The organism is Buttiauxella warmboldiae, assembly GCF_003818135.1.
GTDB lineage: Bacteria > Pseudomonadota > Gammaproteobacteria > Enterobacterales > Enterobacteriaceae > Buttiauxella > Buttiauxella warmboldiae.
In genome coordinates this window covers 1-56,655 of the sequence record NZ_RPOH01000001.1, presented here as the reverse complement: position 1 = coordinate 56,655, position 56,655 = coordinate 1, and the positions used below count along the sequence as shown (strand labels likewise).

General features: G+C 50.9%; 59 protein-coding genes (1 of these 59 only partly in view). 36 read left to right on the top strand and 23 right to left on the bottom strand.

All coding sequences use genetic code 11. The features are described from left to right. Positions 1–1,414, bottom strand: partial view of a bifunctional aspartate kinase/homoserine dehydrogenase II gene (locus EHN07_RS00300; protein ID WP_124022235.1) — the 5' portion only. Its footprint begins 1,019 nt before the window's first position; only the first 1,414 of its 2,433 coding nucleotides appear in the window; its start codon is at positions 1,412–1,414; the stop codon falls past the left edge of the window. Positions 1,415–1,416: 2 nt separating this feature from the next. After that, on the bottom strand, positions 1,417–2,577 hold the full coding sequence (gene metB / locus EHN07_RS00295; protein WP_124022234.1) for a cystathionine gamma-synthase: 1,161 nt from the start codon (positions 2,575–2,577) through the stop codon (positions 1,417–1,419). A 262-nt stretch (positions 2,578–2,839) separates the two neighbouring features. Between metB and metJ the strand changes: the two genes are divergently transcribed. Further along, complete coding sequence (gene metJ, locus EHN07_RS00290) at positions 2,840–3,157, top strand: met regulon transcriptional regulator MetJ (RefSeq protein WP_124022233.1); 318 nt, start codon at positions 2,840–2,842, stop codon at positions 3,155–3,157. Between the two features lie 66 nt (positions 3,158–3,223). Here the strand turns inward: metJ and rpmE are convergent, their stop codons facing one another. Further along, a complete protein-coding gene (rpmE, locus tag EHN07_RS00285) occupies positions 3,224–3,439 on the bottom strand; it encodes a 50S ribosomal protein L31 (RefSeq protein ID WP_124022232.1) in 216 nt (71 codons plus the stop codon). Positions 3,440–3,647: 208 nt separating this feature from the next. Between rpmE and priA the strand changes: the two genes are divergently transcribed. From priA to rraA, 7 genes are all read left to right on the top strand, one after another. After that, positions 3,648–5,843, top strand: coding sequence for a primosomal protein N' (gene priA / locus EHN07_RS00280; protein ID WP_124022231.1), 2,196 nt, complete (start codon positions 3,648–3,650; stop codon positions 5,841–5,843). A gap of 165 nt (positions 5,844–6,008) precedes the next feature. Continuing rightward, the gene (cytR, locus tag EHN07_RS00270) at positions 6,009–7,043 is read left to right on the top strand and encodes a DNA-binding transcriptional regulator CytR (RefSeq protein WP_124022229.1); all 1,035 of its coding nucleotides are present in this window, start codon (positions 6,009–6,011) and stop codon (positions 7,041–7,043) included. 90 nt (positions 7,044–7,133) lie between these two features. Then, positions 7,134–8,090 (top strand): cell division protein FtsN, encoded by a 957-nt coding sequence (gene ftsN / locus EHN07_RS00265; RefSeq protein ID WP_124022228.1) that lies wholly within the window; start codon positions 7,134–7,136, stop codon positions 8,088–8,090. A gap of 91 nt (positions 8,091–8,181) precedes the next feature. After that, positions 8,182–8,712, top strand: a complete 531-nt coding sequence (gene hslV, locus EHN07_RS00260; RefSeq protein WP_034461419.1) for an ATP-dependent protease subunit HslV — start codon at positions 8,182–8,184, stop codon at positions 8,710–8,712. 9 nt (positions 8,713–8,721) lie between these two features. Beyond that, positions 8,722–10,056: an HslU--HslV peptidase ATPase subunit gene (hslU, locus tag EHN07_RS00255; protein ID WP_124022227.1), complete on the top strand. Its 1,335-nt coding sequence runs from the start codon at positions 8,722–8,724 to the stop codon at positions 10,054–10,056. 76 nt (positions 10,057–10,132) lie between these two features. Continuing rightward, positions 10,133–11,062, top strand: coding sequence for a 1,4-dihydroxy-2-naphthoate polyprenyltransferase (menA, locus tag EHN07_RS00250; RefSeq protein ID WP_124022226.1), 930 nt, complete (start codon positions 10,133–10,135; stop codon positions 11,060–11,062). 92 nt (positions 11,063–11,154) lie between these two features. Then, entirely contained in the window at positions 11,155–11,640 is a 486-nt protein-coding gene (gene rraA / locus EHN07_RS00245) for a ribonuclease E activity regulator RraA (protein ID WP_124022225.1), read from the top strand. A gap of 61 nt (positions 11,641–11,701) precedes the next feature. Here the strand turns inward: rraA and zapB are convergent, their stop codons facing one another. Beyond that, positions 11,702–11,941 (bottom strand): septal ring assembly protein ZapB, encoded by a 240-nt coding sequence (gene zapB, locus EHN07_RS00240; RefSeq protein WP_124022224.1) that lies wholly within the window; start codon positions 11,939–11,941, stop codon positions 11,702–11,704. Between the two features lie 444 nt (positions 11,942–12,385). On the opposite strand from zapB, the gene EHN07_RS00235 reads away from it, so the two are divergent. From EHN07_RS00235 to fpr, 4 genes are all read left to right on the top strand, one after another. Then, on the top strand, positions 12,386–13,231 hold the full coding sequence (locus EHN07_RS00235) for an MIP/aquaporin family protein (RefSeq protein WP_124022223.1): 846 nt from the start codon (positions 12,386–12,388) through the stop codon (positions 13,229–13,231). A 20-nt stretch (positions 13,232–13,251) separates the two neighbouring features. After that, complete coding sequence (gene glpK, locus EHN07_RS00230) at positions 13,252–14,766, top strand: glycerol kinase GlpK (RefSeq protein ID WP_124022222.1); 1,515 nt, start codon at positions 13,252–13,254, stop codon at positions 14,764–14,766. A gap of 116 nt (positions 14,767–14,882) precedes the next feature. Further along, positions 14,883–15,893, top strand: a complete 1,011-nt coding sequence (glpX, locus tag EHN07_RS00225) for a class II fructose-bisphosphatase (protein ID WP_124022221.1) — start codon at positions 14,883–14,885, stop codon at positions 15,891–15,893. A 97-nt stretch (positions 15,894–15,990) separates the two neighbouring features. After that, positions 15,991–16,737 carry a ferredoxin--NADP(+) reductase gene (gene fpr / locus EHN07_RS00220; protein ID WP_124022220.1) on the top strand — a complete coding sequence of 249 codons (747 nt, stop codon included), beginning with the start codon at positions 15,991–15,993 and terminating at the stop codon, positions 16,735–16,737. A gap of 2 nt (positions 16,738–16,739) precedes the next feature. On the opposite strand, the gene EHN07_RS00215 is transcribed toward fpr, so the two are convergent. Then, the gene (locus EHN07_RS00215; protein ID WP_124022219.1) at positions 16,740–17,159 is read right to left on the bottom strand and encodes a DUF805 domain-containing protein; all 420 of its coding nucleotides are present in this window, start codon (positions 17,157–17,159) and stop codon (positions 16,740–16,742) included. A gap of 147 nt (positions 17,160–17,306) precedes the next feature. Here EHN07_RS00215 and EHN07_RS00210 point away from each other — a divergent pair, with 147 nt between their 5' ends. Both EHN07_RS00210 and tpiA read left to right on the top strand, forming a co-directional pair. Then, positions 17,307–17,873: a DUF1454 family protein gene (locus tag EHN07_RS00210; RefSeq protein WP_244202331.1), complete on the top strand. Its 567-nt coding sequence runs from the start codon at positions 17,307–17,309 to the stop codon at positions 17,871–17,873. A gap of 110 nt (positions 17,874–17,983) precedes the next feature. Next, the gene (gene tpiA / locus EHN07_RS00205) at positions 17,984–18,751 is read left to right on the top strand and encodes a triose-phosphate isomerase (RefSeq protein WP_124022217.1); all 768 of its coding nucleotides are present in this window, start codon (positions 17,984–17,986) and stop codon (positions 18,749–18,751) included. A 44-nt stretch (positions 18,752–18,795) separates the two neighbouring features. On the opposite strand, the gene EHN07_RS00200 is transcribed toward tpiA, so the two are convergent. The 5 genes from EHN07_RS00200 to cpxP form a co-directional block, all read right to left on the bottom strand. Then, a complete protein-coding gene (locus tag EHN07_RS00200) occupies positions 18,796–19,554 on the bottom strand; it encodes a CDP-diacylglycerol diphosphatase (protein ID WP_124022216.1) in 759 nt (252 codons plus the stop codon). 93 nt (positions 19,555–19,647) lie between these two features. After that, positions 19,648–20,637, bottom strand: a complete 990-nt coding sequence (gene sbp / locus EHN07_RS00195) for a sulfate/thiosulfate ABC transporter substrate-binding protein Sbp (RefSeq protein WP_124022215.1) — start codon at positions 20,635–20,637, stop codon at positions 19,648–19,650. Between the two features lie 152 nt (positions 20,638–20,789). Beyond that, positions 20,790–21,752 carry a 6-phosphofructokinase gene (gene pfkA / locus EHN07_RS00190; protein ID WP_124022214.1) on the bottom strand — a complete coding sequence of 321 codons (963 nt, stop codon included), beginning with the start codon at positions 21,750–21,752 and terminating at the stop codon, positions 20,790–20,792. A 182-nt stretch (positions 21,753–21,934) separates the two neighbouring features. Next, positions 21,935–22,837 (bottom strand): CDF family cation-efflux transporter FieF, encoded by a 903-nt coding sequence (gene fieF / locus EHN07_RS00185; protein WP_124022213.1) that lies wholly within the window; start codon positions 22,835–22,837, stop codon positions 21,935–21,937. A 124-nt stretch (positions 22,838–22,961) separates the two neighbouring features. Then, on the bottom strand, positions 22,962–23,474 hold the full coding sequence (gene cpxP / locus EHN07_RS00180; protein WP_124022212.1) for a cell-envelope stress modulator CpxP: 513 nt from the start codon (positions 23,472–23,474) through the stop codon (positions 22,962–22,964). 150 nt (positions 23,475–23,624) lie between these two features. On the opposite strand from cpxP, the gene cpxR reads away from it, so the two are divergent. The 3 genes from cpxR to trmL all read left to right on the top strand — a co-directional run bounded on the left by cpxR (position 23,625) and on the right by trmL (position 26,253). Then, a complete protein-coding gene (gene cpxR, locus EHN07_RS00175; RefSeq protein ID WP_034461436.1) occupies positions 23,625–24,323 on the top strand; it encodes an envelope stress response regulator transcription factor CpxR in 699 nt (232 codons plus the stop codon). After that, positions 24,320–25,690 (top strand): envelope stress sensor histidine kinase CpxA, encoded by a 1,371-nt coding sequence (cpxA, locus tag EHN07_RS00170; protein ID WP_124022211.1) that lies wholly within the window; start codon positions 24,320–24,322, stop codon positions 25,688–25,690. Before cpxR ends, cpxA begins: the two co-directional genes overlap by 4 nt. Positions 25,691–25,779: 89 nt before the next feature. Next, positions 25,780–26,253, top strand: coding sequence for a tRNA (uridine(34)/cytosine(34)/5-carboxymethylaminomethyluridine(34)-2'-O)-methyltransferase TrmL (gene trmL, locus EHN07_RS00165; protein WP_124022210.1), 474 nt, complete (start codon positions 25,780–25,782; stop codon positions 26,251–26,253). Here trmL and cysE read toward each other — a convergent pair. From cysE to EHN07_RS00140, 5 genes are all read right to left on the bottom strand, one after another. Continuing rightward, complete coding sequence (gene cysE / locus EHN07_RS00160) at positions 26,250–27,071, bottom strand: serine O-acetyltransferase (protein ID WP_034500031.1); 822 nt, start codon at positions 27,069–27,071, stop codon at positions 26,250–26,252. The two genes, trmL and cysE, sit on opposite strands and share 4 nt — an antisense overlap. Positions 27,072–27,168: 97 nt before the next feature. Further along, complete coding sequence (gpsA, locus tag EHN07_RS00155) at positions 27,169–28,188, bottom strand: NAD(P)H-dependent glycerol-3-phosphate dehydrogenase (protein ID WP_124022209.1); 1,020 nt, start codon at positions 28,186–28,188, stop codon at positions 27,169–27,171. Continuing rightward, positions 28,188–28,661: a protein-export chaperone SecB gene (gene secB / locus EHN07_RS00150; RefSeq protein ID WP_124022208.1), complete on the bottom strand. Its 474-nt coding sequence runs from the start codon at positions 28,659–28,661 to the stop codon at positions 28,188–28,190. Before secB ends, gpsA begins: the two co-directional genes overlap by 1 nt. Before the next feature lie 60 nt (positions 28,662–28,721). Then, positions 28,722–28,973 carry a glutaredoxin 3 gene (gene grxC / locus EHN07_RS00145; RefSeq protein WP_124022207.1) on the bottom strand — a complete coding sequence of 84 codons (252 nt, stop codon included), beginning with the start codon at positions 28,971–28,973 and terminating at the stop codon, positions 28,722–28,724. Between the two features lie 24 nt (positions 28,974–28,997). Further along, a complete protein-coding gene (locus EHN07_RS00140) occupies positions 28,998–29,429 on the bottom strand; it encodes a rhodanese-like domain-containing protein (RefSeq protein ID WP_124022206.1) in 432 nt (143 codons plus the stop codon). Between the two features lie 244 nt (positions 29,430–29,673). Here EHN07_RS00140 and gpmM point away from each other — a divergent pair, with 244 nt between their 5' ends. From gpmM to EHN07_RS00125, 3 genes are read left to right on the top strand one after another with little or no spacing between them, the layout of a single operon-like run. Continuing rightward, a complete protein-coding gene (gpmM, locus tag EHN07_RS00135) occupies positions 29,674–31,221 on the top strand; it encodes a 2,3-bisphosphoglycerate-independent phosphoglycerate mutase (protein ID WP_124022205.1) in 1,548 nt (515 codons plus the stop codon). A 9-nt stretch (positions 31,222–31,230) separates the two neighbouring features. Next, positions 31,231–32,493, top strand: coding sequence for a murein hydrolase activator EnvC (gene envC / locus EHN07_RS00130; RefSeq protein WP_124022204.1), 1,263 nt, complete (start codon positions 31,231–31,233; stop codon positions 32,491–32,493). A gap of 3 nt (positions 32,494–32,496) precedes the next feature. Next, positions 32,497–33,444 carry a divergent polysaccharide deacetylase family protein gene (locus EHN07_RS00125; RefSeq protein WP_124022203.1) on the top strand — a complete coding sequence of 316 codons (948 nt, stop codon included), beginning with the start codon at positions 32,497–32,499 and terminating at the stop codon, positions 33,442–33,444. Positions 33,445–33,469: 25 nt separating this feature from the next. Here EHN07_RS00125 and EHN07_RS00120 read toward each other — a convergent pair whose 3' ends face one another. The 3 genes from EHN07_RS00120 to kbl form a co-directional block, all read right to left on the bottom strand. After that, positions 33,470–34,417: a glycosyltransferase gene (locus EHN07_RS00120; protein WP_124022202.1), complete on the bottom strand. Its 948-nt coding sequence runs from the start codon at positions 34,415–34,417 to the stop codon at positions 33,470–33,472. A gap of 89 nt (positions 34,418–34,506) precedes the next feature. Next, positions 34,507–35,532, bottom strand: a complete 1,026-nt coding sequence (gene tdh / locus EHN07_RS00115; RefSeq protein WP_124022201.1) for an L-threonine 3-dehydrogenase — start codon at positions 35,530–35,532, stop codon at positions 34,507–34,509. A 10-nt stretch (positions 35,533–35,542) separates the two neighbouring features. Continuing rightward, a complete protein-coding gene (gene kbl / locus EHN07_RS00110) occupies positions 35,543–36,739 on the bottom strand; it encodes a glycine C-acetyltransferase (protein ID WP_124022200.1) in 1,197 nt (398 codons plus the stop codon). A 215-nt stretch (positions 36,740–36,954) separates the two neighbouring features. On the opposite strand from kbl, the gene rfaD reads away from it, so the two are divergent. The 6 genes from rfaD to EHN07_RS00080 are packed head-to-tail and all read left to right on the top strand — an operon-like array spanning position 36,955 to position 43,511. After that, positions 36,955–37,887 (top strand): ADP-glyceromanno-heptose 6-epimerase, encoded by a 933-nt coding sequence (gene rfaD / locus EHN07_RS00105; RefSeq protein WP_124022199.1) that lies wholly within the window; start codon positions 36,955–36,957, stop codon positions 37,885–37,887. A gap of 16 nt (positions 37,888–37,903) precedes the next feature. Beyond that, complete coding sequence (gene rfaF, locus EHN07_RS00100) at positions 37,904–38,965, top strand: ADP-heptose--LPS heptosyltransferase RfaF (protein WP_124022198.1); 1,062 nt, start codon at positions 37,904–37,906, stop codon at positions 38,963–38,965. Further along, positions 38,953–39,918, top strand: a complete 966-nt coding sequence (gene rfaC / locus EHN07_RS00095) for a lipopolysaccharide heptosyltransferase RfaC (RefSeq protein ID WP_124022197.1) — start codon at positions 38,953–38,955, stop codon at positions 39,916–39,918. Before rfaF ends, rfaC begins: the two co-directional genes overlap by 13 nt. Beyond that, on the top strand, positions 39,918–41,087 hold the full coding sequence (locus EHN07_RS00090) for a glycosyltransferase (protein WP_124022196.1): 1,170 nt from the start codon (positions 39,918–39,920) through the stop codon (positions 41,085–41,087). The genes rfaC and EHN07_RS00090 overlap by 1 nt, the downstream gene beginning before the upstream one ends. After that, positions 41,080–42,348 carry an O-antigen ligase family protein gene (locus EHN07_RS00085; RefSeq protein ID WP_244202330.1) on the top strand — a complete coding sequence of 423 codons (1,269 nt, stop codon included), beginning with the start codon at positions 41,080–41,082 and terminating at the stop codon, positions 42,346–42,348. Before EHN07_RS00090 ends, EHN07_RS00085 begins: the two co-directional genes overlap by 8 nt. A 17-nt stretch (positions 42,349–42,365) precedes the next feature. Continuing rightward, positions 42,366–43,511, top strand: a complete 1,146-nt coding sequence (locus tag EHN07_RS00080) for a glycosyltransferase (protein ID WP_244202329.1) — start codon at positions 42,366–42,368, stop codon at positions 43,509–43,511. Here EHN07_RS00080 and EHN07_RS00075 read toward each other — a convergent pair. After that, positions 43,501–44,472 (bottom strand): polysaccharide deacetylase family protein, encoded by a 972-nt coding sequence (locus EHN07_RS00075; protein ID WP_124022195.1) that lies wholly within the window; start codon positions 44,470–44,472, stop codon positions 43,501–43,503. The genes EHN07_RS00080 and EHN07_RS00075 overlap by 11 nt on opposite strands. Before the next feature lie 112 nt (positions 44,473–44,584). On the opposite strand from EHN07_RS00075, the gene rfaQ reads away from it, so the two are divergent. The 7 genes from rfaQ to coaD all read left to right on the top strand — a co-directional run bounded on the left by rfaQ (position 44,585) and on the right by coaD (position 51,860). Further along, positions 44,585–45,661 (top strand): putative lipopolysaccharide heptosyltransferase III, encoded by a 1,077-nt coding sequence (gene rfaQ / locus EHN07_RS00070; protein WP_124022194.1) that lies wholly within the window; start codon positions 44,585–44,587, stop codon positions 45,659–45,661. Beyond that, positions 45,658–46,785, top strand: a complete 1,128-nt coding sequence (locus EHN07_RS00065) for a glycosyltransferase family 4 protein (protein WP_124022193.1) — start codon at positions 45,658–45,660, stop codon at positions 46,783–46,785. Before rfaQ ends, EHN07_RS00065 begins: the two co-directional genes overlap by 4 nt. Before the next feature lie 2 nt (positions 46,786–46,787). Beyond that, positions 46,788–47,894, top strand: coding sequence for a glycosyltransferase (locus tag EHN07_RS00060; RefSeq protein ID WP_124022192.1), 1,107 nt, complete (start codon positions 46,788–46,790; stop codon positions 47,892–47,894). A 223-nt stretch (positions 47,895–48,117) separates the two neighbouring features. Continuing rightward, positions 48,118–49,230 carry a glycosyltransferase family 9 protein gene (locus EHN07_RS00055; protein ID WP_124022191.1) on the top strand — a complete coding sequence of 371 codons (1,113 nt, stop codon included), beginning with the start codon at positions 48,118–48,120 and terminating at the stop codon, positions 49,228–49,230. An 88-nt stretch (positions 49,231–49,318) separates the two neighbouring features. Further along, positions 49,319–50,593 carry a lipid IV(A) 3-deoxy-D-manno-octulosonic acid transferase gene (waaA, locus tag EHN07_RS00050; protein WP_124022190.1) on the top strand — a complete coding sequence of 425 codons (1,275 nt, stop codon included), beginning with the start codon at positions 49,319–49,321 and terminating at the stop codon, positions 50,591–50,593. Beyond that, entirely contained in the window at positions 50,593–51,369 is a 777-nt protein-coding gene (locus tag EHN07_RS00045) for a glycosyltransferase family 2 protein (protein WP_124022189.1), read from the top strand. The genes waaA and EHN07_RS00045 overlap by 1 nt, the downstream gene beginning before the upstream one ends. Further along, positions 51,366–51,860 (top strand): pantetheine-phosphate adenylyltransferase, encoded by a 495-nt coding sequence (gene coaD, locus EHN07_RS00040; protein WP_124022188.1) that lies wholly within the window; start codon positions 51,366–51,368, stop codon positions 51,858–51,860. Before EHN07_RS00045 ends, coaD begins: the two co-directional genes overlap by 4 nt. Before the next feature lie 3 nt (positions 51,861–51,863). On the opposite strand, the gene mutM is transcribed toward coaD, so the two are convergent. The 4 genes from mutM to radC form a co-directional block, all read right to left on the bottom strand. Further along, the gene (gene mutM, locus EHN07_RS00035) at positions 51,864–52,673 is read right to left on the bottom strand and encodes a bifunctional DNA-formamidopyrimidine glycosylase/DNA-(apurinic or apyrimidinic site) lyase (RefSeq protein WP_124022187.1); all 810 of its coding nucleotides are present in this window, start codon (positions 52,671–52,673) and stop codon (positions 51,864–51,866) included. 71 nt (positions 52,674–52,744) lie between these two features. Continuing rightward, a complete protein-coding gene (gene rpmG / locus EHN07_RS00030) occupies positions 52,745–52,912 on the bottom strand; it encodes a 50S ribosomal protein L33 (RefSeq protein ID WP_002208990.1) in 168 nt (55 codons plus the stop codon). A 13-nt stretch (positions 52,913–52,925) separates the two neighbouring features. After that, a complete protein-coding gene (gene rpmB / locus EHN07_RS00025) occupies positions 52,926–53,162 on the bottom strand; it encodes a 50S ribosomal protein L28 (RefSeq protein ID WP_034461465.1) in 237 nt (78 codons plus the stop codon). 216 nt (positions 53,163–53,378) lie between these two features. Continuing rightward, positions 53,379–54,056 (bottom strand): RadC family protein, encoded by a 678-nt coding sequence (gene radC / locus EHN07_RS00020; RefSeq protein WP_208646960.1) that lies wholly within the window; start codon positions 54,054–54,056, stop codon positions 53,379–53,381. 164 nt (positions 54,057–54,220) lie between these two features. On the opposite strand from radC, the gene coaBC reads away from it, so the two are divergent. The 3 genes from coaBC (at position 54,221) to slmA (ending at position 56,586) form a co-directional block, all read left to right on the top strand. Beyond that, positions 54,221–55,432, top strand: coding sequence for a bifunctional phosphopantothenoylcysteine decarboxylase/phosphopantothenate--cysteine ligase CoaBC (gene coaBC / locus EHN07_RS00015; RefSeq protein WP_124022251.1), 1,212 nt, complete (start codon positions 54,221–54,223; stop codon positions 55,430–55,432). After that, positions 55,410–55,868, top strand: a complete 459-nt coding sequence (dut, locus tag EHN07_RS00010) for a dUTP diphosphatase (RefSeq protein ID WP_167467250.1) — start codon at positions 55,410–55,412, stop codon at positions 55,866–55,868. The genes coaBC and dut overlap by 23 nt, the downstream gene beginning before the upstream one ends. A gap of 121 nt (positions 55,869–55,989) precedes the next feature. Continuing rightward, positions 55,990–56,586 (top strand): nucleoid occlusion factor SlmA, encoded by a 597-nt coding sequence (slmA, locus tag EHN07_RS00005; RefSeq protein WP_124022186.1) that lies wholly within the window; start codon positions 55,990–55,992, stop codon positions 56,584–56,586. Positions 56,587–56,655 lie beyond the last annotated feature (69 nt).

The window sequence follows — 56,655 nt, the reverse complement described above, 5'->3', positions numbered from 1 at the left end:
GTGAGCCAATGTTCCCTTTACCGAACAACACCAGACCGATACGCTTTTCAGCACGGAACAGGGATTTGTGCAGGCCTTTAATCAGGTCCTCTGTCGGACCAAAGCGCAGCACGGCCACCAGGCTGATACCCTCTTCAGACTGCCAGATAAACTCAACAGGCTGATCTTTGAGCTGCTGCCAGAAACGGTGGCTATGCAACGGATTACGGCACACGCCAGCCCCCACCATTGCCACCAACGCCAAACCTTCACGCAGGCGTAGTTCGCCCGGCAGGCCTGCGGCCTGAAGCGTTTGCAGCGCGCTACCGGCAACTTCAGAGGTGTAGCACAGCTGGAGCAGGTTGCGGTCGGGATGCACGCCAATCGACAACGGGCGAATCTGTGCACGTTTTAACAGCGTATCCAGCTCTTTGTGAGCCAGCTTGAAATCCTGCTGTGGAGCAACCTGAAGTTCGATCAGGCAAACATCGTCGTGGCTGGTGACAATCCGTGCACCAGTGCCGGAAGCTAGCACTCGCTCGATACGAGTCGAGCCTTGTTCGGGTGAATAGCTACAGCGTAATTGCAGGTCGATATCGCTACCGGAAACCGGCTGCAGAGTACGGGCGTGCAGTACCGGTGCCGCAAGACGAGCCAGTTCACTCGCTTCGTCCAGGCGCAGCAGCGGCAGCAAACACGCATCTTTCACTTTACGCGGATCGGCGCTGTAAACCCCGGCAACGTCGCTCCAGATGGTCACGCGGGAAACCCCCGCCAGTGCGCCAATCTGCGTGGCGGAATAGTCAGAACCGTTACGGCCAAGCAGTACCGTTTCACCCGCATCGTTACGGCAGATAAAGCCGGTCACCACGAGGCGCTTATTCGGATGCTGCGCCATCAGCTCCTGCAGTAGCGGCCAGGATAAGCCTTCATTAACCTGCGGTTGCGCCGCGCGTTCCGCACGCATAAATTCACGCGCATCAAGCCAGGCTGCTGGATGACCTAATTGATTCAACACCGCAGACATCAGGCGTGCAGACCAAATTTCACCGTGGCCGACCACTTCGGCATACACCGCGTCAGTCATTTTGCCGTCAAGTAAACCCGCCAGACGCTCAAGATCGTGAATAAACTGGCCAATCAAAGTATCAGCAACATCAGGCGCCACCAGGCCGCTAATCAGCTCGCTTTGGTAACGGCGTAACGCCTGTTGAACCTGATGAGCAGAAAGGCGATCGCTTTGGCTCAGTTTTAACCAGTTAATCAACTGGTTAGTCGTGCTACCGGCGGCAGAAACCACCATCATGTCCCCAGGCTTAGAGTACTCGGCCATGATCCCCGCAACGCGCAGGTAACACTTCACATCTGCCAGGCTACTGCCGCCAAATTTATGCAGCTGACGACCCGACGCCCCTGCTGGTGCTGAAACACTCATGTTTACCCCTCTCTTGCCACCCGGAACGCATTTTCCAGGTCAGCAATTAAATCTTCGCTATCTTCAATGCCGGTCGAAATACGCAACAAGGTTTCAGAAATCCCCGCTGCAGCGCGAGCTTCTGGCGCCATGCCCGCGTGGGTCATCGTCGCCGCGTGTGAAATCAGACTTTCTACCCCACCCAGCGACTCCGCCAGCGTGAAGAGAGTCAGGCTACTCAGGAAACGACGCAGCGTTTGCTCGTCGCCGTTAAATTCAAAACTCAACATCGCGCCAAAACCTTTTTGCTGACGAGCCGCAATTTCATGGCCCTGGTTTTCTGGCAGCGAAGGATGATACAGCTTCTTCACCAGCGGTTGCGTTTGCAGGAAATCCACGATCGCCTGGGCGTTACGTTGTGCCACTTCCATTCGTGGTGAAAGAGTACGCAAGCCGCGCAGCAGCAGGTAGCTATCGAATGCGCTGCCGGTAACGCCAATATTATTGGCCCACCAGGCAAGCTCGGTAACGGTTTCGGCATCTTTCGCAATCACAACCCCTGCGACCACATCTGAGTGACCGTTCAGGTATTTAGTACAAGAGTGCAGAACCAAATCCGCACCCAGCGCCAGCGGATTTTGCAACGCCGGGCTCAGGAAGGTGTTATCCACCACGCTGATTGCCCCAGCCTGACGCGCCGCAGCGCAGATTTTCGCAATATCTACTACTCGTAACAAGGGATTACTTGGGCTTTCGACCAGCACGAGTTTTGGATGTTGGCTAAGCGCCGCGGTCAAAGCCACTTCATCGCCTTGATCGACAAACAAAACTCGATAAGCGCCGCGTTTTGCCAGGCTATCAAACAGACGATAGCTGCCGCCGTAACAGTCATGCGGAGCCACCAGCAGATCGCCAGGCTTCAGAAATACCGTTGTCACCAGGTGAATGGCCGACATGCCGGTATTCGTCAGCACCGCTCCCGCGCCCCCTTCCAGCTCGGCCAGCGCGCGCTGTACAACATCACGCGTAGGATTGCCACGGCGTGAATAGTCATGCGCGCGCGGTTCGTTGAATCCGGTGAAATTATAAGTACTGGAGAGGTGGATTGGCGGTACAACGCAGCCGTATTGCTCGTCATCGTTCAAACCGCTACGTACTGCGATAGTTGCCTGTTTGCGCGTCATGGCTCTCGAATCCTTGCTGGTCGAATAAAGGTCAGCCACCAGAGTAAACACTGCTGAGTTAGACGTCAATACATCTGGACATCTAAACTTCTTTGCGTATAGATTGAGCAAACGCGCAATAGCCGTTAAAATTATCCGCTTTAGGGTGTAAGCATCGCAGACCGCGATCTAATAAAGGCTGTACACTACGCCCAGATAATCGCTTCCGTCGCGCATCGTCCGACTGAAGCCTGTATACATTGATAAGAGGATTAAGTATCTCATGGCTGAATGGAGCGGCGAATATATCAGCCCTTACGCTGAGCACGGGAAGAAGAGTGAACAAGTAAAAAAAATTACGGTGTCCATTCCTCTGAAGGTGTTAAAAATCCTCACCGATGAGCGTACCCGTCGCCAGGTGAATAACCTGCGTCACGCAACCAATAGTGAACTGCTGTGCGAAGCATTCTTACATGCGTTTACTGGCCAACCGCTGCCAAACGATGCCGACCTGCGCAAAGAACGTAGCGATGAGATCCCTGAAGCGGCAAAAGTGATTATGCGCGAGATGGGGATCGATCCGGATACCTGGGAGTACTAACGGTTAACGCATGCTACAGATGCAAAAAAGGCGCCCGAAGGCGCCTTTCTCTTACCGTGCAGCGAATTACTTCTTCGCGCCTGGAACGCTGAAACGCTTGTTGAAGCGGTCAACGCGGCCACCGGTAGCAACATCACGCTGCTTGCCAGTGTAGAACGGGTGGCATTCGCCACATACGTCCAGGTTCAGATCATGACCCACGGTAGAGCGAATCTTGATAGAATTACCGCAAGAGCAGTTTGCAGTAACTTCTGCGTAGTTCGGGTGAATATTCTTTTTCATGGAAAACCTCTGTATAAGGCCGCGTCGCTCTTCCAGCCCTAACGCCAGACACCACGCGAAGTTGATAAATTAGGTTTTTTGATACCAAAAACTGCGCATCAAAGGCGGCGAATCATACAGAACCCCGCAGGTGGATGCAAACTGATCCGCATTTTTCGGAACACACAGTGTACACTATCTCGTCATTTTTATCAGCCTGGATGTTTTAATGCCTGTCGCCCACGTCGCTTTGCCGGTTCCTCTTGCCCGAACTTTTGACTACCTCATTCCTGCGGGAATGCAGGCAGCATCAGGCTGTCGCGTCAGGGTGCCGTTTGGTAAACGCCAGGCGGTTGGCATTGTGGTAGCGGTTAGCGAACACAGTGAATTGCCGCTCAACGAACTTAAACCTGTGGCAGAAGTGCTGGATAGCGAGTCATTGATTCCCGCAGCGCTGTGGCGCGTCCTGCTGTGGGCTGCTGAGTATTACCATCATCCACTGGGTGATGTGCTTTTTCATGCCCTGCCCGGTTTGCTGCGCGAGGGGAAACCCGCACATCACGCGCCTTTATGGTACTGGTTTGCCACGGAAGAGGGCAAAGCGATTGACCTCAATAGCCTCAAACGGGCGCCTAAGCAACAGCAGGCGCTGGCAGCGGTACGACAAAATATCGTCTGGCGTCATCAGGTTAGCGAACTGGAGATCGGTGAAGCGGCGTTACAGGCGCTACGCGCTAAAGGCTTATGCGACCTGAAAAGTGCCGCGCCTTCTACCACAGACTGGCGCGACAGCTATTCGGTGGAGGGAGAGCGTTTACGCCTGAATACCGAGCAGGCTACCGCCATCGGTGCGATTCACAGCTCAGCCGACAGTTTCGCCGTCTGGCTGCTGGCGGGGATTACCGGTTCCGGCAAAACAGAAGTTTATCTCAGCGTGCTGGAAAACGTGCTGGCGCAGGGTAAGCAGGCGCTGGTGCTGGTGCCTGAAATTGGCCTGACGCCGCAAACCATCGCCCGTTTCCGTGAGCGCTTTAACGCCCCCGTTGAGGTTTTACACTCCGGGCTTAACGACAGCGAGCGTCTTGCGGTGTGGCTAAAAGCCCGCAGCGGAGAGGCGGCGATTGTGATTGGCACTCGCTCATCGCTGTTTACCCCATTCTGCCGGCTTGGCGTGATCGTGATTGATGAAGAGCACGACAGCTCATATAAACAGCAAGAAGGCTGGCGCTACCACGCTCGCGATTTAGCGGTGTATCGCGCTCACGCAGAAGAAATTCCCGTTATTCTTGGCTCGGCAACGCCCGCACTCGAAACGCTGCATAACGTGCAGGTGGGGAAATATCGCCAGCTACGCCTGACAAAACGCGCCGGGAATGCGCGTCCTGCCACCCAGCAGGTGGTGGATTTAAAAGGTCAGTCGCTAAAATCAGGTCTGGCACCTTTGCTTATCAAAAAAATTGGCCAGCATCTGAAAGCCGATAATCAGGTGATCCTGTTTCTCAACCGCCGTGGCTTTGCCCCCGCCCTGCTATGCCATGAGTGCGGCTGGATAGCGGAGTGTCCGCGTTGCGACCACTACTACACCTATCATCAGGGCCAGCGCCATCTGCGCTGCCACCATTGCGACAGCCAGCGAGCTATCCCACAACAATGCCCGCACTGTGGCTCCACAAATCTGGTGCCGGTCGGCATGGGAACAGAGCAGCTTGAACATAGCCTGGTACCCGAATTTCCCGACGTGCCGATTTCGCGTATTGACCGCGATACCACCAGCCGCAAAGGCGCGCTTGAGCAGCAGCTGGCGGAAGTTCATCGCGGTGGCGCACGCATTCTGATCGGCACGCAGATGCTAGCCAAAGGGCATCACTTCCCGGATGTTACTCTGGTGGCGCTGCTGGATGTTGATGGCGCCCTCTTTTCCGCCGACTTCCGCGCCGCAGAACGTTTTGCCCAGCTCTATATTCAGGTTTCTGGCCGCGCCGGGCGCGCCGGGAAGCAGGGTGAAGTTCTGCTACAAACGCACCACCCCGAGCACCCTTTATTACAAACGCTGCTCAGCAAGGGCTATGACGAGTTCGCAAGCCAGGCGCTGACGGAACGCAAAACGGTCTTTTTACCGCCGTTTACCAGCCACATTATGTTTCGTGCCGAAGACCAGAATAATCATCAGGCTCCGCTGTTTTTGCAGCAGTTACGCAATTTGCTGGAGTCCAGCCCGTTAAGAGATGATCAACTGTGGATGATGGGACCGGTGCCTTGCCTGCAGCCCAAACGAGGCGGACGTTTCCGCTGGCAAATCCTGCTGCAACACCCATCGCGCGCGCGCCTGCAGCGGCTGGTTAGCCATTCATTGAAGCTGATCAATACCTTACCAGAGTCACGCAAAGTGAAGTGGACGCTGGATGTCGACCCGATCGACGGCTAGCACAAAACCCGGTGGTTATGCGAAGCAGATCGAAAAATTCAACAACCATCACATTTTTAATGAAATAACTGTAACCAGCGAACATCAATTTCTGCTAAGAATGTGGGTATGGTCGGACACCACGGACGTTGTCAGCGCCTGTGCCGTACACGCGAGGAGAGGAAGTTGAAGCCGAAGAAGCAGGTTGCCAATGCGACCATGAAAGATGTTGCCGCCCAGGCGAAAGTCTCAACGGCAACGGTGTCCAGGGCGTTAATGAACCCGGATAAAGTGTCGCAAAGCACGCGTAATCGAGTGGAACAAGCGGCAATAGCCGTAGGTTATCTCCCCCACTCCCTGGGGCGAAATTTAAAGCGCAATGAGTCACGCACCATTCTGGTTATTGTCCCGGATATCTGCGATCCCTTCTTTAGCGAGATCATTCGTGGTATCGAAGTGACCGCCGCAGAACAAGGCTACCTGGTGCTGATTGGCGATTGTGCTCACCAGAATCAGCAGGAAAAAACCTTTATTAATCTGATTATCACCAAGCAGATTGACGGTATGCTGCTGCTCGGTTCACGGTTGCCCTTTGATGCCAGTATTGAAGAACAACGCAATTTACCGCCAATGGTAATGGCGAACGAATTTGCACCGGAGCTGGAGTTGCCGACGGTTCATATTGATAACCTGACTGCCGCGTTTAACGCCGTTTATTATTTACAGCAGCTCGGCCACCAAAAAATTGCCTGCATCGCCGGTCCGGAAGAGATGCCGCTTTGCCACTATCGTTTGCAGGGATATGTCCAGGCGCTGCGCCGTGCAGGAACAATAGTCGATCCGCATTATATCGCACGCGGTAACTTTAGCTTTGAAGCCGGTGCCGCCGCCCTGGACCGACTAATGGCGCTGCCTAACCCCCCAACGGCCGTTTTCTGCCATAGCGACGTGATGGCGCTGGGCGCGCTGTCTCAGGCTAAACGTAAAGGCTTACGCGTGCCGCAGGATTTGTCGATCGTAGGCTTTGATGATATTGCTCTGTCACAGTTCTGTGACCCACCACTCACCACCGTAGCGCAACCCCGTTTCGATATAGGGCGAGAAGCTATGCTGTTGCTGTTAGAACAGCTTCACGGCCACATCGTGAGTAGTGGTTCACGTTTGCTGGATTGCGAACTTATTGAACGAGGCACCACCAGCGCACCAGGCAGTAGAAAATGACCCGCTTTAGGACACGGCATTCTGGTCAAAGGGATGCCCATTAAGTAACATGGCGGGCTGATTAAACGAAAAAAATATAGCGAATCGATAGTGGCACAACGAGATTATGTACGCCGCGGGCAATCGGCAGGTACGCGGCGTAAGAAAAGTAGCCCCCGCAACAAGCAGCGCAGCTTACCATCCGTCTCGCCGACAATGGTCGCTATTGCGGCCGCCGTTCTGGTGACCTTTATTGGCGCACTGTACTTTATTACCCATCATAAAAAAGATGAAAGCGAAACCCTGCCCGGTCATAAAGTCACGGGGAATGGTTTGCCGCCTAAACCAGAAGAGCGCTGGCGTTATATTAAAGAGCTGGAAAATCGCCAGACGGGCGTGCGTGCCCCAACCGAGCCTTCTGCCGGCGGTGAAGTGCAAAATAAAGATCAGCTCACCAGCGAACAGCGCCAGCTGCTCGAGCAGATGCAGGCGGACATGCGCCAGCAGCCTACACAGCTCAATGAAGTACCGTGGAACGAGCAGTCGCCGGAACAGCGTCAGAATACCTTGCAACGTCAGAAAATTATTCAGCAGCAAGTACAACAACAGCAGTTCACGGCCCAACAGGTTGCGCCGCAGCCACGCCCTGTGCAGCAGCCGCAGCGAACCACAACGACGACACAGCAGCCATACCAGGATTTGCTACAAACCCCGCCGCATAATACTCAGCAGCGTGCAGCACAGCCTGTGACACAACCGCGTGAACCGGCGAAGGCTGCGCCAATTACCCGCGAAGAAGTAGCAAAACAAGCTCCGCCTCCGCAGGACAAGCCGAAAGATGAGAAACGCTGGATGGTGCAGTGTGGTTCTTTCAAGGGCAGCGCACAGGCGGAAACGGTACGTGCGCAGCTGGCTTTCGAAGGCTTTGATTCGCGCATTACCACCAACAATGGCTGGAACCGCGTCGTCATTGGCCCCCTCAAAGGCAAAGATAATGCCGATGGCACCATCAACCGTCTGAAGATGGCGGGTCACGCGAACTGTATTCGTCTTGGCGCTGGGGGTTGAAACCCCCAAAATCCCCCCCATCTATAATTGCATTCAACCCCGATATTATGTCGGGGTACTTTATTTAGCTGATGCAATAAGGGGTCTGCTCGTGACAACAATAGTAAGTGTGCGCCGCAACGGCCATGTCGTAATCGGTGGCGATGGTCAGGCCACGCTTGGCAATACCGTAATGAAAGGCAACGTCAAAAAAGTGCGTCGTTTGTATAACGACAAAGTGATTGCCGGTTTTGCTGGCGGCACCGCAGACGCCTTTACCCTATTCGAACTGTTTGAACGCAAGCTGGAAATGCACCAGGGCCACCTGGTGAAAGCCGCGGTTGAACTGGCAAAAGACTGGCGTACCGATCGTATGCTGCGCAAGCTGGAAGCCCTGCTGGCGGTTGCCGATGAAAATGCCTCTCTGATCATCACCGGTAATGGGGATGTTATCCAACCGGAAGATGACCTGATTGCGATTGGTTCAGGTGGCCCGTACGCCCAGGCAGCGGCGCGTGCGTTGCTGGAAAACACCGAACTGGGTGCTCGCGATATCGTAGAGAAATCGCTGGGGATTGCCGGTGATATCTGCATCTACACCAACCATTTCCATACTATTGAAGAATTAGCGTCTAAGGCGTAAGGAATCCCCATGTCTGAAATGACCCCACGCGAAATTGTCAGCGAACTGAACAAACACATTATTGGCCAGGACAATGCCAAGCGTTCCGTGGCAATTGCGCTGCGTAACCGCTGGCGCCGTATGCAGCTTGATGAAGAGCTGCGTCATGAAGTGACGCCAAAAAACATTCTGATGATCGGCCCGACCGGCGTAGGTAAAACCGAAATCGCCCGTCGCCTGGCAAAACTGGCTAACGCGCCGTTCATTAAGGTTGAAGCGACCAAATTCACCGAAGTAGGTTATGTTGGTAAAGAAGTGGATTCTATCATCCGCGATCTGACCGATTCCGCGATGAAAATGGTGCGTTTGCAATCTATCGAAAAAAACCGCTATCGTGCCGAAGAGATGGCTGAAGAGCGCATTCTTGATGTTCTGCTGCCGCCGGCGAAAAACAACTGGGGCCAGCCTGAATCCCCACAGGAACCTTCTGCGGCTCGCCAGTCTTTCCGTAAAAAATTGCGTGAAGGCCAGCTAGACGATAAAGAAATTGAAATCGATCTGGCTGCGGCACCGATGGGCGTTGAAATCATGGCTCCTCCAGGCATGGAGGAGATGACCAGCCAGCTGCAGTCAATGTTCCAGAATCTGGGCGGCCAGAAGCAGAAAGCACGCAAGTTGAAAATCAAAGACGCGATGAAACTGCTGATTGAAGAAGAAGCCGCGAAACTGGTGAACCCGGAAGAGCTGAAGCAAGACGCGATTGACGCCGTTGAGCAACACGGCATCGTGTTTATCGATGAAATCGACAAAATCTGTAAGCGCGGCGGCAACAGTTCCGGCCCGGATGTATCGCGTGAAGGTGTTCAGCGTGACTTGCTGCCGCTGGTTGAAGGCTGCACCGTGTCTACTAAGCACGGCATGGTCAAAACCGACCACATCCTGTTTATCGCATCTGGCGCCTTCCAGGTAGCAAGCCCATCGGACCTGATCCCTGAATTACAGGGTCGTCTGCCCATTCGTGTGGAATTGCAGGCACTGACTGTTGAAGATTTCGAGCGCATTCTGACGGAGCCAAATGCCTCTATCACCGTGCAGTACAAAGCGCTGATGGCCACCGAAGGCGTGAATATCGACTTCACCGAAGATGGTATCCGCCGCATCGCTCAGGCTGCATGGCAGGTAAACGAATCCACCGAAAACATCGGCGCTCGTCGTCTGCACACCGTACTGGAGCGTCTGGTTGAAGACATCTCTTACGATGCCAGCGACCTGAGCGGCCAATCCATCCTGATTGATGGCGAATATGTCAGCAAACATCTGGATGAGTTGGTAGCAGATGAAGACTTGAGCCGTTTTATCCTATAATCGCGCTCAACGTATTTTCTTCATTGCAAAATGGAGGGCTTATGCCCTCCATTTTTTATACTTAACAGAGAGAACTATGAGCGAATCGCACTCTGTAAGCACAACTCAGGCCTGGCTTGAAAGCTTGCGTCCACGCACGTTACCCCTGGCTTTCGCCTCTATCGTCTGTGGCTCCGCGCTGGCTTTCTGGCAGGGAGTGTTTGATCCTGCCGTCGCGCTGCTGGCATTGCTGACCGCGGGGCTACTGCAAATCCTCTCCAATCTGGCAAATGACTACGGCGATGCGCTAAAAGGCAGCGATAAAGAAGACCGCATCGGGCCGTTGCGCGGGATGCAAAAAGGCGTTATCACTCAGGCGCAAATGAAAAAAGCGCTGATTATCACCGTGGTGCTAATTTGCCTTTCAGGCCTGGCGCTGGTTGCCGTCGCCTGCCGCACCCTGACTGATTTCCTCGGCTTCCTGGCACTGGGTTTGCTGGCAATCGTCGCAGCCATCACTTACACCGTTGGCTCTCGCCCCTATGGTTACATGGGGCTTGGCGATATTTCAGTACTGGCGTTTTTTGGCTGGCTGAGCGTGGCAGGCACCTGGTATTTGCAGGCGCATTCACTCGCACCGTTGGTTTTTTTGCCTGCCACCGCTTGCGGATTGTTGGCAACCGCCGTGCTGAATATCAACAACCTGCGCGATATCGACAGCGATCGTGAAAACGGTAAAAACACTCTGGCGGTGCGTTTAGGGCCGACGCTTGCCCGTCGCTATCACGCCTGCCTGCTGATGGGCGCGCTGGTATGTCTGGCGGTGTTTAGTCTGGTCTGGCTGCAAAGCCTGTGGGGCTGGCTCTTTGTTCTGGCAGCGCCGCTGCTGATTAAGCAGGCGCATTATGTCCTGCGCGAGACGGATCCAGTCGCTATGCGCCCCATGCTTGAACGCACGGTAAAAGCTGCATTGCTGACTAACCTGTTGTTTGCGGTAGGAGTAGTGCTTAGTACGTTGTCGTTTTAGCTGACAAATATCAATTAACAATTGATGATTTTGCCAACAGTTAACATTAAGCGATATACTGACAACTCCTGCAGCAACCGAATCTTAATCCTATGAAATATGATACTTCCGAGCTTTGCGACATCTACCAGGAAGATGTCAACGTCGTTGAACCGCTGTTTTCCAACTTTGGTGGGCGGTCGTCCTTTGGCGGGCAAATCATCACGGTGAAATGTTTCGAGGACAACGGATTGTTGTACGATCTGCTCGAACAAAACGGCCGTGGCCGGGTGATGGTGATTGATGGCGGTGGCTCTGTGCGCCGTGCTTTGATTGACGCAGAACTCGCCCGTCTGGCGACCCAAAACGAGTGGGAAGGCATTGTGGTGTACGGCGCCGTGCGCCAGGTTGATGATCTGGAAGAACTGGATATTGGTATTCAGGCGATAGCCGCCATTCCGGTGGGCTCCGCAGGTGTTGGCGTGGGTGAAAGTGACGTGCGCGTTAACTTTGGCGGTGTGACCTTCTTCTCCGGCGACCACCTGTATGCCGACAACACCGGTATTATCCTTTCCGAAGATCCCCTTGATATTGAATAACAAAATCGAATAACAAAACGGGCGCCCTTGGGCGCCCGTTCTTTTTCTAACTCAAATATTCTTATACTTCTTCCATTTTACCCAGCAGAGCGTGCAGACGGTCTTGCCACACGTGCTGCTGTTCTTTCAGAGAGGTGTTTTCGCGCACCAGCTCTTCATGATTGCTCTGCGACTGCTGAACCTGCTGAGACAGAGCGTTGTTGGTCTCTTTCAGCTCTTCGATTTCCATTTGCAGCAGGGTAATAGTATCAATCGCCTGCTGTACTTTTGCTTCCAGTTTCTCAAACACTTCAAATGACATTTCTGAACCTCTCCTGAATTGCAAGGCGTTGATGGATGTCTAAATCCCCGTCCCGGATATTCCCCGAAGACACCTTATGAATATATGCGCTCCACGCAGCGTGTCTCGATTGTAAGTAGCGTAAGTAGCTGTGTCCAGCGAGTTCAAGCGCTCTTTGCGTAACATAACGTTTTTCGGCATATCCCGAATGGCAAGGGGACGTAAAATCCAGATTTGTTAACAAATTGATTAATTACCTGAATGTTTACGTTGTCTTTACTGGGCGATCATGCACGCATGATCACGCGAAATCGCTCATTTTTATGACAAGACACGCAAATTTAACTTTCGATATTTCTCGTTTATGCTCGTTAACGATAAATTAACACCCTGCCTACATGGCACCTGCGCGGCAGGGATGCCCGAACAAATAATAATCATTAATTCTGCCTTCAGGACCCTATTATGAGTCAGACAGCTCCATCAACCTTAAAAGGTCAGTGCATCGCCGAGTTCATAGGTACCGCGTTGTTGATTTTCTTTGGTGTCGGATGCGTTGCCGCTTTGAAAGTGGCAGGCGTAAGCTTCGGACAGTGGGAAATTAGCATCATCTGGGGTTTGGGGGTGGCAATGGCTATCTACCTGACCGCAGGGGTTTCCGGCGCGCATCTTAATCCGGCGGTCACCCTCGCCTTGTGCCTGTTCGCCTGCTTCGACAAACGCAAAGTACTGCCGTTTATCGTGTCGCAGATTGCAGGTGCGTTCTGCGCCGCAGCTTTGGTGTATGGCCTGTATTACAATTTATTCCTCGACTACGAGCAGACGCATCATATGGTGCGCGGCAGCGTAGAAAGCCTCGATTTGGCGGGTATTTTCTCAACCTACCCTAATCCTCACATCAACCTGATACAGGCGTTTGCGGTAGAGATGGCGATCACCGCCATTTTAATGGCGGTGATCCTTGCGCTAACCGATGACGGCAACGGTATTCCTCGCGGCCCGTTAGCCCCGCTGCTGATTGGCTTGCTGATTGCGGTGATCGGCGCGTCAATGGGCCCGCTGACCGGATTTGCCATGAACCCGGCCCGCGACTTTGGCCCGAAAATTTTCGCCTGGCTTGCCGGCTGGGGCGAGGTAGCCTTTACCGGCGGCCGCGATATTCCTTACTTTCTGGTGCCGATATTTGGCCCAGTGACAGGCGCGGCGTTAGGCGCATTTGGTTACCGCAAGCTGATCGGCCGGCATTTACCTTGTGATGTTTGTGTTGAAGATGAATCCAACGCTTCCACACAACACAATGCTTCTTTGTAGACTGACTTCAGGACAACATTATGACTCACGAAAAAAAATATATCGTCGCACTTGATCAGGGCACTACCAGCTCACGCGCCGTCGTCCTGGATCACGATGCTAACGTCGTCAGCGTGTCACAGCGCGAATTCGAGCAAATCTACCCAAAAGCCGGATGGGTAGAGCATGACCCCATGGAAATATGGGCGACGCAAAGCTCCACGCTGGTTGAAGTGCTGGCGAAAGCTGACATCAACGCTGACCAAATCGCCGCCATTGGGATCACCAACCAGCGCGAAACGGCGATTGTCTGGGAAAAAGAGACCGGCAAACCGATTTATAACGCCATCGTCTGGCAGTGCCGTCGTACCGCAGAGATCTGTGAACAGCTAAAACGCGACGGCCTGGAAGAGTACATCAAATCCGCCACCGGCCTGGTGGTCGACCCCTACTTCTCCGGCACCAAAGTGAAATGGATCCTTGACCACGTCGAAGGTTCCCGTGAACGCGCTCGCCGCGGCGAACTGCTGTTTGGTACCGTCGATACCTGGCTTATCTGGAAAATGACGCAGGGGCGCGTGCACGTTACCGATTACACCAACGCCTCCCGTACCATGCTGTTTAACATTCACCAGCTTGACTGGGATGACCGCATGCTCGAAGCGCTGGATATTCCACGAGCCATGCTGCCAGAAGTGCGTAAATCCTCTGAAGTTTACGGCCAGACAAACATTGGCGGTAAAGGCGGTACGCGTATTCCTATCGCCGGGATCGCAGGCGACCAGCAGGCGGCGCTGTTTGGCCAGCTGTGCGTTAGCGAAGGAATGGCGAAAAACACCTACGGTACCGGCTGCTTTATGTTGATGAACACAGGTACGCAGGCGGTTAAATCTACACATGGCTTGCTGACGACCATTGCTTGCGGCCCGCGCGGTGAAGTGAATTACGCACTAGAAGGCGCGGTATTCATGGGTGGTGCGTCTATCCAGTGGCTACGCGATGAGATGAAACTTATCAGCGATGCAACAGACTCTGAATACTTCGCTACAAAAGTAAAAGACACCAACGGCGTGTACGTTGTTCCGGCCTTTACCGGGCTTGGCGCACCTTACTGGGACCCGTATGCGCGTGGCGCCATCTTCGGCCTGACTCGCGGCGTCAACGCCAACCACATTATTCGCGCCACGCTTGAGTCCATTGCTTACCAGACGCGTGACGTGCTGGAAGCGATGCAGGCAGATGCCGATATTCGTCTGCACGCGCTGCGGGTGGATGGGGGCGCGGTGGCAAACAACTTCCTGATGCAGTTCCAGGCAGATATTTTGGGGACGCGCGTAGAGCGTCCTGAAGTACGTGAAGTCACCGCGTTGGGCGCTGCTTATCTGGCGGGTCTGGCGGTGGGTTTCTGGCAAAATCTGGATGAAGTGAGCGAGAAAGCGGTTATCGAAAAAGAGTTCCGTCCGGGTATCGAAACCACCGAACGCAACTACCGTTACGCAGGCTGGAAAAAAGCCGTGAAACGCGCGCTGGCCTGGGAAGATCGCCAGGAAAGTTAAGCTCTACCGCTGGCCCTGAAAGGGGCCAGCGCTTCCCTCGTCCTGTCATGGTTTTCTCGCCCCTGGTCTGCCTGTGCTAAACTGCGTCGCAATTAGGCTTGCTAAATGAGTGTGCAATGAGACGAGAACTGGCGATTGAATTTTCCCGTGTAACCGAAGCCGCAGCGCTCGCGGGTTATAAATGGTTGGGCCGTGGCGATAAAAACACGGCCGATGGCGCAGCTGTTCACGCCATGCGTATCATGCTCAATCAGGTCAATATTGATGGCCAGATTGTGATCGGCGAAGGGGAAATAGACGAAGCCCCCATGCTCTACATAGGTGAAAAAGTCGGTACCGGCCAGGGCGACGCGGTAGATATCGCCGTGGACCCGATTGAAGGCACCCGCATGACGGCAATGGGCCAGGCCAACGCGCTGGCCGTGCTGGCCGTGGGTGACAAAGGCAGCTTCCTGAATGCTCCCGACATGTATATGGAAAAGCTGATTGTTGGCCCGGGCGCTAAAGGCATTATCGACCTCAATCTGCCGCTGGCTGAAAACCTCTATAACATCGCCGTAGCCCTCAACAAACCGCTTAGTGAACTCACCGTCACCATTCTGGCTAAACCCCGCCACGACGCCACTATTGCTGAGTTACAAAAACTCGGCGTGCGCGTGTTCGCCATTCCTGATGGTGATGTTGCTGCCTCAATTTTGACCTGCATGCCGGATAGTGAAGTCGATGTGATGTACGGCATCGGCGGTGCGCCAGAAGGCGTGATTTCTGCCGCTGTTATTCGCGCGTTAGATGGCGATATGCAAGGCCGCCTGCTGGCTCGTCACCATGTGAAGGGTGATAGCGAAGAAAATCGCCTTATCGGTGAAAAAGAATTAGACCGCTGTAAGGCAATGGGCATTGAAGCGGGCGTGGTATTAAAGCTTGATGATATGGCGCGTAACGACAACGTTATCTTCTCTGCAACCGGCATCACTAAAGGTGATTTGCTGGATGGGATTACGCGCAAAGGGAATATGGCAACCACGGAAACGCTGCTGATTCGCGGCAAATCGCGCACTATCCGCCGTATCCAGTCTATTCACTATCTCGACCGTAAAGACCCGGACGTACAGACGCATATTCTGTAAGGCAGCCGTTTGTCTGATTGAGCTTTCCAGCTTTAACCGGCTGGAAATCTCGCTCTTTTCTGGGGAAGATAGGGAAAAGTTATTGCAGGAGAACATCATGGCGCAATGGGTCAAAGGTAAAGTTGTCCGGCTTGAAAACTGGACCGACGCTCTGTTTAGTCTCACTGTTCATGCACCTGTCGCCCCTTTTACCGCCGGTCAGTTTACCAAGCTTGGAATGGAAATTGATGGCGAACGCGTGCAGCGTGCCTATTCCTACGTCAACGCGCCGAGCGATCCCGATCTTGAGTTTTATCTGGTCACCGTGCCTGAAGGCAAACTCAGCCCGCGTTTACGCGCGCTGCAACCCGGCGACGAGATTTCATTGGTCAGCGAAGCGGCAGGGTTCTTTGTGCTCGATGAAATTCCTGACTGCCAGACGCTATGGATGCTGGCGACAGGAACCGCATTAGGGCCGTATCTTTCAATTTTGCAGGAAGGTACTGGACTCGAGCGTTTTGAGAATATCGTTTTGCTGCATGCGGTACGTTACGCGCAGGACTTGAGTTATTTGCCATTAATGCAAAAACTCCAGCAGCAATACGAAGGAAAGCTACACATTCAGACGGTCGTCAGCCGTGAGTCTATTCCGGGTTCGCTAACCGGACGCGTGCCTGCATTGATCGAAAACGGTGAGCTGGAAGCGGCAGTCGGATTGCCGATGAACATTGAAACCAGCCATGTGATGCTATGCGGCAACCCGCAGATGGTACGTGATACTCAGCAGCTACTCAACGAGACCCGGCAGATGACCAAACACCTGCGCCGCCGGCCGGGCCATATCACCGCTGAACACTACTGGTAGCGTTAGCGGTATTTAACTTCGCTAGTGTCTTTGCCAAAACGGTTTTCACCCTGGGTGCCAACAAATGCCCCCAGGTCCATAATCACCATCACCAGAATCAAGGTTGGGATAAAACGCCCCAGCCCCCACTGCGCTAAAGTGCCGAAAGACTCCCAGTTACCGGCAAGCAGCAGCCAGGCAGGAATAAACAGCAGCGCCCACCAGCCTTTCTTATTTCTGTCATGCAGACGTTTCACCATCACCGCCGCCGTTGGAATCAACGAACCCGATAAAAAGAAACCGGCGGTGGAATAAGGCATAATTTCTGCGCCTGCAAGGGTGAAGAGCACAATCAGCGCGATTAACCAAACGCCGATCCAAATCCAGAAGTCACGGCGCCCTATACGGCCGTTAAAAGAGAACAGCCATTGCTGTATGGTCATGGTAAGGTCCATTTTATTGTTTAGCGCCGTAGTGTACCCTGGCTATGCCGGGTTTTGACAAGCCAACGGAATGCCGATTTAATCGGGAAGCAGAATTCACAGGAGAATTTGTCAATGAGACAGCTGTTTGCCGCTCTGGCTTTACTGATGCTACCCGCCGCGGTGGCCTGGGCCGATCCGCCTGCAGATTCTGCTTCAACACTTCAGGCCGCGCCATATCTACTGCCGGGCGCGCCGACGTTTGATATGAACATCACACAGTTTCGGGAAAAGTTCAGCGCTGAAAATCCTAAGTTACCGCTCAACGAATTCCGTGCCATTGGCGCTAAGCCCAGTGAAATAAACCTGATGCGCGCCGCCACTAAGATTAACGAAAATCTCTACGCATCCGCCGCACTTGAGCGCGGGACGCTGAAAATCAAGTCTATCCAGATAACCTGGTTGCCGATTCAGGGGCCGGAGCAAAAGGCCGCACGCGCTAAAGCAGCTGAATACATGGCGGCGCTGCTCCGCACCTTTACTCCGTCACTTTCAAAGCCGCAAAGCATGGCAAAACTGACCAAATTCCTCAGCGACGGGAAGAGCAAACGTTATTTCGCGCAAACCGATGGCGCCATGCGTTATGTGGTGGCAGACAACGGTGAAAAGGGGCTTACCTTCGCTGTTGAACCGATTAAGCTGGCGCTATCTGAAACCCTTAACAACGGCGAATAAATGACAAAAAGCAAAGCCTTTCGCCTGCTGAGTCTCTATACTGTTTCACAGACCATGCTGCTTCGAACGGCAGCGTTTCTTTTAGTAGTTTGACCTTGTGGAGAATGAAGATGCGACATCCTTTGGTGATGGGTAACTGGAAACTGAACGGCAGCAAGCACATGGTACACGAGCTGATTGCTGGCCTGCGTAAAGAACTGGCAGGCGTGGCAGGCTGTGGCGTGGCTATCGCTCCTCCAACAATGTATCTGGATCTGGCTAAACACGCCGCTTCTGGTAGCCACATCATTCTTGGTGCTCAGAACGTTGACCTGAACCTGTCTGGCGCATTTACTGGTGAAGTTTCTGCTGAAATGCTGAAAGATGTTGGTGCTAAATACATCATTATCGGTCATTCCGAGCGTCGTACTTACCACGCAGAGTCTGATGAACTGATCGCTAAGAAATTCGCCATTCTGAAAGAAGTTGGCCTGATCCCTGTGCTGTGCATTGGCGAAACCGAAGCAGAAAACGAAGCGGGCAAAACTGAAGAAGTTTGCGCACGTCAGATTGACGCGGTGTTGAAAACTCAGGGCGCGGCGGCATTCGAAGGCGCGGTAATCGCATACGAACCCGTATGGGCAATCGGTACTGGCAAATCAGCCACTCCTGCTCAGGCTCAGGCGGTTCACAAATTCATTCGTGACCACATTGCTAAAGCTGATGCGAAAGTGGCTGAGCAAGTGATCATCCAGTACGGCGGTTCCGTAAACGATAAAAACGCAGCAGAGCTGTTTGCTCAGCCGGATATCGACGGCGCGCTGGTTGGCGGTGCTTCCCTGAAAGCAGACGCATTTGCCGTTATCGTTAAAGCCGCAGCTGAAGCGAAAAACGCTTAACTATTTGCGCTTTAAAATGTTAAGGCTCTGCTCCGGCAGGGCCTTTATTCTTTCACTAATTCACAGTCGTGATCCTGAAGTTGTTCCGCAGAAGCCAGGTTCAAGCGCAGCAAATTCCGCTCCGTCGCCAACGCTATCCACTCCCCTTCAGCCAGCTTTGCCATCGCCAGGCTATAACGCCCCATATGTTCACGCGCTTGCGGAAGCTGGGTTGCCAGCATGATAAACGGGCTATGCTGAAAAAACTCCGCGGCGCTCACTTTCCTGGCGATGTACGGGTTTCCGGCCAGCGGTATCGGGAATTCTTGCCAGCGGTTGCTCAAGGTATTTGCATACTGATGCAACTGCCCACGCACATCTGCGCGCAAACATGAAATATGGATATGCAGCTGGTTCTGGGTGCGCCCCGTCGCGGAATTGATGGTCAGCGAAATCATATCGTCAGGAACTTGAGAGCCATGGCGAACACTCATCACCTTACGTTGCTGCCACGCCAGCCAGAAGAAATTTGCGGTATCCGGCTGCAAAAGTTCAGGGCTTTCCATCCCCTTTATTTTTGCGGTAGGCATCAGCAGATATTGAAGCGGGCCATGAATATCTTTCAGCAACACATACCCCGTGCGTAAATCCACTTTGGCGCAAGGCTCCGGGATTTGGTTGTCGCGTTGATGAGGAACACATTGCTGGCTGACGATACGCCAAAGCGCATCGGGGTGATGCAGATATTGCCGCAGACTAAACCAACCCACCACGGCAACAAGCAATACGAGGATTAAAACAACTACCGGGCGTCGTAACCGCAATGGAAACCTCGGGAACCATAAGAGGGTTTTCAGCGTAACGCAAATTGCGGGATCCCAAAAGTAAAACGGCCCCTGTCGGAGCCGTCGCTGGATTTAACGCTGACTAATCTGGTCGAAGGTTCCGCCATTTGAGAAGTGCTCTTTCTGCGCTTTGCTCCAGCCGCCAAACTCTTCATCAATGGTGAACAATTTAAGTTTCGGGAAGGTATTTTCATACTTCTTCGCAACCTCGGCATCGCGTGGCCGATAGTAATTCTTCGCTGCAATTTCCTGGCCTTCTGGCGAGTAAAGGTATTTCAGATACGCCGCCGCCACTTCCTGAGTCCCTTTCTTGTTGACCACTTTATCAACCACCGAAACGGTAGGCTCCGCCAGAATGGATTCACTCGGGGTGATGATTTCAAACTTATCTTTGCCCAGTTCGTTCGCTGCCAGCAGCGCTTCGTTTTCCCATGCAATCAGTACGTCACCGATATTCCGTTCAACGAAGGTGTTGGTTGAACCACGCGCGCCGGAGTCCAGCACTTCAACATTCTTATACAGCGCCTTGACAAAATCCTGCGCTTTGGCTTGATCGTTATTGTTGTGATGCAGGGCATAGCCCCACGCTGCCAGATAGTTCCAGCGTGCGCCGCCCGAGCTTTTCGGGTTTGGCGTGATAACCGAAACGCCCGGTTTAATCAGGTCATTCCAGTCATGAATTTGTTTTGGGTTGCCTTTACGCACCAGGAAAACGATGGTCGATGTGTAAGGTGCGGAGTTATCCGGCAGCCGTTTAATCCAGTTTTTGTCGATACGACCACGTTCGGCAATCGCATCCACATCGTAGGCCAGCGCCAGCGTTACAACATCGGCTTCAATACCGTTTATCACTGACGTTGCTTGTTTGCCAGAACCACCGTGCGACTGGCGAATAACCACGTTATCGCCGGTTTGCTGTTTCCAGCGTGCGCTGAATGCCTTGTTGTACTCGTCATAAAGTTCGCGAGTGGGATCGTATGAAACGTTAAGTAACTGAATATCTTTCGCCAGTACGCTGGTTGACGCCAGCAGTAATGTCAGCCCAACTCCCCACTTATTCATCGTGCACTCTCTTTCATCAGGTTTGATGAAAGCAGCGTGCCAGAAATTTAACCGTGCATTAAAGAATAAAAAAAGATTTGCTATAACTATTGAGCATATAACAGACGGCAAAAAGCCGGGTTTCCCCGGCTTCAGATTTCACCATGGGTGAATTAATACAGTTTCTTAGCGCAGTCCAGCCAGTCACCTTTGAACGGACGCTTCATGTTTTCGATAGCGTCGATGATGTCATGGTGAACCAGTTTCTCATTCTGAATACCGACACAGCGGCCGCCGTGGCCTTGCTGCAGCAGTTCGATAGAATAAGCGCCCATACGGGAAGCCAGAATGCGATCGTAAGCAACCGGGGAACCGCCGCGCTGGATGTGACCCAGAACGGTCGCACGGGTTTCGCGCTTGGTTTCTGCTTCGATATATTGCGCCAGTTCGTCGATGTCACAGATGTGCTCGGTAATCGCCACGATTGCGTGCTTTTTACCTTTAGCGATACCCGCTTTGATTTCTTCAACCAGATCTTCGCGATTAAACTCAACTTCTGGCAAAACAACGAATTCGCAACCACCGGCAATGGATGCCGCTAAGGTCAGATCGCCACAGTAGCGGCCCATCACTTCCACGATAGAAATGCGCTGGTGGGAAGAAGAGGTGTCACGCAGACGGTCGATAGCTTCCACGACGGTTTCCAGAGCGGTGAAGAAACCGATGGTGTAATCAGTACCCTTGATGTCGTTATCAATGGTGCCCGGCAGGCCGATGCATGGGAAGCCCATTTCGGTCAGGCGCATCGCGCCCATATAGGAACCGTCACCACCGATAACCACCAGCGCATCAATACCGCGTTTTTTTAAATTCTCGATAGCCACTTCACGGATTTTCTCATCACGAAACTCCGGGAAACGAGCGGAACCCAGGAAAGTACCACCGCGGTTAATCATATCGGACACGCTATAGCGATCCAGATTCACCATGCGATCTTCGTACAAGCCGAGATAGCCATCATAAATGCCTACCACTTCCAGACCTTCCGACAATGCTGCACGCACCACACCGCGAATCGCAGCGTTCATACCCGGCGCATCACCACCACTCGTCAACACACCAATTTTTTTGATCATGACTACCTCTGAACTTTTGAATGCAAATTAATCCTGTTGCCGGAAACGGCCTGCGGCATGCCGAGGCGTCGACTCTGCTACAAATAGTATAACAACCGCTTCTTGCTGAATTGATTCAGGTCAGGCCCTGTGCCGGTATATTAACCACAAAATAACGGTTCAGCCCGCCTTTACAACGAAAATTAAAGCTCAAAATGGCCTTGCTGCTGCGCCGGAACCACCGAGCAGGGGTCCTGGTGAATAATCACATCTGACCCGGGAAAACGGCGCAAGAGAGCCTGTTCCACCTGTTCGGCAATAATATGTGCCTGAACCAGCGGCAAATTGTCTTCCATTTCGATATGTACTTGAATAAAGCGGGTCGGCCCTGACTGCCGCGTGCGTAAATCATGCCCCCCTTTAACACCGGGCCATGCATTGATGATATCCACAATGGCCTGGCGTTCATCATCGGGTAATGCACGATCTAACAATGACTGCACAGCCCCATAACCCATGCGCAGCGCGTTATATAGAATATAGACGCCAATCCCCAAGGCAAATATCGAATCCGCACGGTGCCAGCCATACCAGGAGAGCGCCAGCGCCACAAGAATGGCACCGTTCATCATAACATCAGACTGATAATGAAGCATATCGGCCCGAATGGCCTGGCTTTGGGTCTTTCTCACCACCCAGCGCTGGAAAGTCACCAGGATTAGCGTGCTGAATAATGCAATCACCGTGACCACTACGCCAACTAAAGGTTGTTTCATTTGTGACGGTTCAGCTAAATGTTGGATCCCCGTCAAAAAAAGAAACAGCGCAGAACCCGAAATAAACATACTTTGCGCCAGTGCCGCCAGCGATTCAGCTTTCCCATGGCCAAAAGTATGTTTTTCATCTGCGGGCTGCAGCGAGTAGCGCACGACAAGCAGGTTTGTCAGCGACGCGGCGATGTCCACCAGCGAATCCACCAGTGCCGCCAGAATACTGACCGAACCGGTATACCACCAGGCGAAAATTTTGATCAAAAGTAACAGCGATGCCATCACCGTGGCAGCAATGGCCGCACGGCTGACCAGCTTCCCATATTGTTGATTCATAGGGGCTCCAGCAAATGATTGCTGGCTAGTATAGCGGATTAGTCTGCACCTTCAGGCAAAAAAAACCCGCCTTGGTAGGCGGGGAAGACAGGGATGGTGTCTATGGCAAGGAAAACAGGGTTTGTTACTGGTTACTACGCTTACTGCTACTACTCAGTGCCTGCAACGAAGACATCTGTTGCAGATCCGCCAGTTCACGAAATTGATTCATGCGCTGTTGGTGTTTGTCATGCAAAACGGCCTGCTGTTCAGGGCTTAACAAGCGGTACATTTGGTTGCGGACTTTCGCCATTTCAACCTGGCGAGCCACCTGCTCTTGCACCATTTTTTCAGCCTGGGCACGCACTGCCGTTTCATCAAAATTCTCTGCGGTGACCAGATTATGCATGGTCTCCATTTCGCTTACGTTCACGGGTGGGCTATCATGCCGTGCCCGTTGCATAAGATCGCGCATTTGTTGGCGCTGTTGTTCGGTCAGGTTTATCCCGTCGAACATCTGGCTCTGAAGGCTATTACGCTTCACTAAACCTTCACCACTCTGGTACCAGTTATCGCTAGCCGGTAACGCTTTGGCCTGGCTGGCCATGGTTATCAGAGTCAATGTAGAGGCCATGACGGCAGCGGTAACATTGCGCATCACTTGCTCCTGAAATCATCTGTGCTGCGATTCAACGAGATTCAGTCTACGATTCCCGCTGCAAACTAGCGTCAGGGGGTGTAAAACAACGTAAAGTCATAGATTAGCGCGCCTTGATGACGTAATTTCTGCCTCGGAGGTAACTTAATAATGAATAAAATTCTGCTAGTTGATGATGACCGGGAGTTGACTTCCCTGTTAAAGGAACTGCTCGACATGGAAGGTTTTAACGTAATTGTTGCCCACGATGGCGAACAAGCGTTAGAGCTTCTTGATGACACCATTGACCTTTTACTGCTCGACGTGATGATGCCAAAGAAAAATGGCATTGATACTTTGAAAGAGCTACGCCAGTCACACCAGACGCCAGTGATTATGCTTACCGCCCGAGGAAGCGAGCTGGATCGCGTGCTCGGACTTGAACTGGGCGCAGATGACTATCTGCCTAAACCCTTTAACGATCGTGAACTGGTAGCCCGTATACGCGCTATTTTGCGCCGTTCACACTGGAGTGAGCAGCAGCAAAACAGTGACAGCGGCTCACCGACTGTCGAAGTGGATGGTTTAAGCCTCAATCCTGGTCGCCAGGAAGCCAGCTTTGACGGGCAAGCGCTGGATTTGACCGGTACCGAGTTCACCCTGCTCTATTTGCTGGCACAGCATCTGGGTCAGGTAGTTTCACGCGAACATTTAAGCCAGGAAGTTCTGGGTAAACGCCTGACGCCTTTCGATCGCGCAATCGACATGCATATTTCCAACCTGCGTCGTAAGCTGCCGGATCGCAAAGATGGCCATCCGTGGTTTAAAACCTTGCGTGGCCGCGGCTACCTGATGGTGTCTGCTTCATGATAAGTAGCCTTACCGCGCGTATTTTTGCCATCTTCTGGTTAACGCTGGCGTTAGTGCTGATGTTAGTGCTGATGCTGCCTAAGCTGGATTCGCGTCAAATGACCGAGCTGATGGAGAATGAGCAACGTCAAGGCACTATGATTGAACAGCATGTCGAAGCGGAACTTGAAAACGATCCCCCCAATGACCTGATGTGGTGGCGTCGCCTGTTCCGGGCCATTGATAAATGGGCTCCTCCGGGCCAGCGTTTGTTACTCGTGACCAGCGAAGGGCGAGTGATTGGCGCCCAGCGTAATGAAATGCAGATCATTCGTAACTTTATCGGCCAGTCTGATAACGCCGATCGTCCGCAAAAGAAAAAATATGGCCGTGTCGAATTGGTAGGCCCCTTCGCTGTGCGTGATGGCGAAGATAACTACCAGCTCTACCTGATTCGCCCCGCCAGCAATTCCCAATCTGATTTTATCAACCTGCTGTTTGACAGGCCTTTACTGTTACTGATTGTCACCATGCTGGTCAGTTCACCGCTGCTGTTATGGCTGGCGTGGAGTCTGGCAAAACCGGCGCGTAAGTTAAAAAATGCTGCCGATGAAGTGGCGCAGGGAAATTTGCGTCAGCATCCAGAACTCGAATCCGGTCCGCAAGAATTTCTCGCCGCCGGTGCCAGTTTTAACCAGATGATTACGGCGCTGGAAAGAATGATGACCAGCCAGCAAAGGCTGCTGTCGGATATTTCCCACGAGCTGCGTACCCCACTGACCCGTCTGCAATTAGGCACGGCCCTGCTGCGCCGTAAAACGGGTGAAAGCAAAGAGCTGGAGCGCATCGAAACCGAAGCGCAACGCCTGGACGGCATGATTAACGACCTGCTGGTGATGTCGCGCAATCAGCAAAAAAATGCGCTGGCAAGCGAGACCATGAAAGCCAATCAAATCTGGTCCGAAGTGCTGGATAACGCGGCCTTTGAAGCCGAACAGATGGGTAAATCGCTGGAAGTCACCTACCCGCCGGGTCCGTGGTTGATGTACGGCAACCCTAACTCGCTGGAAAGCGCTCTGGAAAATATTGTCCGCAACGCGCTACGTTACTCGCACACCAAAATCGCCGTTAATTTCTCCGTTGATAACCAGGGGATTACTATCACGGTTGATGATGACGGCCCAGGCGTAAGCCCGGAAGATCGCGAGCAAATATTCCGTCCTTTCTATCGCACAGACGAAGCGCGCGATCGCGAATCTGGCGGTACGGGCCTGGGGCTGGCGATTGTAGAAACCGCCGTTCAGCAGCATCGCGGCTGGGTGAAAGCAGACGACAGTCCGTTAGGTGGGCTACGGTTGATTCTTTGGCTACCGCTCTATCACCGTTAATTTTTCATCGTAAAGAACAGGTCCTTCGGGGCCTGTTTTCCTTCCAGCGATAACTTGTTATTCTGCGCGCCTTGTCTTATGGGGGCCGTATGCTGAATATCGTGTTGTTTGAACCTGAAATCCCACCGAATACCGGGAATATCATCCGTCTTTGCGCCAATACCGGCTTCCGGTTGCACATTATCGAGCCAACCGGCTTTGGCTGGGATGACAAGCGTCTACGCCGCGCAGGGCTGGATTATCATGAGTTCGCCGCCGTTAATCGCCATCAAAACTACCACGCATTTCTGGCAGCAGAAAACCCGCAGCGCCTGTTTGCTTTAACGACTAAAGGTACGCCAGCGCACAGCGCGGTGAGTTATCAGGACGGAGATTATCTGGTGTTTGGCCCGGAAACACGAGGCCTGCCGGCAACCATTCTGGATGCGCTACCTGCCGAGCAAAAAATCCGTATTCCAATGATGCCGGACAGCCGCAGTATGAATTTGTCAAACGCGGTATCGGTGGTGGTGTATGAAGCCTGGCGCCAGCTTGGGTATCCCGGCGCCGTGTTGAGAAGCTAAATTCCGTCGCCATACTCGAAGCCGTTGTTGGCTCCATTAAAATGCTGATCCATGTCGATGGCAGGCATATCGCTTTCAGGCTTACCCACAATCCGCGCAGGAACGCCAGCCGCCGTAGTATGAGGCGGCACCGGCTGTAACACCACAGAGCCTGCGCCGATCTTCGCCCCACGCCCGATTTCAATGTTGCCGAGAATTTTTGCCCCGGCCCCAATCATCACGCCTTCGCGAATTTTCGGGTGGCGGTCGCCGCTGGTTTTACCGGTCCCTCCCAGCGTTACCGACTGCAAAATCGATACGTCATTTTCCACGATGGCCGTTTCACCGATCACAATGCCGGTAGCGTGATCGAGCATGATCCCACAGCCAATTTTCGCCGCCGGGTGGATATCGACCTGGAATGACACAGAAACCTGATTTTGCAGGAAAATCGCTAACGCGCGGCGGCCCTCTTTCCACAGCCAGTGGCCGATACGGTAGGACTGCAACGCATGAAAGCCTTTCAGGTACAGCAGCGGAGTAGAATATTTATCGACGGCCGGGTCACGGGTACGCACCGCCTGAATATCACAGGCCGCCGAGGCAATCATTTGTGGCTCTGCCGCATAGGCCTCTTCAACCACTTCACGAATCGCGATAGCGGGCATAATCGGGGAGGCGAGCTTGTTGGCGAGCATATAGCTCAGCGCACTGCCTAAATTTTCATGCTTGAGGAGAGTTGCGTGATAAAAACTGGCCAACATCGGCTCACAATCGGCAAGCGCCCGCGCTTCGGCTTTAATGTTGTTCCACACCAGATCCAGTTCTTCAGACGACATTGCTCTCTCCAGACAGAAAAACAGCGCCCGGCACCAGGTACCGGAACGCTTCAGTTATGGCGGTTGTGTTGTTCCGTCAAGTCGTAGCTATTTGAGATTAGCCACCGCTCCGTTCATCCTTGCGTGTTCGACCCAGCAACGTTAATGCTGCCTCGCGAGCGTTTTTTCCGCAATACAATACCTGATAAATTTCCTCAGTTATTGGCATTTCGACGCCGACACGCGCCGCCAGCTCCCGCACTTCTTTGGTGTTGCGATAACCTTCAACCACCTGGCCGATTTTCTGCTGTGCCGAATCCACGTCCGCACCCTGCCCCAGCGCCATGCCAAAGCGACGGTTACGTGATTGGTTATCGGTACAGGTCAGTACCAGATCGCCCAACCCGGCCATTCCCATAAAGGTTTCCGGGTCGGCACCTAAAGCGCTACCAAGGCGTGTCATTTCCGCAAGGCCACGAGTGATCAACGCGGTACGGGCGTTAGCGCCAAAGCCAATGCCGTCGGACATCCCCGCACCAATCGCAATCACGTTCTTCACCGCGCCGCCCAGCTGCACGCCGATGAAATCCGGGTTGCTGTAGACACGGAAGCTTTTACCGCAGTGCAGCAGCTGCTGGAGATCCTGAGCGAAGGTTTCGTCGGTTGCCGCAAGAGCAATGGCCGTCGGCAAACCCGCAGCCAGCTCTTTGGCAAACGTCGGGCCGGAAATTACCGCCAGAGGAATGTCATCCCCTAACGCTTCACGCGCCACATCCTGCAGCAAACGCCCGGTTTCGGCTTCCAGGCCTTTCGTCGCCCACACGATTCGCGCATCTTTGCGCATCAGCGGTTTAATCTGGCGCAGTACTTCACCAAAGACATGGCTTGGCACCACAACCAGAATATTGCGGCTGGCAGCCAGCGCTTTCGCTAAATCGCTTTCAAGCTGGAGAGTGTCGGGAAAAGGAACGTCAGGAAGAAATGCCGCATTGCAGCGATCGGCCTGTAACGTAGCAAGGTGTTTAGGGTCATGGCCCCACAGCACAACGTGGTGACCATTACGCGCCAGGGTGATGGCAAGAGCGGTGCCGTACGAACCGGCACCGATCACAGTCATTGAAGCATTAAGGCTGTTCATCAGGCATCCTGATGGTTTTCAGCACCTTCACCTTCGCCAGATTGCTGCTGCAGATAGCTCATGAACAGCGCATCGAAGTTAACCGGCGCAAGGTTCAGCTGCGGGAAGGTCCCACGAGAAACCAGGCTTGTGATTGCTTCACGTGCATAAGGGAACAGAATGTTCGGGCAGTATGCCCCCAGGCAATGCGCCAGCTGCGGACCTTCGATCCCACCGATGGAGAAGATACCCGCCTGCTGAACTTCACACAGGAATGCCGTGTCTTCGCCCAGTGTTGCAGTTACCGTGACACGCAACACCACTTCATAAACATCGTCTGCCAGCTGGCTGGAAGCGGTATCAAGATCCAGCTTCACTTCTGGCTGCCAGTCTTTCTGGAATACGTGCGGCGCGTTTGGCGCTTCGAAAGAGATGTCCTTGGTGTAGACACGCTGAATCTGGAAAGCCATTTCTGTGTTGTTTTGTTCTGACATGGTTAAGCCCTTAAAAAATTAATACGTCCTTAAACGGCAGTAAGCGACAAAGGAACTGCACTAGCGCAACAGGGGGTCAAGTCCACCACGAGCATCAAGCGCATACAAGTCATCGCAACCGCCAATGTGCTGTGCGTCAATAAAAATCTGCGGCACCGTGGTGCGGCCACTGCGTTTAATCATCTCTTCACGTTTAACAGCATCACCGTCAATCGCTAACTCCTGAAACGTCACACCTTTGCTTTGCAGCAGGTCTTTTGCGCGATGGCAAAACGGACAGGTTGCTTTGGTGTAGATTTCAATATTCGCCATGGTCTTCCCCAGTGTGCGTCTGATTTATTTACCGCGAACCAGCGGCAGGTTTTCCCCGCTCCAGCCAGCGATACCTTCTTTGAGCAAGGTCACTTTTTCAAAGCCAGCTTTCGTCAGCAATGCCGCGGATTCCTGAGAAGAAATACCGTTGCCGCAAACCACAATAACCGGCTGTGCTTTATGTTTTTCCAGCTCACCAAAGTTGCCACTTTTAATGTCAGCAGGCAAAACATTCAATGAGTTAGCAATATGCCCCTTGCGGTAGTCATCACGCGAGCGCACGTCTACTACAACGGCATCTTCTTTGTTGATAAGGCGTGTCGCTTCACCACGGGTGATGACTTTAACTTTAGAGGTTAAACTTTTAAAGGTCATGAAAAGTACGGCGGCCAGCAAGGCAACCCACGCCAGACTAAGTATGGGATGGCGGCCAACGAATTGCATAATTTCTTGCATGGGGGGGTGTAGCTCCCGACTAAGTAAGATGAAAAACCAGGTGAGGAGTATACATTTGCGTTGTGGCAAATACAGCCAGTCTGCAACAGGTAATGTAGATTCTGCGGGCTGTTACGAAAAAAATTACCGTAACGACGTAAAACCGATCACAATCCAACCTCTTTCTTTGATCTTCTGCGGCTATTTACCCCATGGCCTGTAGTAAAATTACGCAAATTTCGTCTTTGACTTAGAGGTTGTCGCAATGTCAGTTACTAAAAAACCTATGGTTCTGGTGATTCTGGATGGCTATGGCCACCGCGAAGAGCAGCAGGATAACGCTATCCTGAATGCTAAAACCCCGGTTATGGATAGCCTGTGGGCGCAGCGTCCACACACGTTGATCAACGCATCCGGCCTGGAAGTTGGTCTGCCAGACGGCCAAATGGGTAACTCTGAAGTTGGTCACGTAAACCTTGGCGCTGGCCGCATTGTTTACCAGGACCTGACTCGTCTGGATGTTGAAATTAAAGAGCGTACTTTCTTCGCTAACCCAACCCTGACCGCCGCCGTAGATAAAGCCGTTGCGGCTGGCAAAGCGGTACATATCATGGGCCTGGCATCAGCCGGTGGCGTTCACAGCCATGAAGAACATATTCTGGCAATGATTGAGCTGGCCGCTGAACGAGGTGCTGAAGCTATCTACCTGCACGCATTCCTGGATGGCCGCGATACGCCGCCACGCAGCGCAGAATCTTCTTTGAAGAAATTCGCTGACAAATTTGCCGCGCTGGGTAAAGGCCGCGTGGCTTCCCTGATTGGCCGTTACTACGCTATGGACCGCGATAACCGTTGGGATCGCGTTGAACTGGCTTACGACCTGCTGACTCTGGCTCAGGGTGAATTCCAGGCAGATACTGCTGTTGCAGGTCTGGAAGCGGCATACGCACGCGATGAAAACGATGAATTCGTTAAACCAACTGTGATTCGCGCAGAAGGCGAAGCTGATGCGGCGATGAACGATGGCGACGCGCTGATCTTTATGAACTTCCGCGCCGACCGCGCTCGTCAAATTACCCGCACTTTTGTTAACGCTGACTTCGACGGTTTTGCCCGTAAGAAAGTGGTTAACTTCGGTGATTTCGTGATGCTGACTGAATACGCGGCGGACATTAAAGCCGCTTGCGCTTACCCACCGGCTTCTCTGACCAACACCTTTGGCGAGTGGATGGCGAAGCACGATAAAACTCAGCTGCGTATCTCCGAAACTGAAAAATATGCTCACGTCACCTTCTTCTATAACGGTGGCGTTGAAGAGCCATTTGCTGGCGAAGACCGCATTCTGATTAACTCCCCGAAAGTGGCAACTTACGACCTGCAGCCAGAAATGAGTTCCGCAGAACTGACCGAAAAACTGCTGGCGGCGATTAACAGCGGCAAGTACGACACCATTATTTGTAACTATCCAAATGGCGACATGGTCGGTCATACCGGTGTTTACGAAGCGGCTATTGCGGCAATCGAAGCGCTGGACCAGTGTATTGCTCAGGTTGTTACTGCGGTTGAAAAGGTCGGAGGCCAATTGCTTATCACCGCTGACCACGGCAACGCAGAGCAGATGGCTGACCCGGCAACTGGCCAGGCGCATACCGCGCACACCAGCCTGCCAGTTCCGTTGATTTATATCGGCGACCGTAGCGTAAAAGCGGTAGAAGGCGGCAAGCTTTCTGATATCGCTCCAACTATGTTGGACCTGATGGGTATGGAAATCCCGCAAGAGATGACTGGCAAGCCGCTGTTCATCGTGGAATAATCCCTCCCCATGAGGGGAAAGGCGATTTTTTCAATTACATGGGCCGTCAGGCCTATGATTTACGCCAGCGTGCTAAGCGCTGGCGTATTGCTATGCCCCACGATCGGCCATGCCGACGATCGCGCTCAGTTGAAGTCTATCCAGCAGGATATCGCCACCAAAGAGCGTGCGGTACGTCAGCAACAGCAGCAGCGTTCGGCACTGCTCGCCCAGCTCCAGGCGCAAGAAAAAGCCATTGCCGAAGCCAGCCGCAAGCTGCGCGAGACGCAAAATACACTTGCTGAACTCAACCGCCAAATCGACGCCATGAATGCTTCGCTTGAGAAACTGCAAAGACAGCAGGCTTCACAGGAACGTAACCTGGCCGCTCAGCTTGATGCATCATTTCGTCAGGGCCAGCACACCGGTATTCAGCTGATTTTAAGCGGCGAAGAAAGCCTGCGTGGGCAACGCCTGCAGGCATATTTTGGTTATCTGAACGCGGCGCGTCAGGAAACGATCGCCAACCTCAGGCAAACTAAAGCTGAAGTAGCCGAGCAAAAAGAGAGCCTGGAAGCAAAGCAAACTGAGCAACAGACGCTTCTCTACGAACAACAGGCCCAGCAAACCAGGCTGGAAAGCGCGCGTAACGAGCGCAGGAAAACACTCGCCACTCTCGAATCCTCTTTGCAGCAAGATCAGCAAAAGCTGAGCGAAATGCGTCAAAACCAGGCCCGCCTCCAGGGACAAATTGCCCGCGCCGAAGCGGCGGCGAAAGCACGTGCCGAAAAAGAAGCGCGTGAAGCTGAGCAGGTCCGAAATCGCCAGAAAGAAGCCACCAGCAAAGGCAAGACCTATAAACCAACGGAAAACGAACGCTCGCTGATGTCGCGTACTGGTGGCCTGGGGTCACCGCGCGGACAAGCGTTCTGGCCGGTTCGTGGTTCAATCCTGCATCGTTATGGCGAGCAGCTCCAGGGTGAGCTACGTTGGAAAGGGATTGTTATCGCCGCAGGTGAAGGCACTGAAGTTAAAGCCATTGCTGATGGACGCGTGATCCTTGCCGACTGGCTACAGGGCTACGGCCTGGTGGTGGTGGTGGAGCATGGCAAAGGTGATATGAGTTTGTACGGTTACAACCAAAGCGCTTTGGTAAATGTGGGTACACAGGTTCGCGCCGGCCAGGCGATTGCGCTGGTGGGCAACAGTGGGGGCCAGGGCCGCCCGTCACTCTATTTCGAAATTCGTCGCCAGGGCCAGGCCGTCAATCCACAACCGTGGTTGGGAAGATAAGTTTTGCTTCAAATCCGTCGTGTGTTTTTCTCTTTGGTCAGCACACTCCTGCTGGCATCTCCCGTTTTTGCCGGAAAACTGGCCATTGTGATAGATGACTTCGGTTATCGTCCCGCACAAGAAAACCTGATTATCGCCCTGCCGGCTAACATTTCCGTAGCTGTTTTACCCAACGCTCCCCACGCGCGCGCCATGGCAACCAAAGCACATAATGCCGGGCATGAAGTGCTTATCCATTTACCGATGGCACCGCTCAGCAAACAGCCGCTGGAAAAAGATACCCTGCGCCCGGAGATGAGCAGTGGTGAAATTGAACGCATTATCCGCGAAGCGGTAAATGATGTTCCCTATGCCGTGGGCCTCAATAACCACATGGGTAGTGCGATGACATCCAGCCTGTTTGGCATGCAGAAGGTTATGCAGGCGCTGGGGCAATATAATCTTTATTTTCTCGATAGCATGACAATCGGCAACAGCCAGTCGATGCGCGCGGCAGCCGGTACCAGCGTCAAAGTGATTAAGCGCAAAGTTTTCCTCGACGATACGCAAAACGAAGCCGATATCCGCTTACAGTTTAATCGGGCAGTCGACCTGGCGCGCCGAAATGGCTCGGCCATTGCCATCGGACATCCCCATCCAACAACGGTGCGAGTGCTACAACAGATGGTATATAACCTGCCTGCGGATATTACTCTGGTGCGCCCGAGCAGCTTGCTCAACGAACCACAGATTGACACTTCAAGACCGCAACCTGTCGTGCCTGGCAAATCCGTAGAGCAACCACGTAACCCATTCAAAGGCGTAAGCCTCTGCAAGCCGAAGCACCCTTTGCAACCGGTCTACGCAACCACGTTCTTTACGGTATTAAGTGACAGCATCGGCCAGAGCCAGCTGTTGAAATATATGCAGCACCAGTGGCAGGGCTGGAATTCAACGCCCCGGAAAAGCTGATAAAACGCCAGCTACGCCTGGCATTTTAACGTAGCCTTAGCCACAGTCGGAGCAAAAACCAGGCTTCATGAATTCCGCAGATCCCTTTTGCCAGATCGGTGAAGTGAATATTTTCATGGAATGCTTTTCGTACTGCCGGTCGATCTTTAATCTTTTTGCGGTAGAGGCCTGAAAAGTGTCCGGTTTCCCTTAACGCATGGATATACAGTGGGCGACTCACAGCTGCATATTTTGGTAAACGCGCGTAGTGGATTAATTTCTTGATAATATCAATATAACTGTAAGCACGAGGGTCATAATAACGGTCGTGATTGGTAACAGAAGAGGTATTTTTTAAATAGTAATAATCTGCTTCTGGCGAAAAATAAAACCGCCCGTTAGCCAAAGCCAATTCCGTACACCACAAAATATCTTCATGACTAATATCCTTATGAAACTTAACCTTATTTTCTTTAATATATTCCGAATTTATCATTTGCAACCAAACATAATGCGGCCATTCTCGTATGCTGACAGCGTGTTTAATCCATTCAAAACCAGAAATAGTACGATTATAGATCTGATGTTTATGAACTTCGGCTCCAGTAAGATTATCCCCGGGGCCCCCACACCATCCATTACACACCAGAACATCACAATTATGTTGTTCTGCTCTGGTGTAGCGGTTAACAATCATATCTGGCGAAATAATATCATCGGCGTCTAAGAGAATTAGCCATTTTCCACGGCATACGGCGAGTCCAGTATTGCGCGCAGCCGAAACACCACCATTGGCCTGTTCAATAACAACCAACCTTTCATCCTGAATTGAATTAAGTATCGCGCGCGTGTTGTCCGTTGAACCATCATTAATAACAATAAGTTCTAACTTCACACGCGTTTCCGCAAGAACGCATTCAACAAGATGACGAATGTTTTCTTCACCATTATAAACCGGAATAATAACGCTCACTGCTATCTGCGGATGGCTCATTTTCAACCTTTTAGCGAACACAAAGAATCAATACAATACTAAAAAAGTAAGAAAAAAAAGGCCCAAAAGCAGAATTTGGGCCCTTTTTATTAATCCCAGCTTAAAATAACTTTGCCGGACTGCCCGGAACGCATGGCATCAAACCCTTGCTGGAAATCATCGATAGCAAAACGGTGAGTGATAATCGGTGACAGATCCAGGCCAGACTGAATCAGCGCCGCCATTTTGTACCAGGTTTCGAACATTTCACGCCCGTAAATCCCTTTGATGAACAAGCCCTTGAAGATGACTTTGGTCCAGTCGATAGACATATCTGACGGCGGAATACCCAGCATCGCAATACGACCACCGTGGTTCATGGTATCAAGCATGGTACGGAATGCTGGCGGTGCGCCCGACATTTCCAGGCCTACATCAAAACCTTCGGTCATGCCCAGATCTTTCATCACATCCGTCAGGTTTTCCTGGCTAACATTAACCGCACGGGTAACACCCATTTTACGTGCCAGCTCAAGGCGGTATTCATTCACATCGGTGATCACGACATTACGCGCGCCGACATGTTTCGCCACGGCTGCCGCCATAATACCAATTGGACCAGCACCTGAAACCAGAACATCTTCACCGACCAGGTCAAACGACAGTGCGGTATGCACAGCATTGCCAAACGGGTCGAAGATAGAAGCCAGGTCATCTGAGATATTGTCAGGGATTTTGAAAGCATTAAACGCAGGCAACACTAAATACTCTGCGAAACAGCCCGGACGGTTAACACCAACGCCAGTCGTATTGCGGCACAAATGAGTGCGGCCCGCACGGCAGTTACGGCAATGACCACAGGTAATATGACCTTCACCGGAGACGCGATCGCCAATTTTAAAACCTTTGACTTCCTGGCCGATACCGACAACTTCACCGACATACTCGTGACCAACGACCATCGGCACCGGGATAGTCTTCTGTGACCATTCGTCCCAGTTATAAATGTGCACATCGGTGCCGCAGATCGCGGTTTTACGGATTTTGATCAGCAGATCGTTATGACCCATTTCAGGCGTGGGTGCATCCGTCATCCAGATGCCTTCTTCTGCTTTCAGTTTCGCTAATGCTTTCATGACCGCTCCCTCAGGCGATAACGCCCAACTGTTTACCGATACGCGTAAATGCGTCAACCGCACGTTCAATTTGCTCAGCCGTGTGAGCCGCAGACATCTGCGTACGAATGCGCGCCTGCCCTTTTGGTACTACCGGGAAGAAGAACCCAGTGACATAAATGCCTTCTTTTTGCAGTTCACGCGCAAAGTTCTGTGCCACAACCGCTTCACCTAACATCACAGGGATGATGGCGTGATCTGCACCCGCCAGGGTAAAGCCAGCGGCGGACATTTTCTCGCGGAACAAACTCGCGTTAGCCCACAGACGAGCACGAATATCAGCGCCGGTTTCCAGCATTTCCAGAACTTTGATCGATGCAGAAACGATAGCCGGAGCCAGAGAGTTAGAGAACAGATACGGGCGCGAGCGCTGGCGCAGCCACTCAATCACTTCTTTACGACCAGCGGTGTAGCCGCCGGAAGCACCACCAAGCGCTTTGCCTAACGTACCGGTAATGATGTCGACACGATCCATCACAGCGCAATATTCATGCGTACCGCGACCATTCTCACCCACGAAACCTACCGCATGAGAATCATCAACCATCACCAGTGCGTCATACTTATCAGCCAGATCGCAAACGCCATTCAGGTTGGCAATCACGCCATCCATTGAGAACACGCCATCGGTGGCGATCATGATATGACGAGCGCCGGCGGCACGCGCCTCTTTCAGGCGAGCTTCGAGCTCCTGCATATCGTTATTTGCGTAGCGATAGCGCTGTGCTTTACACAGGCGTACGCCATCGATAATGGAGGCGTGATTCAGGGCATCGGAGATAATCGCATCTTCCGGGCCAAGCAGCGTTTCGAACAGGCCGCCGTTGGCATCAAAGCAGGAAGAATAAAGAATGGCGTCTTCCATACCAAGGAAGCCTGCCAGTTTGCCTTCCAGCTCTTTATGACTGTCCTGGGTACCACAGATGAAACGCACGGAAGCCATCCCAAAACCGTGTTTGTCCATGCCCTGTTTTGCAGCATTGATAAGCTCAGGGTGGTTTGCAAGACCGAGGTAGTTATTGGCGCAGAAGTTAATGACATGGCTGCCGTCAGCGACGGTAATATCTGCCTGCTGAGCAGAAGTAATAATACGTTCTTCTTTAAACAACCCTTCCGCGCGAGCGGTTTCAAGTTGGGCTGTTAACTGTTGGTAAAAATCTCCGCGCATTGCGATTCTCCAGGCATGGCTAATTTCGGCACATATTACCCAAACCATGGCCTGGAGACGAGATGACGCTTCAATGAAATTGAAATTTGCAGCATAAATCACGAGACAGAGAAACTTCCTCTGATTAGGCGGGTCCACGAATGTAATGGTATGATAAGAGCCATTAGCGCGTGAGGTATCGTGCCTTACGGCCCTCTTTTTTAAGGTTTTCGCTTATGATTATTGTCACCGGCGGTGCTGGCTTTATTGGCAGCAACATCATTAAATCCCTGAATGATATCGGCCTTACGGATATCCTGGTGGTGGATAACCTGAAGGATGGCACCAAGTTCGCCAACCTCGTGGATTTGAACATTGCCGACTACATGGATAAAGAAGACTTCTTAATCCAGATTATGGCGGGGGAAGAGTTCGGCGATATTGAAGCCATCTTCCATGAAGGCGCCTGTTCCTCCACTACCGAGTGGGACGGCAAGTACATGATGGATAATAACTATCAGTACTCCAAAGAAGTGCTGCATTACTGCCTGGAACATGAAATTCCGTTCCTGTATGCCTCTTCCGCTGCGACCTACGGCGGCCGCAATAGCGACTTCATCGAGTCTCGCGAATACGAGCAGCCGCTAAACGTTTACGGCTACTCCAAATTCCTGTTCGACGAATATGTACGCCAGATCCTGCCTGAAGCTAACTCCCAGATTACCGGTTTCCGTTACTTCAACGTCTACGGGCCACGCGAAGGCCACAAAGGCAGCATGGCGAGCGTTGCGTTCCATCTGAACACCCAGTTGAACAACGGCGAAAATCCAAAACTGTTTGCAGGCAGCGATAGCTTTAAGCGCGACTTCATTTACGTGGGTGATGTTGCAGCGGTTAACCTGTGGTTCTGGCAGAACGGTGTCTCCGGTATTTATAACTGCGGTACCGGTCGTGCGGAATCCTTCCAGGCCGTTGCTGACGCAGCCCTGGCATTCCATAAAAAAGGCAGCATTGAGTACATTCCGTTCCCGGAAAAGCTCAAAGGCCGCTATCAGGCATTTACTCAGGCCGATTTGACCAACCTGCGTGCTGCGGGCTACGACAAGCCATTTAAAACTGTCGCCGAAGGCGTGACAGAATATATGGCCTGGCTGAACCGTGACGCATAAGCAGGTAGCCTGACGCATGAAAATACTGGTGATTGGCCCGTCATGGGTGGGCGACATGATGATGTCGCAAAGTCTCTATCGCACGCTCAAGGCGCGCTATCCCCAGGCAATCATTGATGTGATGGCCCCGGCCTGGTGCCGTCCATTGCTGTCACGTATGCCGGAAGTTAACGAGGCGCTGGCCATGCCTCTTGGGCATGGAGCCCTGGAGATTGGCGAGCGCCGCCGTCTTGGGCACGCTTTGCGCGAGCAGCGTTACGATCGGGCCTACGTGCTGCCAAACTCATTTAAATCGGCGCTGGTTCCTTTCTTTGCCACTATCCCACAGCGTACCGGCTGGCGCGGCGAAATGCGCTACGGATTACTCAACGATGTGCGCGTTCTGGATAAGCAGGCCTGGCCATTAATGGTTGAACGTTATATCGCTTTGGCCTATGAAAAAGGTGCAATGCACTCGGCAAAAGACCTCCCACAACCGTTACTGTGGCCTCAGCTACAGGTTAACGAAGGGGAAAAGGTTCAGGCGTGTAGCGCCTTTAGTCTTAATGCACAGCGCCCGATAATTGGTTTTTGCCCTGGCGCTGAATTCGGCCCGGCTAAACGCTGGCCGCATTATCACTACGCAACCCTTGCCGCTAAGCTCATTGATGAAGGCTACCAGGTTGTGTTGTTTGGCTCAGCGAAAGACAAAGAAGCCGGGAACGATATTGTCGCAGCATTAACCACCCAGCAGCAGGCTCATTGCCGCAACCTGGCGGGTGATACTGAACTTGAGCAAGCCGTGATTTTACTTGCTGCATGCCAGGCTGTAGTGAGCAATGATTCAGGTTTGATGCACATTGCCGCCGCGTTAAATCGCCCACTGGTTGCGCTGTATGGCCCAAGCAGCCCGGACTTTACCCCGCCGCTTTCCCACAAAGCACGAGTTATTCGCTTGATCAGCGGCTACCATAAAGTGCGCAAAGGGGATGGGGCGGAAGGCTATCACCAAAGCCTGATTGATATTACGCCCGAGCGCGTTATGGATGAGCTGAGCGCTCTGCTGCTGGCTGAGAAGGAAGCGTCATGCGGGTATTGATCGTTAAAACATCATCAATGGGTGATGTCCTGCATACCTTGCCCGCGCTAACGGATGCAATGCAGGCTATTCCTGGTATCCGCTTTGACTGGGTAGTGGAAGAAGGTTTTGCGCAAATTCCATCCTGGCACCCGGCTGTTGATAAAGTGCTTCCCGTTGCGATTCGCCGCTGGCGTAAAAGCTGGTTTTCAGCACCGGTAAAAGCCGAGCGCAAAGCGTTTTATCAGGCATTAAGAGCTGAAAATTACGATCTCATTATTGATGCGCAGGGCCTTATTAAAAGTGCTGCATTAGTGACGCGAAAAGCTTGCGGAATTAAGCATGGTATGGACTGGAGCAGCGCTCGTGAGCCACTAGCCAGCTTGTTCTACAACTGTCGGCATTCCATCGCAAAGCAGCAACATGCGGTGGAGCGTACGCGGGAGTTATTTGCTAAAAGTTTGGGATACAAAAAACCTGTTCAGCAAGGAGACTATTCCATTGCCAGCCACTTCCTCCCCGTACAGGCTTCCTGCGACAGCACACCGTATGTAGTATTCCTTCATGCTACTACGCGCGATGATAAACATTGGCCTGAAACTCACTGGCGTGAACTTATTGGGCTAATGCAACATACTGGATTACGGGTACGTCTCCCTTGGGGGGCTGAGCATGAAAAACAGCGCGCACAACGTTTAGCTCATGGACTTGAGTATGTTGAAGTTCTACCGCGGATGAGTCTGGAAAATATTGCAAACCAATTAGCCAGTGCTGCCTATATTATCTCAGTCGATACTGGCTTAAGCCACCTATCAGCAGCATTAAACAAATCAAATATTACCCTTTACGGCCCAACAGATCCTGGCTTGATTGGCGGCTACGGAAAAAATCAACATATTCTTCTTTCACCCTCTGGCATGATGAAAGATATTGAACCTACTCGCGTGGCATCGTTTATTGCCGGAGACTTTTAATGCGCAAGATTCATATAATCAACCTGGAGAAAATGGGTGGGGTTGAACGATTATTTCTACAGTACATCCATCACATAACAGCATCTGAAGATGAAATTTTCTGCATCAGTAACCAAATAGGTCCTGAAATAGCGTGTAATCTTATCAATAAAAAGGTGACTTTCGTTAATCGAATGTTAAACAATTTACCAGTAAAATACCCTTCATTTTTGCGCAAATACGCCTTGCAAAGTAAAGTATGGCTGGCAAAAGCGGATGCTATTATTGTCTGGGATTTGGTTCCTGGTTTTGTTGGTAAACCCTCGAGGGGTGATGTGATTTATTACGATCACGGATGCTCATGGCGCTATCCTCATAACGTGAAAACGCTTGACTTTTTTTCTCTTCTAAATGGCTGTATCTCTGCCTCACATGCTTCACGCCGAGTGATGGAACTACGATTTGATCTGAAGTGCCCAATGCAAACAGTGATCAATCGTATCCTGCCCCCGCAAAATATCTTTTACGGTCAAAAAACCCTGAACTCACCTTTACGCCTTGGCGTTGCAGCTAGACTTGTAGGATTAAAAGGTATTAGCGTGGCGTTACTGACGCTACAAACGCTCACTAAACGTGGCATCGACGCAGTGCTGGATATTGCAGGAAAAGGGCCCGATGAAGAAAAATTTCGAGATTTGGCACAACGTTTGAATATTACAGATCGCGTTAATTTTCTCGGATTTCAGGCCGACTTAAGCGGTTTTTTCAACCGTATACATATTTATCTAAGCACCCCGGTAACGGAGCCCTTTGGGCTTTCATGTATGGAAGCATTGTTCTACGGAATACCTGTTGTGTTCCCATACATTGATGGCCAACCTGAAGTTGTTAAAGACGGCGTCTGCGGAGTCGGTGTCCTACCGAATGTAACGCCAGAGGAACATCAGGCGTTAACGAATGTTGATATCAACTTTCCGTATAAAATATATTCTCCGCAACAAAATAAACTTGTTCCACCAATGCTGATGTCGCATGAAGCAACAGCGGATGCTGTGCAAAAAATAGCTAACAATGAGAGTGAATATCTGCGTTATCGAAGTAATGCATTTGAATATGTCTCTACTCATTTTGATTACAAAGATTTCGTACAAGAGTTCAATAATAAAATTTCAGGTATCGTCGATGCTTAATTTAAAGCAATTAGATAAAGGTAAAACTTTCAACCAACTGCTGTTTATTGCTCTTTTTTGCATGTTGGGCTCACAATATTACTTGGTTTTTGACTCAGTCCATGCACGAAAAATTTTCTACGCAATGGGATATTTAACTATTATTTTGGCGATAGTGTTCCACAGCCAATTTTTACGTCCTTTTCGCAATAAATCACTAACCTTTTCCATTCTCTTCCTGGCATTAAGTTTTATTGTCTGGGCAATGTTTTTCAAACAAGAAAGCCCCTTTCATGATGTATATAACGGTTATGGAACCTCTGGGCGTATCTTACTCATGTTTGGTATCCTGACCTTCATCTACTCCAATGCTAAACCTCACAGCAAGCCATTTTTACTAGATTTGGTGTTTATCATTGGTGGTCTCGCTGCAAACTTATATGCTATCTATCAATATAACCAGTTACATCTCGCAAGAATTGAACTCAGTTTTGACCGTGCGACTATGGCAGCCTATGTTCTTACGGTCCTTGATATTTTGATGCTCCATGCTGTTCTTAACCACCATGGCTGGAAAAGATACGCATTATTTGTACTGGCAATTTGCTTCAGTTTTAGTGCAATTGTTTTTTCCGGAACCCGCGCAGCTATTATCAGCTATCCTGTTCTATGTCTCGTCCTGTCCTTTACCCATAGAGAAGTCAACAAAACCCATTTGATAAAGCTGATAGGATGTTTTATCGCTCTCTGTATTGCCATTGGATTTATTTTTAAACAACCCCTACAACAAAGAATCAATGCTCTCATTTATGATATATCTGTATTTCAGGCTCAAAACAGTAAGACCTCTGTTGGTGCACGCTTTGCCATGGTAGATGCAGGTTTCCAGGCGGGTTTACAGGCACCCCTAGGACAGTCCGCAGAGCGCCGAGGTAGTGAAATACAAGAAATAACGAAAAAGAATGTTGCCCTGACTGGTGCTGACACTTTCTTAAATGTTCATATGCATAATGAACTGATAGATAACTTTTCTCTCAGAGGCGTTGTCGGCGTTATTGCTGTATTGATGCTATATGCATCCCTCATTTGGTGCTCATGGAAAAATCGCAACCCAGCTTTGTTTGTGATCACCTTAAGCATGATGATCTATGGACTAAGTGATGTAATATTTTTCAGCCGGGAGGGGACGTTGACCTATGTAATTTCAATTCTGACAGCGATGACTTTCCTAAATATTCAAAGCTTGCCATCGAGTCCACTTACTGGAAATGATCGGCGCTAGTTTTTACGCTACAGCATATGAAACTGGCGGTGACATTTACTCGTCATCGTCAGAATATGGATCTTAATATGAACATAAATAAAATTATTATCATTGGTTATGAACTGAGTGGCTTAGGGGGAATGGAGACTGTATGTCAAAAACTAGTCAACCTCCTACGGACCCAAAAATCAAATATTGATATTTCATTTGTATTTATTAAAGAAGGAAACAATCCAGTCAATGATGACTGGCTCAAAAACGATCGTAGGCAACGTATTATCTCATCAGTAAAAAACACAAAAATACGTCGACTCTGTTTCGCTAACTCACTGCGTAAAATTATCCGGAAAGAAAGACCAGACCTTATTCTGGCACTCGATACCCTTTCCTGCTTCATCAGCAATGTTGCAAGAAAATGTACATCACATAAACCGGTTATTTACTCCTGGCTACATTTTTCAACCCATAACCTATACAAAGCTAAATATGTTCTGTACGCGGATTATCATCTTTCTATCAGCACGGAGATAAGCCAACAATTGAATAAAATGGGTGTCAGGAACGACCGTATTGCAACTATTTTTAATCCGGTATCCCGCGTTGCAGGCGTCATACCTAGACCGCAAACCGGATGCAGCTTTCTGTACGTCGGCCGAGTAATCGCCGATGGACAGAAAAATATGCGGGGGCTGTTTGAAGCCCTGGCGCAGGTGCAAGGTGAGTGGCAGTTGGAAATTGTCGGTAGCGGACAAGATAACTCTCAATTACAAGAGCTAGCACTACGGCTTGGTATCGCCAATAACATTCACTGGCATGGTTGGCAAACCCAGCCATGGCAGTTTATTCGCGAGCATTTTCGCAGTGTGACTTGCCTGGTCATGACATCCCACTTTGAGGGTTTTGGCATGGTACTGGCAGAAGCCAGTGCAAATGGAGTTTACGCAGTGAGTTCTGACTGCAAAACCGGCCCGGCTGATATTATCAAGAAAGGTATCAACGGTAATTTGTACCCCCTGGATAAACCCGAACAGCTGGTTTCATTGCTTCAGGATATCGTCGATGGAAAATCTCTTCCGCCAGGAGAAGAGATTCAACACGCTATCGAAGATTTTTATGAAGATAATTATATATTACAAGTTATTAGTGCGTTGCTATTCGCGGAAAACCAAATTAGACATTGAAAGATGTGGTGACTTTTTCCTGGTAATACTCGGCAAGTGTCATCCCACGCACGCGAGGTTGTAGCCATGCGAATAGCTCTTCCAGTTCACAATATAGCTGTTCGATATCTTTGTCTGTCTTAAACGTCGGGCTTCCGCCCGGCATATATTCCGACGAGTGAAGCATGTATTCCACGTAATCACTCCCGCTAGACAAAACTTGCTCAACCACACGCTGCATAGAGGTAATGTTTCCACCCATTGGGCGTAGCCAATGCACTGATGGAGAACGAGATTTACCTCTGAGTTTATCGTAACCCTGTTTTATTTTGTTCATTAGTGCCGAATGCTTGTACTGAATACTCATCGGAACTTGAAGCAACGGTGAGTTGCCCTCACGACCGATGTCATTAATGTCCATAAAGTAAGCATGGGTCGGAAAATCTCGATAATTGGTACCTCCCTTACCGGCAGGTACACCCTTTGCACCACGCCAGTCTACTCTAGGCGTGACGGAACAATCGACCAGGTAGCCTTCTTCAAGAAGTAATGCGGCATAACGTTCATCAAACGCCCAACGACCAGCACGATGGCTGACCATTTTCTTCTGGAAAGTATCTTCCAACAATTGCGTCATAAAACTGACTTTCTCTTTCATAACCTTATCCGGGTATTCAATCAGATACGGCTTATGCAGCCAGTCGTCATCTGTCAGCGTAGAAAGTGGCGGACTGTTCCATGCATGTAAATGCATGCCGACTTCTGCAGTATTTCTCGCAATTACATCTCTGGCAAATTCAATGTAAAAAGGATCAACAACCATCTCATAATTGGTCAGATAAACCGGCTTGAATCCATATTTCTCACATAACGCCTGAAATCGTGGGAGATAACGCGCATTTTCCGTCGTAATACAGTCGTGCTTTTGCCAAAGATTATCGCCTTCAGTGTCGATAGTTATGAGAAATGCTGGCTTTGCCATCAGAAATTACCTCAACCTTTTTACATCATGCCATGTTAGAGCAAGACAACTCTTCTCTCAATCCATCCGATCCCCTAAAATCAGGAGCTAAAACTCCGGCGATGAGCTAAGTATGACCTTTAACGAACCTTCTTTAGCACAGATAAAGCCCTCCCGAATTCTGGTTATTAAATTACGCCATCATGGTGATATGCTATTGATAACCCCTCTAATAACGGAGCTAAAACAACGCTACCCCGAGGCCCGTATTGATGTGCTCCTGTATGAAGAAACCCGGGAAATACTCGCGGCTAATCCGGAGATTCATCAAATTTATGGCATCGATCGTCGTTGGAAAAAACAGGGGGCGAGGTATCACCTGGGTCAAGAATGGAAACTGCTATATCGTTTACAACAGCAGCGTTACGATCTTGTGGTGAATCTGGCCGATCAATGGCGCAGTGCAATCGTAACGATATTAACCGGTGCATCTACACGTATTGGTTTTGCTTTCCCCAAAAGAAAACACCCATTCTGGCGACTCTGCCATACATATCTCGTTTCTACCCTGGATCATTCGACGAAGCATACTGTTGAACAAAATCTTTCTGCATTAACACCTCTGGGCATTCATGCCTATGGTACGCCCACGACCATGAACTATACCGAAGCAGATTGGAGCCAATGCCAGAGCCTGATTCCCGAAAAAATACAAAAAAAATACGTTGTGGTTCAGCCAACTTCACGCTGGTTTTTTAAATGTTGGCGTGAAGAGAAAATGAGCGAAGTTATCGATGCTCTGTCAGGGATGGGATTACATGTGATCCTTACATCTGGCCCAGATACCAAAGAATGCGAGATGGTAGATACTATTATCTCCGGCTGTTCAACCCCTGATATTACATCTCTGGCAGGCAAACTTACTCTCCCGCAGCTCGCGGCGCTTATCGATCATGCTCGCCTTTTCATCGGCGTGGATTCCGTTCCAATGCACATATCAGCGGCACTTCAGACACCACTAATAGCCTTATTTGGACCATCGAAGCTAGTGTTCTGGCATCCTTGGCAAGCACAAGGTGAGGTTATCTGGGCTGGTGACTTTGGTCCACTTCCCGCCCCTGATGACATTGATACTAATACCAATGAACGTTATCTGGATTTGATCCCTACCGATACGGTCATCGATGCTGCCAGAAGGTTACTTGCATGAAAAAATACCGCTTAGCACTGGTAAGACAAAAATACCGTCCCGATGGAGGGGCTGAGCGCTTCGTGTCTCGAGCATTAGAGGCACTGGACGCACATGACCTCGAACTCAATGTTATTACTCGCCAATGGCAAGGCCCAGTTAAACCTGAATGGAATATTCATATTTGCGACCCTCTAAAATGGGGAAGAATTAGCCGCGAGCACGGTTTTGCGCGGGCAGCAAGAATGCTTTGGCAAGAACAGAAATTCGATTTGGTCCAAAGCCACGAACGCATTGCTGGTTGCGACATATATCGCGCGGGAGACGGTGTTCACAGCTGTTGGCTCGAACAGCGCCGCCGTATTCTACCGAGCTGGAAAGGAAAGATGCTGTCGAGCGATCGCTACCATCGCTACGTCATGAACGCCGAAAAGGAGATGTACAACTCACCAGAGCTTAAGGCCGTGATTTGTAATGCCGAAATGGTAAAAAAGGAGATAATCGAAACTTTCGGCGTACCCACAAAAAAAATCACGGTGATATATAATGCGGTGGATAACCAACGATTTTTCCCACCAACAGCCGCACAATTGTTCACTCTACGACAAAAGTGGCAGATACCACCAGAGGCAAGCTGTTTTGTGTTTGTCGGATCGGGGTTTGAACGCAAAGGACTGGCTGCTGCTATCAAGGCAATAGCACCAACGAACCGGCATCTCATCGTTGTAGGAAAAGATAAAGATCAGAAGAGCTATCAGGCCCTGGCTCGAACGTTATACTGCGAAGATCGTATCCATTTCTTCGGTATGCAGCAGGAAACGCTGCCTTTCTATCAAATGGCCGATGGGTTATTATTGCCAACGATCTACGATCCCTTCCCAAATGTTATTCTTGAAGCAATGGCCTGTGGCCTTCCCGTCATTACTTCTACACGCTGCGGTGGTGCAGAGTTCATCACTAATGGCCAAAACGGATATGTCTGTGACTCTCTTGATATCTCTGCGCTACAACAGGCAATAATGGCTCTGCCCGCAAGAGCACTGGGCTCTTCTGAAGGACTGCATGCCCGAGAACGCATTATGCCCTTTACATCAGCAACCCTTTCGACGCAGCTCATTTCCCTTTACCAACAGATCATGGGGTAAAAATGAAAATCCTTTTTATTATTGATGGGTTACCCGGTGGAGGTGCGGAAAAGGTAGTGTTAACACTTGCCGAGAATTTTATTCGCGAAGGCGATAGCGTATCACTCTTTTCCTTACGTGATGTTTGCCACTACCCATTGCCTGACGGGTTGGATTATCAGGTTATCAAAGACCAGTGTCGTGCTCCCTGGCGCAAACTGACTGAACTTTCGCGTCGCGCGGCGCAACTTGATAGGGCGGTAAATGAAGCAGAAAAAAGTGCCCCATTCGATTTAGTATTATCAAATTTGCACAAAACAGATCGTATTGTGGCACGAAGTAAAACAATGAAGCACCGTAACCTTTGGTTCTGTCTGCATGGCGTTTTTTCTTCGTCTTATCTAGGGCATCGCACAGGTTTCAGCCGCTGGCTAAAACAACAAAAAATTAAACGCATTTATCAACAGCGAAACATTGTTACTGTTTCAGATGCAGTTGGTCGAGATCTGGTTAATGAATTTACCGTTCAACCAGCCCAGCTAAGAACCATTTATAATCCTTTTGATTTCTCCGCGATCCTTCAAAACGCGCAAGCCCCCTGCGATATGGCGGGCCAAGATTATATTATTCACGTTGGGCGCTTTCATCCCAGTAAACGCCACGACCGTCTTATTAAGGCCTACGCAGACAGTGATATTCAAGCACCCCTTGTGCTGCTAGGGCAAGGTAAACCTGAACAAGAAAACAGACTTCGATCGCTTGCAGCAGAGCTAAACATAGGTGACCGAGTCATTTTCAAAGGGTTTCAGGCAAACCCCTGGGCCTGGATAAAAAATGCTCGTCTGTTGGTTGTGAGTTCAGATAGCGAAGGATTTGGCAACGTATTAGTCGAAGCATTGTTACTAGGTACCCCTGTTGTCAGCACTTGCTGCCCCGGTGGTCCGGCCGAAATTATGACAGGCCCGCTGGCTCGGGGGCTGTGTAACCTAAATAGTCATGCCCTGGCTCAGGCCATGCAAAGCATTTATGATAACCCACCAGAGATAACGCAAGGCTCACTCCAGCGCTTCAGCGTACAAGAAATCTGTGCGCAATATCGCCAATTATATAAAAATAATCCAATAAATTGATTGACTTACATATACTGTATGAAAATACCTCCCATTAAGGGTTGTCACTACAATGTATAACTGCGAGATCCATTTTTTCGACTGTGATCTCTGTTCTTTGATATGGCGTAATACACAGGCTCCTCTGCTACGTTGCCTGATAGACCAGGTTACACGTAGACTTGGTATTTATTACCCTTAGGCTATCATTCATTGCATTACGACTAACTAATTGCGGATCAGTATGAGTAAACTAACAAAACAAGTCATTGCAGGTATTTTTCTTCATTTGTGGAAGCTGACTGGCTATCGTGTCCAAAAAATCACTCAATTTGCTGATAGTGATAATTTAAAAAATATCGCGATATTTTCCACCACCGCACTTGGTGATTTTTTAATCAATACTCCAGCCATACGAGCAATCAAAATGCGTTGGCCTGAAGCAAAAATTATTCTGGTTATGAATCAACGTAATAAATTGCTGGCGGAAGATAGTGAGATATTCAATGAGGTTTTATACTGGAATGGTAAAGCGAATGGTGTTGTGAGCCTTGTCAAAATACTTCGTAAACACTGTATTGATGCAACCTTTCTCCTACATTCACGTTCACCATACGATATTGTTACCGCATCAATGGCACGTTCACCAATAATCCTAAAAGATGTTTACTATAATGATTATCTTGGACGTGATCGTTTTTATTTGGACAACTTTCTTTCTGCACATTACGACAATCGAATTAAAGGAAATCTACATTTGATTCGCCAAAAAACAGAGCTTCTTGAGTCGGTGGGAATAAAAACACCCTCCCTTGAGATGTTTATTCCTATCCCGTTTACGGTAGAGAAAACGCAGCAGTGTATTATCGGTATTCATGCAGGCGCTTCATCTCAAGAACGCTGTTGGCCTGCTCAAAATTTCACGCAGTTAATCCAGCACATCATGGCAAAATACCCTGCTATTGAGATTCGCTTAATCGGTGGGCCAGGAGAACAAGATCTAAATAAAAAAATCATTGATGGGCTGGAAGGGGATTTTCATCAGGTTACAAATTTAGCAGGGAAAACTAATCTTAAGCAATTAGTTGAAAACGTTGCTTCATTTGCCTGCCTGGTTGTCGGAGATACAGGGCCTTATCATGTGGCAATAGCTACCAGAACTCCAGTTATTGGTTTATTAGCAACTCAAATGCACGTAGACGGTGTAAACCCTCTGCAGGATCAAGAAAAACACTTTATTATCAAAGCAAAAGATGAAGAAAAAGGCATTGTAACAATCCCAATAAATGATGTTTTTGTCGCCATTGAATGCTGCATTGCCACAATGCCATCATTCAACAAAATGATGGGCAACTGAGATTTCCTGAATATCACCAAAACAATAGCTTTACGCCTCCTGAATGCTTAGAATTTGCCCGCCGCTAATGAAAATACGGAAAATTCGCTTGGAATCGTTGTATACCGCTCTGTTCTACCTTATTCAGCCGTTTGTATGGCTGCGACTGTTACTCCGTAGCCGCAAAGCTCCTGCGTACCGTAAACGCTGGGCGGAACGCTACGGCTATTGCCGTGGAAAAGTGGAGCCCGGAGGTATTCTTCTGCATTCAGTTTCCGTAGGCGAGACGCTGGCGGCCATTCCGTTAGTTCGCGCCCTGCGCCATCGCTACCCAACCATTCCGATTACCGTCACCACCATGACGCCAACAGGATCGGAACGCGCTGAATCGGCTTTTGGGCAAAACGTGCATCACGTCTATTTGCCCTACGATCTCCCTTGCGCCATGAAACGCTTCTTTAATACCGTGCGCCCTAAACTGGTTATCGTGATGGAAACCGAATTGTGGCCCAATATGATCAACGAGTTATATCAACGTAAAATCCCGTTGGTGATTGCTAACGCTCGCCTTTCAGCCCGCTCGGCAAAAGGCTATAAGAAGCTGGGTCGTTTTACCCAGCGCTTGCTGAGTAAAATCACGCTGATTGCTGCACAAAATGAAGAAGACGGCAGCCGTTTCATCGAACTGGGTCTGAAACGCTCGCAATTGACGGTTACCGGCAGCCTGAAATTTGATATCTCCGTGACTCCAGAACTCGCTGCCCGTGCAATAACACTGCGCCGTCAGTGGGCGCCGCATCGCAAAGTGTGGATTGCCACCAGCACTCACGACGGCGAAGAGAGCATTATTCTGGATGCTCACCGCCAGCTGCTGGCCACATTCCCTGATTTACTGTTAATTCTGGTCCCACGCCATCCTGAGCGCTTTAAAGACGCACGGGATATGGCTCGGAAAGGTGGTTTCAGTTACATCATGCGCAGCAGTGGCGAAAAGCCCTCCAGCAGTACCCAGGTCGTAATTGGCGATACTATGGGCGAGCTGATGATGTTATACGGCATTGCCGACCTCGCCTTTGTGGGCGGCAGCCTGGTGGAACGTGGGGGCCATAATCCACTGGAGCCTTCCGCGCACGCTATTCCCGTTTTAATGGGGCCACACACCTTCAACTTCAAAGACATATGCGCCAGATTACAGAATGCAGATGGGCTGATTACCGTTACGGATGCCGGCTCGCTGGTTAACGAGATAACAACCCTGCTAACCGATGAAGATTATCGCCTGTACTATGGCCGTCATGCCGTAGAAGTGCTGCATCAGAATCAGGGCGCACTACAACGCTTGCTACAATTACTGCAACCGTACCTTCCGCAGCGGAGTCATTAATGGCCAACCGTTTGTCCGTCGTGATGATCGCTAAAAATGCAGCAGACGTATTGCCAGAATGCCTGGCGTCAGTCTCATGGGCAGATGAGGTGGTGTTGCTGGATTCCGGAAGTACCGATTCTACCGTCGAGATAGCCCTTCAGGCAGGTGCGAAAGTTTTCATTAATGAAGACTGGCAGGGTTTTGGCAAACAACGTCAGCTCGCACAGAGCTACGCCAGCCACGATTATATTTTGATGATCGATACCGATGAGCGCGTCACACCAGAGCTGGCAAGCATGCTTAAATCGGTGTTAGAAAACCCTCAGGCTGATGCTGTTTACAGTATCGCGCGTCGCAACCTGTTCCTTGGCCGTTTTATGCGCCATAGCGGCTGGTATCCGGATCGTGTGACTCGCCTCTATGCCCGCTCGCGCTATCGCTATAATGACAATCAGGTTCATGAATCTCTCGATGCCGCAGGGGCAAGAGTGATCCCGCTTCAGGGGGATCTACTTCATTTAACCTGTCGCGACTTCGCAAGCTTCCAGCGCAAACAGTTAAATTATGCGACAGCCTGGGCGCAAGAACGCCACCAGCGTGGCAAGCGAGTCTCTATGGCGGGCATTTTCGGTCATACGGTTGGCGCATTTTGTAAAACGCTGCTATTACGTGCCGGTTTTCTTGATGGGAAACAGGGCTGGCTGCTGGCTGTGGTCAACGCACAGTATACGTTTAACAAGTACGCTGAACTTTGGGCACTGAATCAAGGCTATACGGAAACCAAACCTTTATGACCACCCGAGCAATCTATCCAGGAACTTTCGATCCTATGACTAACGGTCATCTGGACATCGTGACGCGCGCAGCGATGATGTTCGACACCCTGATTCTGGCGATTGCAAATAGCCCGCATAAAAAAACCCTGTTCACGCTGGAAGAGAGGGTGCAGCTCGCACAAGCTGTGACAGCTCATTTGCCTAATATTGAGGTGGTTGGATTCAGCGATTTGATGGCGAATTTTGCCAACGCTCAACAGGCTAACGTTCTGGTCAGGGGCTTACGCACCGCGGCAGATTTTGAGTATGAGATGCAGCTGGCCCATATGAACCGCCACTTAATGCCGGAGCTGGAAAGCGTGTTCCTGATGCCGTCGAAAGAGTGGTCTTTTGTCTCTTCGTCGCTGGTGAAAGAAGTTGCCCGCCATCATGGCGATGTGGCGCACTTCCTGCCTGAACCGGTATGCAAAGCCTTACTGGATAAGCTCAAGCAGGAAGCGGAACAATAAAACTCAATGCTGGCAATGGCGGCAGTAAAACGTGCTGCGTTGCCCATGCTTGCTGATAACAACTGGCGCACCACAAACCCGGCAAGGCTCGCCTGCCCGTCCATAAACCTGAAGCTCCTGAGCAAAATACCCCGGTTTACCATCTGATTGCAGAAAGTCCTTCAGCGTTGTGCCGCCTTGCTCAATGGATCGTAGCAGAACCGCTTTGATGGTTTTAACCAGCAATTCACACTCCGTTTGCGAGAGTGACTGAGCGGAGCGATCGGGATGAATACCGGCCGCAAATAGCGATTCGCTGGCATAAATATTACCGACGCCCACCACCAGCTTGTTATCCATCAGCCAGGGCTTAATCGCGGTTTTCTTTTTCGCGGATTTTTCACGCAAATAATCAGCCGAAAACGCCTCGCTCAAAGGCTCCGGACCAAGATGTGCCAGCACATTGCTGCCTGCCAGCTCTTTTGCCCACAGCCAGGCACCAAAGCGACGCGGATCGGTGTAACGCAATACTTTACCGTTGCTCATCACCAAATCAACGTGGTCGTGTTTTTCCGCCGGATAATCTTCAGGAAGAATGCGCAGGCTACCGGACATACCGAGGTGGATGATAATCCAGCCATCGGGAAGTTCGAGCAGCAGATATTTAGCGCGGCGCTGCACGCTTAAAACGGGTTTATCACTCAGAGCATGGATTTCATCAGAGACAGGCCAGCGCAACCGGCCGTTGCGCACAACAGCATGCAGGATAGTTTCGCCGACCAGATGCGGCTCAATACCACGACGGCTGGTTTCTACTTCAGGTAACTCAGGCATCTCTCCTCCCACTCCCGGCCTAAAACAAAAAAACCCCGCCTAAGCGAGGTTTTTCATCAAAGTCACTAAAATTATTTAATTTTAGCTTCTTTGTACAGTACGTGTTGACGGACAACTGGATCGAACTTTTTCAGTTCCAGTTTTTCCGGCTTAGTACGCTTGTTCTTCGTAGTGGTATAGAAGTGACCAGTACCAGCAGAAGAAACCAGCTTGATCTTCTCGCGAACACCTTTAGCCATGACTTAATTCCTCTTAGTACTTCTCGCCACGGGTACGCATATCGGCCAGGACCGTTTCGATACCCTTCTTATCAATTACACGCATACCTTTAGCAGATACACGCAGTGTGACAAAACGCTTCTCGCTCTCAACCCAAAAACGGTGAGAGTGCAGGTTCGGCAGGAAACGGCGTTTGGTCGCGTTCATTGCGTGGGAACGGTTATTACCGGTCACCGGACGCTTGCCAGTAACTTGGCAGACTCGGGACATGTCTATTCTCCAAAAATCAAATTAGCTCGAGCTTCGTATAGGGTTATGGCGCCTCGTCAGGCCGCAAGCCTGGTCCCTGGCGGTTCAATGTGAACCACAGTGCCAGGCGCATAATGCCAAAACCCGAGATTCTCAAAGGTGGCGTAGTATACGCTGCATAACGCATGTGCTCAAGTCCCGAACAGACAAAGATCCCTAAGGATCGCGCAATTCGGTCTAAATCCACCCACGTTCGGCAAAAGAAACGTACTCTCCACGGCCAATAACAAGGTGATCGAGCACGCGGATATCCATAAACAGGCAAGCTTTTACGATGCGCTCGGTAATCACGCGATCGGCTTTGCTCGGTTCGGCTCGACCAGACGGGTGATTATGCGCGAGTATTAACGCCGCTGCATTGGATTTCATCGCTTCACGCACAATTTCTCTTGGATGCACCTCTACATGGTTCAATGTTCCCGAAAACATCGGGCAATGTTTAATCACCCGGTGCTGGTTATCGAGAAAAATCACCATAAAGATCTCGCGTTCTACGGTCGTCAGCTGGCTGTGAATAAATTCCCTGACGGCATCAGGCCCCATGAGAGCCAGCTCTTCAACGCCACGCGAATAGTAGTAACGCCTTGCCAGCTCAGCAATAGCGTTCAACTGCGAGTATTTTGCGTCGCCAATCCCCTTCACATTTTTAAACTGCGAGTAGTCAGCCGACAGCAGCCGGCTTAATGAACCAAACTGTTGCAGCAGGCTTTGTGCAAACACTAATACATTCATATTCTGGCCACCGGTACGTAAAAAAATCGCCAGTAATTCCACATCCGATAATGAGCTGGCGCCAAATTTCAGCAGCTTTTCGCGCGGCATACTCGCTCGATTGAACTCAATCCTCTTCTTCATCAGAACCTCCTTGCGCTTCGTCATCATTCATTGTGCACAACCCGGCAAGCGCAAACGACAGGCAGATATTGAGCCTGCGGCAGGCCTCGCAAACGACAAAAAGTCGATCACGAATGAGTGTGGTAAAATAGCCAGATAACTGTGACTTCTGGTGGAAAATCATGATGGGGCTTGCTGGCAAAAAAATTGTTCTGGGCGTGAGCGGCGGTATCGCTGCCTATAAAACACCAGAACTGGTGCGCCGTCTGCGAGAACGCGGGGCTGAGGTTCGGGTAGCCATGACGGAGGCCGCCAAAGCCTTTATTACGCCGCTGAGTTTACAAGCCGTGTCAGGTTACCCAGTGTCAGACAGCTTGTTAGATCCCGCAGCAGAAGCGGCGATGGGGCATATCGAATTAGGGAAATGGGCCGATTTAGTTATCCTGGCTCCTGCTACCGCCGATTTAATCGCCCGTATTACCACCGGGATGGCGAACGACCTGGTAAGCACCATTTGTCTGGCCACGCCGTCCCCGGTTGCTGTCGTACCTGCCATGAACCAGCAGATGTATCGGGCAACGGCAACCCAACATAATCTTGACGTTCTCGGCGCACGCGGCTTATTGATCTGGGGTCCGGACAGCGGCAGTCAGGCCTGTGGTGATGTTGGCCCTGGCCGTATGCTTGATCCCCTGACGATTGTGGAGAGGACCGCGCAACATTTTACTGTCATTAAAGATCTGCAACATCTTAATGTCATGATTACCGCAGGCCCTACGCGCGAACGCTTGGATCCGGTTCGTTACATCACTAACGATAGCTCGGGGAAAATGGGTTATGCGATTGCGGCGGCGGCGGCGGCACGCGGGGCAAACGTAACGTTAATTTCTGGCCCTGTTTCGTTGCCAGCTCCTGCGGGGGTTAAACGTATTGATGTCACTACGGCTCTGGAAATGGAGGCGGCGGTTCAGCAACATGTCCAGCAGCAGCACATTTTCATTGGCTGCGCGGCGGTGGCAGACTATCGAGCCGCTACGGTAGCTGAGGAAAAAATCAAAAAACAAGGCGATGAAATCACTATAAAAATGATAAAAAACCCCGATATTGTCGCCGGGGTCGCCGCGCGGTTAACTCATCGTCCTTACGTTGTTGGGTTTGCCGCCGAAACAAATAATGTGGAAGAATACGCCCGTAAAAAACGTATCAGTAAAAATCTCGATCTGATTTGTGCGAACGATGTCTCACAAACGGGCCAGGGGTTTAACAGCGACAACAATGCACTGCACCTTTTCTGGCAGGAAGGAGATAAAGTCTTACCGCTTGAGCGTAAAGAACTCCTTGGCCATCTTTTACTGAATGAGATAGTGACCCGTTATGATGAAAAAAATCGACGTTAAGATTCTGGACCCCCGCGTTGGCCAACAGTTCCCGCTGCCGACTTATGCAACTTCCGGCTCGGCGGGTCTTGACCTGCGTGCCTGTCTGGATGAGGCCATAGAGCTTGCACCTGGTGTCACCAAGCTGATACCAACCGGACTGGCTATACATATCGCCGATCCCTCTCTGGCAGCGGTTATTCTGCCTCGTTCAGGACTTGGCCATAAGCATGGCGTAGTGTTAGGTAACCTCGTTGGTCTGATAGACTCCGATTACCAGGGTCAGTTAATGGTTTCCGTGTGGAACCGCGGACAAGATTGCTTCACTATCGAACCCGGCGAACGCATTGCCCAAATGGTATTTGTCCCCGTGGTGCAGGCCGAATTCAATCTGGTGGAAGATTTCGATTCAAGCGACCGTGGCGAAGGTGGCTTCGGTCATTCAGGGCGCCAGTAACTTCATTTCTTAGACGTAACCCCGCAGCGTAAAAAATGTGAACAAACCGCAAACGTTAAGTTTGCGAGCGCTGCGTGGCTACTTGCCTGACAAGTGCTTTATTTCAGGGGTATTTTAGAACATGGCAGAAAAACAAACCGCGAAACGGAATCGTCGCGAGGAAATACTTCAGTCTCTGGCCCAAATGCTTGAATCCAGTGATGGAAGCCAACGCATCACCACCGCCAAGCTCGCGGCGACGGTTGGCGTTTCCGAAGCTGCGCTGTATCGACACTTTCCCAGCAAAACGAAAATGTTCGACAGCCTTATCGAATTTATTGAAGACAGCCTGATTACCCGCATCAATCTCATTTTGAAAGATGAGAAAGATACACACGCCCGTTTACGCCTGATTGTTCTGTTGATTCTGGGTTTTGGTGAGCGCAATCCAGGCCTCACCCGCATTCTCACCGGTCACGCGTTGATGTTTGAACAAGATCGCCTGCAGGATCGCATCAATCAGCTCTTTGAACGTATCGAAGTGCAGTTGCGACAGGTTATGCGCGAAAAGAAGATGCGTGAAGGCGAAGGGTTCAGTACCGATGAGTCATTACTGGCAAGCCAGCTTCTGGCCTTCTGTGAGGGGACGTTATCGCGCTTTGTGCGCAGTGAGTTCCGCTATCTACCTACCGGCGATTTTGACACCCGCTGGCCGCTGGTTGCCTCCCAGCTGCGTTAATCGAAAAGGGTCTGGGATTGCTGACAAAGAAGGAAAAGCGTGGTTTTTCCTTCTTTGTGGCGCATTGAT

What these genes read in the sequence shown, in the direction of transcription:
- metB (WP_124022234.1), bottom strand. Translation starts at nt 2,577, where the DNA reads ATGACGCGCAAACAGGCAACTATCGCAGTACGTAGCGGTTTGAACGAT.
- metJ (WP_124022233.1), top strand. Translation starts at nt 2,840, where the DNA reads ATGGCTGAATGGAGCGGCGAATATATCAGCCCTTACGCTGAGCACGGG.
- rpmE (WP_124022232.1), bottom strand. Translation starts at nt 3,439, where the DNA reads ATGAAAAAGAATATTCACCCGAACTACGCAGAAGTTACTGCAAACTGC.
- priA (WP_124022231.1), top strand. Translation starts at nt 3,648, where the DNA reads ATGCCTGTCGCCCACGTCGCTTTGCCGGTTCCTCTTGCCCGAACTTTT.
- hslU (WP_124022227.1), top strand. Translation starts at nt 8,722, where the DNA reads ATGTCTGAAATGACCCCACGCGAAATTGTCAGCGAACTGAACAAACAC.
- menA (WP_124022226.1), top strand. Translation starts at nt 10,133, where the DNA reads ATGAGCGAATCGCACTCTGTAAGCACAACTCAGGCCTGGCTTGAAAGC.
- rraA (WP_124022225.1), top strand. Translation starts at nt 11,155, where the DNA reads ATGAAATATGATACTTCCGAGCTTTGCGACATCTACCAGGAAGATGTC.
- zapB (WP_124022224.1), bottom strand. Translation starts at nt 11,941, where the DNA reads ATGTCATTTGAAGTGTTTGAGAAACTGGAAGCAAAAGTACAGCAGGCG.
- EHN07_RS00235 (WP_124022223.1), top strand. Translation starts at nt 12,386, where the DNA reads ATGAGTCAGACAGCTCCATCAACCTTAAAAGGTCAGTGCATCGCCGAG.
- glpK (WP_124022222.1), top strand. Translation starts at nt 13,252, where the DNA reads ATGACTCACGAAAAAAAATATATCGTCGCACTTGATCAGGGCACTACC.
- glpX (WP_124022221.1), top strand. Translation starts at nt 14,883, where the DNA reads ATGAGACGAGAACTGGCGATTGAATTTTCCCGTGTAACCGAAGCCGCA.
- fpr (WP_124022220.1), top strand. Translation starts at nt 15,991, where the DNA reads ATGGCGCAATGGGTCAAAGGTAAAGTTGTCCGGCTTGAAAACTGGACC.
- EHN07_RS00215 (WP_124022219.1), bottom strand. Translation starts at nt 17,159, where the DNA reads ATGACCATACAGCAATGGCTGTTCTCTTTTAACGGCCGTATAGGGCGC.
- EHN07_RS00210 (WP_244202331.1), top strand. Translation starts at nt 17,307, where the DNA reads ATGCTACCCGCCGCGGTGGCCTGGGCCGATCCGCCTGCAGATTCTGCT.
- tpiA (WP_124022217.1), top strand. Translation starts at nt 17,984, where the DNA reads ATGCGACATCCTTTGGTGATGGGTAACTGGAAACTGAACGGCAGCAAG.
- sbp (WP_124022215.1), bottom strand. Translation starts at nt 20,637, where the DNA reads ATGAATAAGTGGGGAGTTGGGCTGACATTACTGCTGGCGTCAACCAGC.
- pfkA (WP_124022214.1), bottom strand. Translation starts at nt 21,752, where the DNA reads ATGATCAAAAAAATTGGTGTGTTGACGAGTGGTGGTGATGCGCCGGGT.
- fieF (WP_124022213.1), bottom strand. Translation starts at nt 22,837, where the DNA reads ATGAATCAACAATATGGGAAGCTGGTCAGCCGTGCGGCCATTGCTGCC.
- cpxP (WP_124022212.1), bottom strand. Translation starts at nt 23,474, where the DNA reads ATGCGCAATGTTACCGCTGCCGTCATGGCCTCTACATTGACTCTGATA.
- cpxR (WP_034461436.1), top strand. Translation starts at nt 23,625, where the DNA reads ATGAATAAAATTCTGCTAGTTGATGATGACCGGGAGTTGACTTCCCTG.
- cpxA (WP_124022211.1), top strand. Translation starts at nt 24,320, where the DNA reads ATGATAAGTAGCCTTACCGCGCGTATTTTTGCCATCTTCTGGTTAACG.
- trmL (WP_124022210.1), top strand. Translation starts at nt 25,780, where the DNA reads ATGCTGAATATCGTGTTGTTTGAACCTGAAATCCCACCGAATACCGGG.
- cysE (WP_034500031.1), bottom strand. Translation starts at nt 27,071, where the DNA reads ATGTCGTCTGAAGAACTGGATCTGGTGTGGAACAACATTAAAGCCGAA.
- gpsA (WP_124022209.1), bottom strand. Translation starts at nt 28,188, where the DNA reads ATGAACAGCCTTAATGCTTCAATGACTGTGATCGGTGCCGGTTCGTAC.
- secB (WP_124022208.1), bottom strand. Translation starts at nt 28,661, where the DNA reads ATGTCAGAACAAAACAACACAGAAATGGCTTTCCAGATTCAGCGTGTC.
- grxC (WP_124022207.1), bottom strand. Translation starts at nt 28,973, where the DNA reads ATGGCGAATATTGAAATCTACACCAAAGCAACCTGTCCGTTTTGCCAT.
- EHN07_RS00140 (WP_124022206.1), bottom strand. Translation starts at nt 29,429, where the DNA reads ATGCAAGAAATTATGCAATTCGTTGGCCGCCATCCCATACTTAGTCTG.
- gpmM (WP_124022205.1), top strand. Translation starts at nt 29,674, where the DNA reads ATGTCAGTTACTAAAAAACCTATGGTTCTGGTGATTCTGGATGGCTAT.
- envC (WP_124022204.1), top strand. Translation starts at nt 31,231, where the DNA reads ATGAGGGGAAAGGCGATTTTTTCAATTACATGGGCCGTCAGGCCTATG.
- EHN07_RS00120 (WP_124022202.1), bottom strand. Translation starts at nt 34,417, where the DNA reads ATGAGCCATCCGCAGATAGCAGTGAGCGTTATTATTCCGGTTTATAAT.
- tdh (WP_124022201.1), bottom strand. Translation starts at nt 35,532, where the DNA reads ATGAAAGCATTAGCGAAACTGAAAGCAGAAGAAGGCATCTGGATGACG.
- kbl (WP_124022200.1), bottom strand. Translation starts at nt 36,739, where the DNA reads ATGCGCGGAGATTTTTACCAACAGTTAACAGCCCAACTTGAAACCGCT.
- rfaD (WP_124022199.1), top strand. Translation starts at nt 36,955, where the DNA reads ATGATTATTGTCACCGGCGGTGCTGGCTTTATTGGCAGCAACATCATT.
- rfaF (WP_124022198.1), top strand. Translation starts at nt 37,904, where the DNA reads ATGAAAATACTGGTGATTGGCCCGTCATGGGTGGGCGACATGATGATG.
- rfaC (WP_124022197.1), top strand. Translation starts at nt 38,953, where the DNA reads ATGCGGGTATTGATCGTTAAAACATCATCAATGGGTGATGTCCTGCAT.
- EHN07_RS00090 (WP_124022196.1), top strand. Translation starts at nt 39,918, where the DNA reads ATGCGCAAGATTCATATAATCAACCTGGAGAAAATGGGTGGGGTTGAA.
- EHN07_RS00085 (WP_244202330.1), top strand. Translation starts at nt 41,080, where the DNA reads ATGCTTAATTTAAAGCAATTAGATAAAGGTAAAACTTTCAACCAACTG.
- EHN07_RS00080 (WP_244202329.1), top strand. Translation starts at nt 42,366, where the DNA reads ATGAAACTGGCGGTGACATTTACTCGTCATCGTCAGAATATGGATCTT.
- EHN07_RS00075 (WP_124022195.1), bottom strand. Translation starts at nt 44,472, where the DNA reads ATGGCAAAGCCAGCATTTCTCATAACTATCGACACTGAAGGCGATAAT.
- rfaQ (WP_124022194.1), top strand. Translation starts at nt 44,585, where the DNA reads ATGACCTTTAACGAACCTTCTTTAGCACAGATAAAGCCCTCCCGAATT.
- EHN07_RS00065 (WP_124022193.1), top strand. Translation starts at nt 45,658, where the DNA reads ATGAAAAAATACCGCTTAGCACTGGTAAGACAAAAATACCGTCCCGAT.
- EHN07_RS00060 (WP_124022192.1), top strand. Translation starts at nt 46,788, where the DNA reads ATGAAAATCCTTTTTATTATTGATGGGTTACCCGGTGGAGGTGCGGAA.
- EHN07_RS00055 (WP_124022191.1), top strand. Translation starts at nt 48,118, where the DNA reads ATGAGTAAACTAACAAAACAAGTCATTGCAGGTATTTTTCTTCATTTG.
- EHN07_RS00045 (WP_124022189.1), top strand. Translation starts at nt 50,593, where the DNA reads ATGGCCAACCGTTTGTCCGTCGTGATGATCGCTAAAAATGCAGCAGAC.
- coaD (WP_124022188.1), top strand. Translation starts at nt 51,366, where the DNA reads ATGACCACCCGAGCAATCTATCCAGGAACTTTCGATCCTATGACTAAC.
- mutM (WP_124022187.1), bottom strand. Translation starts at nt 52,673, where the DNA reads ATGCCTGAGTTACCTGAAGTAGAAACCAGCCGTCGTGGTATTGAGCCG.
- rpmG (WP_002208990.1), bottom strand. Translation starts at nt 52,912, where the DNA reads ATGGCTAAAGGTGTTCGCGAGAAGATCAAGCTGGTTTCTTCTGCTGGT.
- rpmB (WP_034461465.1), bottom strand. Translation starts at nt 53,162, where the DNA reads ATGTCCCGAGTCTGCCAAGTTACTGGCAAGCGTCCGGTGACCGGTAAT.
- radC (WP_208646960.1), bottom strand. Translation starts at nt 54,056, where the DNA reads ATGAAGAAGAGGATTGAGTTCAATCGAGCGAGTATGCCGCGCGAAAAG.
- coaBC (WP_124022251.1), top strand. Translation starts at nt 54,221, where the DNA reads ATGGGGCTTGCTGGCAAAAAAATTGTTCTGGGCGTGAGCGGCGGTATC.
- dut (WP_167467250.1), top strand. Translation starts at nt 55,410, where the DNA reads ATGATGAAAAAAATCGACGTTAAGATTCTGGACCCCCGCGTTGGCCAA.
- slmA (WP_124022186.1), top strand. Translation starts at nt 55,990, where the DNA reads ATGGCAGAAAAACAAACCGCGAAACGGAATCGTCGCGAGGAAATACTT.